At 41.4% G+C, this 57,516-nt stretch carries 58 protein-coding genes and 2 pseudogenes (1 of these 60 only partly in view); 20 read left to right on the top strand and 40 right to left on the bottom strand.

The annotated features are described in order from the left end of the window. The 10 genes from ACTWQL_RS19595 to ACTWQL_RS19550 all read right to left on the bottom strand — a co-directional run. Positions 1–1,902, bottom strand: partial view of an AAA family ATPase gene (locus ACTWQL_RS19595; protein ID WP_443144095.1) — the 5' portion only. It extends 1,506 nt beyond the left edge of the window; 1,902 of the gene's 3,408 nt are visible here — the first part of the coding sequence; its start codon is at positions 1,900–1,902; its stop codon lies off the left edge, out of view. A gap of 2 nt (positions 1,903–1,904) precedes the next feature. Continuing rightward, positions 1,905–3,074 carry an exonuclease SbcCD subunit D gene (locus tag ACTWQL_RS19590; RefSeq protein WP_443144094.1) on the bottom strand — a complete coding sequence of 390 codons (1,170 nt, stop codon included), beginning with the start codon at positions 3,072–3,074 and terminating at the stop codon, positions 1,905–1,907. 14 nt (positions 3,075–3,088) lie between these two features. Continuing rightward, positions 3,089–6,823, bottom strand: coding sequence for a helicase-exonuclease AddAB subunit AddA (gene addA, locus ACTWQL_RS19585; protein ID WP_443144093.1), 3,735 nt, complete (start codon positions 6,821–6,823; stop codon positions 3,089–3,091). Further along, a complete protein-coding gene (gene addB / locus ACTWQL_RS19580; protein ID WP_443144092.1) occupies positions 6,816–10,313 on the bottom strand; it encodes a helicase-exonuclease AddAB subunit AddB in 3,498 nt (1,165 codons plus the stop codon). The genes addA and addB overlap by 8 nt, the downstream gene beginning before the upstream one ends. A 170-nt stretch (positions 10,314–10,483) precedes the next feature. After that, complete coding sequence (locus ACTWQL_RS19575) at positions 10,484–10,867, bottom strand: hypothetical protein (RefSeq protein ID WP_443144091.1); 384 nt, start codon at positions 10,865–10,867, stop codon at positions 10,484–10,486. A gap of 16 nt (positions 10,868–10,883) precedes the next feature. Next, the gene (locus ACTWQL_RS19570; protein WP_443144090.1) at positions 10,884–11,114 is read right to left on the bottom strand and encodes a WYL domain-containing protein; all 231 of its coding nucleotides are present in this window, start codon (positions 11,112–11,114) and stop codon (positions 10,884–10,886) included. A gap of 498 nt (positions 11,115–11,612) precedes the next feature. After that, entirely contained in the window at positions 11,613–13,238 is a 1,626-nt protein-coding gene (abc-f, locus tag ACTWQL_RS19565; RefSeq protein ID WP_443144089.1) for a ribosomal protection-like ABC-F family protein, read from the bottom strand. Positions 13,239–13,360: 122 nt separating this feature from the next. Next, positions 13,361–13,486 (bottom strand): RAxF-45 family protein, encoded by a 126-nt coding sequence (locus tag ACTWQL_RS19560; protein WP_443144088.1) that lies wholly within the window; start codon positions 13,484–13,486, stop codon positions 13,361–13,363. Positions 13,487–13,547: 61 nt separating this feature from the next. After that, positions 13,548–14,348, bottom strand: coding sequence for a GNAT family N-acetyltransferase (locus ACTWQL_RS19555; RefSeq protein ID WP_443144087.1), 801 nt, complete (start codon positions 14,346–14,348; stop codon positions 13,548–13,550). Between the two features lie 139 nt (positions 14,349–14,487). Beyond that, positions 14,488–15,894 (bottom strand): GNAT family N-acetyltransferase, encoded by a 1,407-nt coding sequence (locus ACTWQL_RS19550; RefSeq protein WP_443144086.1) that lies wholly within the window; start codon positions 15,892–15,894, stop codon positions 14,488–14,490. A gap of 385 nt (positions 15,895–16,279) precedes the next feature. Here ACTWQL_RS19550 and ACTWQL_RS19545 point away from each other — a divergent pair, with 385 nt between their 5' ends. From ACTWQL_RS19545 to ACTWQL_RS19530, 4 genes are all read left to right on the top strand, one after another. Then, complete coding sequence (locus ACTWQL_RS19545) at positions 16,280–16,735, top strand: hypothetical protein (RefSeq protein ID WP_443144085.1); 456 nt, start codon at positions 16,280–16,282, stop codon at positions 16,733–16,735. Further along, positions 16,732–17,358 (top strand): O-methyltransferase, encoded by a 627-nt coding sequence (locus tag ACTWQL_RS19540; protein ID WP_443144084.1) that lies wholly within the window; start codon positions 16,732–16,734, stop codon positions 17,356–17,358. The genes ACTWQL_RS19545 and ACTWQL_RS19540 overlap by 4 nt, the downstream gene beginning before the upstream one ends. 198 nt (positions 17,359–17,556) lie before the next feature. Next, positions 17,557–19,767 carry a PAS domain S-box protein gene (locus ACTWQL_RS19535; protein WP_443144083.1) on the top strand — a complete coding sequence of 737 codons (2,211 nt, stop codon included), beginning with the start codon at positions 17,557–17,559 and terminating at the stop codon, positions 19,765–19,767. Between the two features lie 273 nt (positions 19,768–20,040). Further along, complete coding sequence (locus tag ACTWQL_RS19530; RefSeq protein WP_443144082.1) at positions 20,041–20,844, top strand: TerC family protein; 804 nt, start codon at positions 20,041–20,043, stop codon at positions 20,842–20,844. A 101-nt stretch (positions 20,845–20,945) separates the two neighbouring features. On the opposite strand, the pseudogene ACTWQL_RS19525 reads toward ACTWQL_RS19530, so the two are convergent. Continuing rightward, positions 20,946–21,305 (bottom strand): annotated as a pseudogene (locus ACTWQL_RS19525) (manganese catalase family protein); the annotation flags it as partial. Positions 21,306–21,356: 51 nt separating this feature from the next. On the opposite strand from ACTWQL_RS19525, the gene ACTWQL_RS19520 reads away from it, so the two are divergent. Both ACTWQL_RS19520 and ACTWQL_RS19515 read left to right on the top strand, forming a co-directional pair. Further along, positions 21,357–22,901 carry a recombinase family protein gene (locus ACTWQL_RS19520; RefSeq protein ID WP_443144081.1) on the top strand — a complete coding sequence of 515 codons (1,545 nt, stop codon included), beginning with the start codon at positions 21,357–21,359 and terminating at the stop codon, positions 22,899–22,901. A 109-nt stretch (positions 22,902–23,010) separates the two neighbouring features. Continuing rightward, positions 23,011–24,135: an SIR2 family protein gene (locus ACTWQL_RS19515; RefSeq protein WP_443144080.1), complete on the top strand. Its 1,125-nt coding sequence runs from the start codon at positions 23,011–23,013 to the stop codon at positions 24,133–24,135. Between the two features lie 32 nt (positions 24,136–24,167). Here the strand turns inward: ACTWQL_RS19515 and ACTWQL_RS19510 are convergent, their stop codons facing one another. Both ACTWQL_RS19510 and ACTWQL_RS19505 read right to left on the bottom strand, forming a co-directional pair. After that, positions 24,168–24,824, bottom strand: coding sequence for a hypothetical protein (locus tag ACTWQL_RS19510; protein ID WP_443144079.1), 657 nt, complete (start codon positions 24,822–24,824; stop codon positions 24,168–24,170). After that, positions 24,808–25,059, bottom strand: a complete 252-nt coding sequence (locus tag ACTWQL_RS19505; protein WP_443144078.1) for a helix-turn-helix domain-containing protein — start codon at positions 25,057–25,059, stop codon at positions 24,808–24,810. Before ACTWQL_RS19505 ends, ACTWQL_RS19510 begins: the two co-directional genes overlap by 17 nt. A 128-nt stretch (positions 25,060–25,187) precedes the next feature. On the opposite strand from ACTWQL_RS19505, the gene ACTWQL_RS19500 reads away from it, so the two are divergent. The 4 genes from ACTWQL_RS19500 to ACTWQL_RS19485 all read left to right on the top strand — a co-directional run bounded on the left by ACTWQL_RS19500 (position 25,188) and on the right by ACTWQL_RS19485 (position 27,644). Next, entirely contained in the window at positions 25,188–26,141 is a 954-nt protein-coding gene (locus ACTWQL_RS19500; protein WP_443144077.1) for a DNA-methyltransferase, read from the top strand. 45 nt (positions 26,142–26,186) lie between these two features. Further along, a complete protein-coding gene (locus tag ACTWQL_RS19495; protein ID WP_443144076.1) occupies positions 26,187–26,462 on the top strand; it encodes a hypothetical protein in 276 nt (91 codons plus the stop codon). A gap of 115 nt (positions 26,463–26,577) precedes the next feature. Beyond that, positions 26,578–27,339 carry an HNH endonuclease gene (locus ACTWQL_RS19490; RefSeq protein WP_443144075.1) on the top strand — a complete coding sequence of 254 codons (762 nt, stop codon included), beginning with the start codon at positions 26,578–26,580 and terminating at the stop codon, positions 27,337–27,339. A gap of 143 nt (positions 27,340–27,482) precedes the next feature. Further along, entirely contained in the window at positions 27,483–27,644 is a 162-nt protein-coding gene (locus ACTWQL_RS19485; RefSeq protein WP_443144074.1) for a hypothetical protein, read from the top strand. A gap of 303 nt (positions 27,645–27,947) precedes the next feature. On the opposite strand, the gene ACTWQL_RS19480 is transcribed toward ACTWQL_RS19485, so the two are convergent. Then, positions 27,948–28,496, bottom strand: coding sequence for a tyrosine-type recombinase/integrase (locus ACTWQL_RS19480; protein WP_443144073.1), 549 nt, complete (start codon positions 28,494–28,496; stop codon positions 27,948–27,950). Between the two features lie 1,121 nt (positions 28,497–29,617). Beyond that, positions 29,618–30,877: a DEAD/DEAH box helicase family protein gene (locus tag ACTWQL_RS19475; RefSeq protein ID WP_443144072.1), complete on the bottom strand. Its 1,260-nt coding sequence runs from the start codon at positions 30,875–30,877 to the stop codon at positions 29,618–29,620. Positions 30,878–31,172: 295 nt separating this feature from the next. Between ACTWQL_RS19475 and ACTWQL_RS19470 the strand changes: the two genes are divergently transcribed. From ACTWQL_RS19470 to ACTWQL_RS19445, 6 genes are all read left to right on the top strand, one after another. Continuing rightward, complete coding sequence (locus ACTWQL_RS19470; RefSeq protein WP_443144071.1) at positions 31,173–32,240, top strand: hypothetical protein; 1,068 nt, start codon at positions 31,173–31,175, stop codon at positions 32,238–32,240. Between the two features lie 2 nt (positions 32,241–32,242). After that, positions 32,243–32,872, top strand: coding sequence for a hypothetical protein (locus ACTWQL_RS19465; protein ID WP_443144070.1), 630 nt, complete (start codon positions 32,243–32,245; stop codon positions 32,870–32,872). 200 nt (positions 32,873–33,072) lie between these two features. After that, positions 33,073–33,417, top strand: a complete 345-nt coding sequence (locus ACTWQL_RS19460) for a hypothetical protein (RefSeq protein WP_443144069.1) — start codon at positions 33,073–33,075, stop codon at positions 33,415–33,417. Next, the gene (locus ACTWQL_RS19455; protein WP_443144068.1) at positions 33,410–34,012 is read left to right on the top strand and encodes a hypothetical protein; all 603 of its coding nucleotides are present in this window, start codon (positions 33,410–33,412) and stop codon (positions 34,010–34,012) included. The genes ACTWQL_RS19460 and ACTWQL_RS19455 overlap by 8 nt, the downstream gene beginning before the upstream one ends. A gap of 13 nt (positions 34,013–34,025) precedes the next feature. After that, positions 34,026–34,172: a hypothetical protein gene (locus tag ACTWQL_RS19450; RefSeq protein WP_443144067.1), complete on the top strand. Its 147-nt coding sequence runs from the start codon at positions 34,026–34,028 to the stop codon at positions 34,170–34,172. Positions 34,173–34,468: 296 nt separating this feature from the next. Continuing rightward, positions 34,469–34,630 (top strand): hypothetical protein, encoded by a 162-nt coding sequence (locus ACTWQL_RS19445; protein ID WP_443144066.1) that lies wholly within the window; start codon positions 34,469–34,471, stop codon positions 34,628–34,630. A 93-nt stretch (positions 34,631–34,723) separates the two neighbouring features. Here the strand turns inward: ACTWQL_RS19445 and cotJC are convergent. The 7 genes and pseudogenes from cotJC to ACTWQL_RS19410 all read right to left on the bottom strand — a co-directional run. Beyond that, positions 34,724–34,954, bottom strand: a pseudogene (gene cotJC / locus ACTWQL_RS19440) (spore coat protein CotJC); the annotation flags it as partial. A 35-nt stretch (positions 34,955–34,989) separates the two neighbouring features. Continuing rightward, entirely contained in the window at positions 34,990–35,241 is a 252-nt protein-coding gene (locus tag ACTWQL_RS19435) for a spore coat protein CotJB (RefSeq protein ID WP_261132694.1), read from the bottom strand. Between the two features lie 18 nt (positions 35,242–35,259). Further along, positions 35,260–35,487: a spore coat associated protein CotJA gene (locus tag ACTWQL_RS19430; RefSeq protein WP_443144065.1), complete on the bottom strand. Its 228-nt coding sequence runs from the start codon at positions 35,485–35,487 to the stop codon at positions 35,260–35,262. A gap of 233 nt (positions 35,488–35,720) precedes the next feature. Then, the gene (locus ACTWQL_RS19425; RefSeq protein ID WP_443144064.1) at positions 35,721–36,119 is read right to left on the bottom strand and encodes a DoxX family protein; all 399 of its coding nucleotides are present in this window, start codon (positions 36,117–36,119) and stop codon (positions 35,721–35,723) included. A 223-nt stretch (positions 36,120–36,342) separates the two neighbouring features. Further along, a complete protein-coding gene (gene map / locus ACTWQL_RS19420) occupies positions 36,343–37,095 on the bottom strand; it encodes a type I methionyl aminopeptidase (protein WP_443144063.1) in 753 nt (250 codons plus the stop codon). 86 nt (positions 37,096–37,181) lie between these two features. After that, entirely contained in the window at positions 37,182–37,808 is a 627-nt protein-coding gene (locus ACTWQL_RS19415; protein WP_443144062.1) for a TVP38/TMEM64 family protein, read from the bottom strand. 336 nt (positions 37,809–38,144) lie between these two features. Further along, entirely contained in the window at positions 38,145–38,600 is a 456-nt protein-coding gene (locus ACTWQL_RS19410; protein WP_443144061.1) for a pyridoxamine 5'-phosphate oxidase family protein, read from the bottom strand. Between the two features lie 429 nt (positions 38,601–39,029). Between ACTWQL_RS19410 and ACTWQL_RS19405 the strand changes: the two genes are divergently transcribed. Next, positions 39,030–39,326: a hypothetical protein gene (locus ACTWQL_RS19405; RefSeq protein WP_443144060.1), complete on the top strand. Its 297-nt coding sequence runs from the start codon at positions 39,030–39,032 to the stop codon at positions 39,324–39,326. On the opposite strand, the gene hpaD is transcribed toward ACTWQL_RS19405, so the two are convergent. The 10 genes from hpaD to ACTWQL_RS19355 form a co-directional block, all read right to left on the bottom strand. Then, a complete protein-coding gene (gene hpaD / locus ACTWQL_RS19400) occupies positions 39,278–40,261 on the bottom strand; it encodes a 3,4-dihydroxyphenylacetate 2,3-dioxygenase (protein WP_443144059.1) in 984 nt (327 codons plus the stop codon). The genes ACTWQL_RS19405 and hpaD overlap by 49 nt on opposite strands. A 12-nt stretch (positions 40,262–40,273) precedes the next feature. Continuing rightward, complete coding sequence (gene hpaB, locus ACTWQL_RS19395) at positions 40,274–41,749, bottom strand: 4-hydroxyphenylacetate 3-monooxygenase, oxygenase component (protein WP_443144058.1); 1,476 nt, start codon at positions 41,747–41,749, stop codon at positions 40,274–40,276. A gap of 101 nt (positions 41,750–41,850) precedes the next feature. Continuing rightward, the gene (gene hpaE, locus ACTWQL_RS19390; RefSeq protein WP_443144057.1) at positions 41,851–43,407 is read right to left on the bottom strand and encodes a 5-carboxymethyl-2-hydroxymuconate semialdehyde dehydrogenase; all 1,557 of its coding nucleotides are present in this window, start codon (positions 43,405–43,407) and stop codon (positions 41,851–41,853) included. Beyond that, entirely contained in the window at positions 43,349–44,143 is a 795-nt protein-coding gene (locus ACTWQL_RS19385; protein ID WP_443144056.1) for a fumarylacetoacetate hydrolase family protein, read from the bottom strand. Before ACTWQL_RS19385 ends, hpaE begins: the two co-directional genes overlap by 59 nt. Further along, entirely contained in the window at positions 44,143–45,072 is a 930-nt protein-coding gene (gene hpaI, locus ACTWQL_RS19380) for a 2,4-dihydroxyhept-2-ene-1,7-dioic acid aldolase (protein WP_443144055.1), read from the bottom strand. The genes ACTWQL_RS19385 and hpaI overlap by 1 nt, the downstream gene beginning before the upstream one ends. A 119-nt stretch (positions 45,073–45,191) precedes the next feature. After that, a complete protein-coding gene (locus ACTWQL_RS19375; RefSeq protein WP_443144054.1) occupies positions 45,192–45,827 on the bottom strand; it encodes a GntR family transcriptional regulator in 636 nt (211 codons plus the stop codon). Positions 45,828–46,377: 550 nt separating this feature from the next. Next, the gene (locus tag ACTWQL_RS19370) at positions 46,378–47,019 is read right to left on the bottom strand and encodes a response regulator (protein WP_443144053.1); all 642 of its coding nucleotides are present in this window, start codon (positions 47,017–47,019) and stop codon (positions 46,378–46,380) included. 18 nt (positions 47,020–47,037) lie between these two features. Further along, positions 47,038–48,849 carry a GAF domain-containing sensor histidine kinase gene (locus ACTWQL_RS19365; protein WP_443144052.1) on the bottom strand — a complete coding sequence of 604 codons (1,812 nt, stop codon included), beginning with the start codon at positions 48,847–48,849 and terminating at the stop codon, positions 47,038–47,040. Positions 48,850–48,973: 124 nt separating this feature from the next. Beyond that, a complete protein-coding gene (locus ACTWQL_RS19360; RefSeq protein WP_443144051.1) occupies positions 48,974–49,663 on the bottom strand; it encodes an HAD family hydrolase in 690 nt (229 codons plus the stop codon). Between the two features lie 172 nt (positions 49,664–49,835). Beyond that, entirely contained in the window at positions 49,836–50,213 is a 378-nt protein-coding gene (locus tag ACTWQL_RS19355) for a hypothetical protein (RefSeq protein ID WP_443144050.1), read from the bottom strand. 465 nt (positions 50,214–50,678) lie between these two features. Here ACTWQL_RS19355 and ACTWQL_RS19350 point away from each other — a divergent pair, with 465 nt between their 5' ends. Next, positions 50,679–50,915: an IDEAL domain-containing protein gene (locus ACTWQL_RS19350; RefSeq protein ID WP_221563635.1), complete on the top strand. Its 237-nt coding sequence runs from the start codon at positions 50,679–50,681 to the stop codon at positions 50,913–50,915. 54 nt (positions 50,916–50,969) lie between these two features. Here the strand turns inward: ACTWQL_RS19350 and ACTWQL_RS19345 are convergent, their stop codons facing one another. Together ACTWQL_RS19345 and ACTWQL_RS19340 are read right to left on the bottom strand one after the other, a co-directional pair. Continuing rightward, positions 50,970–51,332, bottom strand: a complete 363-nt coding sequence (locus ACTWQL_RS19345) for a hypothetical protein (protein WP_443144049.1) — start codon at positions 51,330–51,332, stop codon at positions 50,970–50,972. A 302-nt stretch (positions 51,333–51,634) separates the two neighbouring features. Further along, complete coding sequence (locus tag ACTWQL_RS19340) at positions 51,635–52,024, bottom strand: hypothetical protein (protein WP_443144048.1); 390 nt, start codon at positions 52,022–52,024, stop codon at positions 51,635–51,637. Between the two features lie 190 nt (positions 52,025–52,214). On the opposite strand from ACTWQL_RS19340, the gene ACTWQL_RS19335 reads away from it, so the two are divergent. Both ACTWQL_RS19335 and ACTWQL_RS19330 read left to right on the top strand, forming a co-directional pair. After that, positions 52,215–52,430, top strand: a complete 216-nt coding sequence (locus ACTWQL_RS19335; RefSeq protein ID WP_443144047.1) for a hypothetical protein — start codon at positions 52,215–52,217, stop codon at positions 52,428–52,430. Between the two features lie 165 nt (positions 52,431–52,595). Further along, positions 52,596–53,792: a DUF819 family protein gene (locus ACTWQL_RS19330; RefSeq protein ID WP_443144046.1), complete on the top strand. Its 1,197-nt coding sequence runs from the start codon at positions 52,596–52,598 to the stop codon at positions 53,790–53,792. Between the two features lie 57 nt (positions 53,793–53,849). Here ACTWQL_RS19330 and ACTWQL_RS19325 read toward each other — a convergent pair whose 3' ends face one another. From ACTWQL_RS19325 to ACTWQL_RS19300, 6 genes are all read right to left on the bottom strand, one after another. Next, a complete protein-coding gene (locus ACTWQL_RS19325; RefSeq protein WP_443144045.1) occupies positions 53,850–53,984 on the bottom strand; it encodes a hypothetical protein in 135 nt (44 codons plus the stop codon). Positions 53,985–53,988: 4 nt separating this feature from the next. Next, positions 53,989–54,210: a hypothetical protein gene (locus ACTWQL_RS19320; protein ID WP_443144044.1), complete on the bottom strand. Its 222-nt coding sequence runs from the start codon at positions 54,208–54,210 to the stop codon at positions 53,989–53,991. Positions 54,211–54,546: 336 nt separating this feature from the next. Continuing rightward, complete coding sequence (locus ACTWQL_RS19315; RefSeq protein ID WP_221563624.1) at positions 54,547–54,819, bottom strand: hypothetical protein; 273 nt, start codon at positions 54,817–54,819, stop codon at positions 54,547–54,549. A 107-nt stretch (positions 54,820–54,926) separates the two neighbouring features. After that, on the bottom strand, positions 54,927–55,445 hold the full coding sequence (locus ACTWQL_RS19310) for a hypothetical protein (protein ID WP_443144043.1): 519 nt from the start codon (positions 55,443–55,445) through the stop codon (positions 54,927–54,929). Between the two features lie 678 nt (positions 55,446–56,123). Continuing rightward, positions 56,124–57,158, bottom strand: a complete 1,035-nt coding sequence (locus ACTWQL_RS19305) for a glycoside hydrolase family 15 protein (protein WP_443144042.1) — start codon at positions 57,156–57,158, stop codon at positions 56,124–56,126. 95 nt (positions 57,159–57,253) lie between these two features. After that, a partial coding sequence (locus ACTWQL_RS19300; protein WP_443144041.1) for a hypothetical protein occupies positions 57,254–57,516 on the bottom strand: 263 nt, incomplete at its 5' end.

The following is a 57,516-nucleotide window of genomic DNA, read 5'->3' as shown; positions in this document are numbered from 1 at the left end:
CAGTAATCGCAAATAATTCTTCAAGTCATCCTTCGTTTGAAGACCGTTCTCGATTGGATCGAAAGTGGTTGCAGCGATTTCATTATCACTGAACTCACCTTTTTGCACATAATCTTGTACCGCTTCAAAGAAATGTTCCAGATCTTTTTTACAATAATGGACAGCTAATTCTTCATCTTTCAAGGATTTGAAAAGCGTTTCCAATTCAGCAACTGCTGATTGGTAATCTTCGCTTTCACCTGTTTCTCCAGCTGGAGCAGGATGTTCCTTTGATCCACACACGGGACAAGCTTCTCCTGTTGTCAACTCTTGAGCAATCTGAACGGCTAGTGTATGGACTTCCCCATCCTTCTGCCTTTGGATCGCATCCTTCAAGGATTGTTCAATCGAATGTTTGGCGCGTTCGATTACCCGTTCATGTTCACAAACGCGGTTGAACATCGACTCGGTATGCTGCAACAGATAACTAATGTTCCGTTTTACATTTTTCCTCTGCTTTTCAAGTTTTTCTATTTCAGCATTCAGTTTTTGTTCAGTATCCGTTATCTTTTTTTGTTCATTCTTCAATTCAGCTTTCGTTTCGTCTGAGCGGTCAATCTCGCGTTTCAGCGCGAGCGCATCCCGTAATCGATTTCGTTCTTCAATCGGAACTGTTTTCTTTTCAAGATCAGTTTTGATTTCCGCTTGTCGATCGATTGCTTTTTGTTTCGTAGCTTTGAGCTTATCAAGTTCTATTTCTAATGCATTCAGTTCTTGTTTTGCTTCAGTAAGTTTCGTCTTTTCACTACAGAGGGATTGTGCTTCTCGTTCATAGTCGCCCTCTAGTTCTTTTGCATATTTCAATTGCTGCAGGCGTTCATACAAGACAGGTTCATGATCAGATCGTTCCTTCTGGATTGTACGGAGTTGATGTTGTATGTCCTCAACGTGTTTCTTCGATTGTCCGGTTTCTTGTTCGAGTTCAGCCTTTTTCGAGGCCCACGATTGCTGCTCATTAAGGATCGACTCAAGCTCTTCAACGACCGGAAACAAGGAATCGGCTTCTCTCGATAACTTCAGTTTCTCTTCAAGCTCCTTGATTTCAGGCTCTTTTTTATCCAGTACAGCGAGTTTTCGTTTTACTTCATCCAGCTCTTCCTGCCAACTCCAAATTTGCCGGTAATGCTCGAATTGAACTTCCTTCTTTTCCAATTCGAGATTTCTTCGTTCTACTATCTGGATCGCTTTTTCAAGCTTGTTCTGAAGTTCGATGATCGCTTCCTTCGATGCATCTCCTAAACCCTGCTGTTCAGCTGCAATCTCTTTTAAAACCATGTTCGTTTCTTCAGTTTTCCGTTTCAGACGGTGATTCAGATGATCACCGTATTTTTCTAAATGAAAGAGACGCTGCAGCATCTGCCGTCTTTCCGCACCTTTAAGCGAGAGGAACTCGGCAAATTTTCCTTGCGGCAAGACAACCGCTCGTGTGAAGTCGGTGAGCGTCAACCCTAAAATGCATTCGACCTGTGAAGTCACATCCCTTTCTTTATCAGCAAGGACCATCGTTTCCTCGTTAATGACTTCGATCAGACGGCAAGTGCTTGTCCGGATCGATTCATTCTTTCCTTTTTTATAGGTCCGTTCTACTCGATACCGTTTTCCCGAATGTTCTTTCCCCAATTCGAATGTGAAGCTGACATGCAGATGATCTTCTGCATGGTTCATGATTCCCTGGATCGTATTGGCTGCACGTTCGATTTTCCCATAAAGGGCTAATGTGACTGCATCTAACAAGGAAGACTTTCCGCTTCCAGTCGGTCCGAAAATCCCGAATACGCCTCCTTCACAGAGGATTTGAAAATCCACGTCTTGCTTTTCGCGGAAACTATGTAAACCTGTTACAGAGAGGTGTATAGGTCTCATTCTTATACGCCCCCTTCGTTTTCGTAGATCAGTTCCATGAATAATTTCACTGTTTGCTCATCAGGCTTTCCACCGTTCGTCTGCCGTTCATAGAACCGGGTGAACAACTCGTCAATTGGAAGATCAGAGGTCTTTGTTTCCGTACTCATCTCTTCCATTTCTTCAAATACTGGCCGGATATGGATGAATCCGCTATGGGAATTCCGAAGATGGTGAATCTGTTCCATGCTCAATGTATCCTTCAAATGCACTTCTAGATCAATCCACGCATTAGCGTCCTTCTTTTCATCAAGCCAGCGATGGACCTGGATCAACCCTTCTTCTGCTTTCCATCGTACCAAGGGTTTACCGCAGGAAAGGAAGATTTCCTCCATTTTCGGTTCAGAGCCTGGTTCGATATCAAGGATGGTGACTGATTTCGTTTGCCCTGCTTCAGAAAAACTATAGCAAAGCGGTGAACCCGAATACCTTGCCAGACTGCTAGACCGATAGATCGATTGCGGGCGATGCAGATGGCCTAGTGCAGTATATTGAACTTGTGAAGGAAGGGCATTCGCTGATACGGTATAAGCCCCTCCTACTTGGATCGGTCTTTCCGACTCACTTTCACGCCCGCCTGTAACATAAATGTGGCTCATCGCAATGTTCACACTGTTTGTACCAAAATTACCGCACAGTTCATCGAACAATTTTTCAATACGGACGTCATAGGCATTCCTCAATGTTTCCTCATCAAAGGATTCAGTCAAAACTTCTTTCAATCGGGACTCTGATGGATATGGAAGCCCGGCCAGTTTCAACCGTTCTCCAGTCGACTCGATCCCAAAACAGAGTGGTTGGATCGTCGGATACCCTATGATGGTGATTCCGTGCATTGCGGCGAGTGGACCGGCGGCACTCAATCGATCAGGATTATCATGGTTCCCTGCGATGATGATCACCTTACATTGTTGATCCTTCGTCAATCTCGCCATCGACTCATAAAATAATTGTTCAGCTGCCGCAGGGGGATTGACCGTGTCAAATACATCACCAGCCATCAAAACGACATCCACTTTTTGGTCCTTAACGATGTCACATAATTCCTCTAAAAATTGTTCCTGCTCCGGAAGTCGGTTTCTTCCTTCAAGTGTCCTTCCGAGATGCCAATCGGCAGTATGAAGTAATCTCATAGTTTCCCCCCTTGTCATGGTAGACGGAGAAGATGTCCACCATCAAAAAAGTATAGATATTTCTTCTTGCATGGCTTTTTCCAGATCTGTTCAATCGCCTTTGCGTACAGTTCAAGTTGAACTTGATAACGTCGCTCTAAAACTGGACGTGCCTTTTCGAAATTCTCGAATCGATTTTTGATTGCATCTGTCTTATAGTCAAGCAAAATGAAGCCATCGTCCTCTTCAATCACACAGTCCATCACTCCCTGGACGAGGACATGTTCATCAATGGACCCAGACCAATCAGAATAGGCGTCTCCAGCTGGTAACGCAAGACTGAACGGAACTTCACGATGGACAGATGTACATTTCTGAATCTGTTCACCGAGTTCAGTTTTGAAAAAGAGGTCGATGGAACCAACATCTATCGCATCTGCTTGCTCTTCGGTCAGCAGTTCGTCGTTGACAAGCTTCGCGACAGTCTCAACAATCGTTTCCTTCGAGATGTTTTCAGGCTTCGTCAAATGCTGCATGACAAGGTGCATCGCCGTACCACGCTCTGCGGCATTCAATGATCTTTCCTGCATGAAATTCGGACGTTCCCCGAGTGAATTACGGAACTGCCGGACAAACGATGTGTCACCATATTCGTCTCGCGTTTCCAAGTTTCGTTTCAATTCCGTAACAGACTGCTTGGACATATGCCTTTCTGAGAATTGATACGGATATCGCCACGACAACGATTCTGGCACATCGCTCGACCCTCCTGTATTAATCAGCTCCCATGATTTGATCTGTTCAAGACGTGCGCTTTTATCCTCCGCTTTTTCTTCATCCGTCACGACGATTTCCCGGGATGGTAAGATGGATAACGCCCATCTGTGCTGGGTCTGGGTGAGGTCCTCATCAATCACACTTCCGCTTCCTACCCGATTTCGTAATAACTCCATGCTCGGATGTCGGATGACTGCCGGACCAATCCAATCCAAATATGATTTCGCTGATGCCCTCTCGAAGTCAGGTAATAACCATCCTTTTCGAGATACGAGGTGTTCCCACTGCGTCACTTGTTTGTCGAGATCACGAACTGCCCCGAGCAGAATCAGTTTCTCTTGCGCACGTGTCAATGCAACATAAAGGATCCTCATCTCTTCTGCCACCATCTCCATTCGGAGGCGTTTCTGGATGGCAAGCTGAGGCAATGTCGGATAACTGATCCTGTGGTTTGGATTCATGAATTTTGCGCCGAATCCGATTTCTTTATGAAGGAGGAATCCGCCTCTCAAGTCCATTTCATTAAATCGTTTGTTCAGGTTCGCAAGGAAAACGACCGGGAACTCCAATCCTTTACTCTTGTGAATCGTCATGATCCGGACGACATCCTCTTGCTCGCCCAGGGCTCTTGCTGTGCCTAGATCCTTTCCCTGATCCCTCATCCGTTCGATGAATCTCAGAAAGCGGAACAAACCACGGAATGATGTATTTTCATATTGTCTTGCACGATCATATAATGCCCGCAGGTTCGCCTGGCGCTGCTGTCCGCCCGGCATTCCACCTACATAGTCGTAGTAACCCGTTTCGCGGTAGATCTGCCAGATAAGATCGGATAAATCCCCTTGACGAGCTTTCGTCCGCCATTCTTGCAGTTTTTTATAGAAAAATTCTATTTTCTCCAAAGCAGACGATGGTGCCGCTTGTTTCATAAAAGCCATAACCGCTTCATAATACGAGCCTTTTTTGTCAGCAATCCGCACTTCCGCCAATTCCTCACCTGTCAATGTAATGATCGGAGAACGCAGTACAGAGGCAAGCGGGATGTCCTGATAAGGGTTATCGATGACCTGCAGCAACGACAGCATGACCGATACCTCAACAGCTTCGAAATAGCCTGTTGATAAGTCCGCATAAGCTGGAATACCTTGTTTTTTGAACTCCTCCTGGAGGATAGGGGCTGTTGTAGAAGTCGAGCGTAGCAGAATCACGATATCCCGGTATTCAATCGGGCGATATTGTTTCATCTTCCCATCATAGACCCGATAAGGCTGCTGTTCCTCGTTATGGCCGATCAATTGTTTGATCCGTTTGGCCATCCAGCGGGCCTCAAGCTGGATCGATTCTAGATTCTCAATATCATCGTCTGCCTCTTCCTCTTCACTTCGATCGATCAGAACCAATTCTGTTGCCGCTTGTTCATTCTCAGGATAGTCCGCTCCAAGGCGCAGTTTCGCAGCTTCATCGTATTCGATCTCACCCACGGTTTCATTCATGATCTGTTTGAACAGGAAGTTCGTGCTATCGATAACATCCCGGCGGCTCCGGAAGTTTTTAGACAAGTCGATGCGTACACCTTCCCCTGGGTCCGACTGATAGAAACGCTTATATTTATCTAAAAATAAAGTCGGTTCAGCCAAGCGGAAACGATAGATACTCTGTTTCACATCACCGACCATAAAGAGGTTCGCTCCTTCTTCCTGCTCCTTCGTCACGAGTTGGACAATCGATTCTTGGACAAGGTTCGTATCTTGGTACTCATCGACAAGGACTTCAATGAATTTCTGGCGGTATTCCTGTGCTGCCTGGGAAGGAACCAACCGTTTTTCCGATGAACCTTCCCCTGTAAGAACCTCAAGGCAAAAATGTTCCAAATCGGAAAAGTCCACGAGTCCTTTTTCTTTCTTTGCGGACTGGAAACGTACAGAAAAGCTTTTTACAAGCTTAATCAACGTCTGCATAACTGGAACCAGTTCCCGGATATGGTTGATGAACGATTCCGGAGAACGGCTGAACAACTCTTCCTGAAGACCTTCCACTTGCTTTTTTACACGATCTCTTATCGATTTGACGCTTTCTTTCAGAGCTTCGTCGTACTCGTCCCCTTTGCACGCCTTCAATCGTGAAAATTTGTTTTCCTGGAATGTTTCAAACACCTTCTGCCACGACACTGCACCAGCTTCAATTAGACTCCGGACCATCTGCTCATCTTGGACCAACGTATCGTAATAAGGTCCTGGACCGCCTGGAAGAAGTGCCCATTGCTTCGCTTGTTCCAATAATTCAAGCATTCCACGCAACTGCAACTGGACATCCTGGACTAATTCATTCGTCCACGAAAGCTCTTCGATCGTTTCCACTTGCTCACTTTTCGAATATTTTCCACCCATTTGTTCTAGCCACTGTTCCGGCCATGGATAGCTACGGGAAAAATCATATAAGCGGATGATCATATTCTGGATTTCATCATCGCCGCGGTCATTGCTGAAACGGTCAACCAAATCGAAGAACGGTTCATTATCTTCATGCCCATACTCCTCTTCCAAAAGTTCTTCAAGGACTTCCTGACGGATCAATTCCGCTTCGGTTTGATCGGCAATCCGGAAATTCGGATCCAGATCCAACTGGTAATAATACTTTCGTAAGACTTCGATACAGAAGGAATGGAGGGTTGAAATCGATGCTCTGTTCAACAAAGTCAGCTGTCGTCTTAAATGAAGCGAGCCAGGCTTTTCCTTCAATGCTTTCTCAAGCGCGATTCCGATACGTTTCCTCATCTCAGCTGCTGCTGCATTGGTAAATGTCACGATCAATAACCGGTCGACATCGACACCGTCCTGGTCCGTCAGCCTTCTGATGATCCGTTCCACGAGAACAGCTGTTTTTCCTGATCCGGCGGCAGCTGCGACAAGGATGTCCTCCCCTCTCGCTGTGATTGCATGCCATTGTTCGTCGGTCCATTGTGCCCCTTCAGGTTTTGGAATGACATCACGCATCCTGATCTCCCCCTTTCTTTCGAATTTGTTCAAACAGTTCATCGTCTTTTATATCCTTCAATAGTCGATAGTTGTTCTCTTCCAATGAGTGATCGAACTGACACACTGATCGGAACGAACAGAACGTACAAGGTGTTCGTTTTTGCATTTCATATGGTGCGATATCGATATTTCCGTTCGTGATATCCGTCCCGATTGAACCGATCATCGAACGGACATAGGAACGTACCTCATTGAATTGCTCTTTGTTCATGAGTGATGACCCTTTACGGAAGCTGCCATCTTTTTTTGTAGCGACAGGGATGATTTCTGAGTGTCCATCTATGCCTTCATCCATCAACTGGACAATGTCTTCATCCTCAAGTACATAGCCTTTCATCTTGAACTTCTTGAAAAGCTCTTTTTCGATTTCATCAAGGGTCAAAAGCTTTTTCGATGAGTGGACGGGATTGTGCACATGGAAATACAGCACACCTGCTGGATCAGCGGTTTTGCCAAGCCAACGGTCGGAATGGGTGATCACCACATCCAGGTAGGTAAGCATCTGTAGTGCGATTCCGTAATAAACCTCAGACAAATTCAACCCTCTTTGGCTTGATTTATAGTCGATGACGCGAAGGAACAGTCCCTCATGATTAGTTGCTGCATCTACCCGATCAATCCGCCCGATCACTTCCATCGTCGTCCCATTCGGCAGCGTATATTTCAACGGCGGGATTTTATCTGAGTTGCCAAACCCGAGTTCAAGTCCCACTGGTGAAAACCCGCTCGCCTTCGCTTGCTGGCTGAGTACGTAGGAAGCTCTTCCAACGACATTTTTTAATTTTCGTTTGATATATTGATAGCGGTTCGAGCTTAATAGAATCTGACTCTGTAAGCGTGGTGCAAGCTTTTCGACCATCTCCCCAGCAATACGATAACAATCTGCTGATGAAAGCTCTCTCCAATCAATGCCACGCTGTTGCAGATAATCCGAGACTTCCTTCAGCGCAGCATGGAATAACTGTCCGATATCCGGCGCCTCAAGTCTGAACATCTGTCTCTCCTCGAGTTTCAGTCCATAACTGGCAAAATGCGAGAATGGACAGGATTGATGTTTCTCCATCCTCGACACACTCGCTTTCAGATGATCACCATACAATTCCTTACTCGTTTCACCTTTAAGCCTGTCCGTTTTATTTTGGTAAAAGAGACTGTAGATCGTCCGTCTTGCTTTTGATTCCCACTCGTCACTCTCGACGAACCAATTGTATACATGCCACCAATCCTCAGCAATCGGATAGCCCTTCTGCCACTGCCGCAATTGTACAGTCAGGAACGATAGCGTCCTTCCTGGGCGAACGATGAACCGGGCATTGGATTCATCGCTCTCACTCGGCTCTTGCATCAATAGACGTTCACTCTGCTTCGGAAGCAATTCTTTCAGCTGATTGATGAGAATCGACGGAACAAGGGACTTCCCTTCTTCATCAGCTAACGGGTAGGAGACATATAGATGATCCGATGCACTCGACAAAGCCATATAGATGAGGAAATTCTCATCCAGCAGATTCTCACGAGCAGTCGGAGCCATCTCTGCACCGAGTGTTACAAGCGCTTCACGGTCATCTTCAGAAAGAATTCCATCTTCTGTCGGTTTTGCTGGCAAAACGCCGTCATTGACCCCGATGATGAAGCTGCATTTCACTTTGTAAAACCTGGAGCGATCCAGGCTTCCGATCAAGACCTGATCAATAGCCGGAGGCACCAGTGCAAAACGCATCGACTCAAGACCTGTATCGAGCATCTTGCTGAACAATTCGAGACTCAACGGTTCATTCCCGACGATTTCAACCATTTGTTCCAATAGATCGATGACCGCACTCCACACTTGATCATGCTCTCTCGCAAGGCTCAGATTTCCGGCTTTTTCCGCCTGATAGCGCCATTCCTCAAGTTTTGCAGGCACCTGCAGATACTCGAGGTAAAGGAACAACGCCTCACATAGCGCCTTCCCATTTTTTGCAGCTTTCAAATCCCGTTCCAATCTTGATAACGGATCCGCTACCTTTTGTCTTGCATCATTGATGAGACGCTGCTTAGCCAGTTCTTCATCCGTTTGACTTCCGAGGTTGAAATCCAGTGAACGGAACTTCCGATAGATCCAATTCTCATTGCTTGTCCATTTCTTTTTCCCATGGATTCCATGCGCCAGCACATAATTCTCCATCAAATCGACCTGCTCACGGAAATCCTGGGTCGCACTATCCTGATCCATCAGTAAATCTGTCTTGACACAACGAAATACAGCGTCATACCGCCAGTTTTGAAGGATGATATCCAAACTTGACCGGATACATTCAATCAATGGATGATGCAGCATCGAGCGCTTTTGATCAAGGAAATACGGAATCTCGTAATCTTCGAATAATGTATTCAATAAATCCGAATAGGAAGATGGATCCCTCACAAGCACTGCAATATCACGATACCGATACCCTTTTTTCTGGATGAGCTCTTGAATGTCTCTTGAAATCCCTTCGATCTCTGCCCTTCTATTGACCGCACCGCTGAGCTGGACAGTACATTCTTCACCATAAAAAGGGACGACCGGCCGCTCATGATAATAATTTTCCAGATGTCTGATCGAAGGCGATTTTTCAAAGCGTGGTTTTTGATCCAATGTCTGGACTGTTTCAACTTCGATGCCCTCTTCTTCAGCAATTTCCTTCAGCTTTTGATAGGTAGTCGTCGTCATTCGGAACAAATCGAGGTCTGATGGTGGGTTGTCGGTCGGTTCATCCATCGTCAACGTGATCGTCATACGATCCGCTTTTTTCATCAAAGTCCGAAGCGCACCGAGCTCTTGCGGCGTATAACTGTGGAATCCATCAACCCATACTTCACAGCCATCGAAGAACGTCGACTCCGGCATCCGTTCTTCGAGCAAACGTAAATAATCCTCTGAATCTACGTATTTATCAGCTAGCAATTCTTCCAGTTGATTGTAAATGATATGTAAGTCATGCAGTTTATCTTTTAAAAGGGTGCGATCATCATTCTCGCCCATTAGTGTGTTTTCCAACGCTTCTATGTCACTTGCTCCTAAGCAATAGCGTTTGAACTCCGTTATCATTTCTTCTAACAATTCATAAAAACCGCTTTGTTCCGATGACTTATGGAACAGGATGAGTTGATCTTTTTGCCTTTCAACGACTTTTCGCAAAAGCATGTTCATCCCTGTCGAATTCAGATGATAACGTGTCAATCCCCCTACTTCCTGAAGAACCTTCAAAGCGAGGCGTGAAAAACTAAACACCTGTGCACGAATCATTCCGCCTAGTCCAGGTGTTTTTACCAGTTCATATTCCATTTGGAAGGTCATCTGATCAGGTACGAGCATAACGAGTGGCTTCCCTCTTGGGTTAGTATGTAACAGTTCCCTCATTTCGTCTAAACAGACTGTCGTTTTGCCACTACCGGATCTTCCGACCAAAAATCGGACCGACATGTACATTCTCCTTTCCGAATCCTCACAATCATAGTTTCTATTATCTCATTTTTTTGCATGCTTTTGTAGGTTTTAAGATTTGCTAAAGAAAACTGGCATGGCCAAGCCTTGGCGTAGGCTGAGCCATAGTGGCACTTATACTTTCTTTAAGTGCAAGTATTGAAGAACAGTCAATGCAAATCGCCTGTGCTCGGTTCTTTCCATGCTTGGTCGAGGAAAAGACGTTGGAGTGTCAGTTCCGCTTGATTTCGAAGGTGGAAGTTGGAATATTTGATGACTTCATGATAGCCGCGGACGATGATGTTATATTCTGATGTATCTTCGTACCTGCGATGAAAGGATACTTTAATGTTCTTCGCTTTCATTTCCTTCCGGATGTGGTGAAGTTCATGTGAGATTTCTGTCATCCTTTTTTCAATCCAGAGGACATAAGGCTGGGTGAACTTGAGTGGTGAACGTTGGAAAATTTGCAAATCACGATTGAGGATTGTCAATAACATCGGATACAGAATGAAACGATCGATAAGCAGGCTTTCCTCTTTTGTCGCATACATGAATCTATGCCCCTCCTTATCCAGCGTTGTTGTTTCTATTTTTTCGCAATGGAAGCATGCGTGCTGAAAGAATTCGATCGATGCTGAAAGTCCGAGTCTGTTTTCTTAAGGAACAATATCCTGTCATCGTCGTTTCCGTGAGCGAAGTGATCCAGACCATACGCTGTGTAATCGTACCATCGTTGGACAGATAGACGATTTCAACCGGCTTCTTCTGTTCAAATGATCGAATTAACATCCTTCTCATGCTCAACCCTCCATTTTTAATTATTATATGCGAACATAAGTTCTATATGCAATAGCTGGAGGATGAGAATTTTTTCCAGTGTTAGGGGGAGGGGGGGCTTGGGGGAGAATCATGGGAGAGAGCCCGACGTGAGTACTGTCTATCCGTTAATTTGGGCTTATCCGTTTTTCACGGTCAGAAAGTCCCTCTTTCTATCCGTCAATTTGGACTTATCCGGTTTTCACGGTCAGAATGCCTCGTTTTCATTTTTCACAAACTAGAGTCCCATAATATAAAACCATCATTTTGACGCACTTCCTTCATGTTTTTAGTGCCCAAACGGTCTATGAATCCTCATGAAGTACTCAAAACTTCTAAACGGCTTCTTGAGCACCTCAAATTCCGTTTTTCTCAATTTGAGTACCTCATGAACCGCGATAACCTCATGCACCCTTGGTTCAGTCCAACAAAACAACTAAGAAAAAGACCGACACCATGTGCCAGCCCCCCGAATCAAATTCAACTCAATTGTATTCTTTTTTCTTTTGCGGCTTCATAATTGCCGATGTAGCTTTTCAGCTGTTGGTCTTCCAGCCAGTACGTCCGGTCCATCAGCTTGTTCAAAAAGTACCGGTCATGCGAAACGACTAGAATCGTACCTTGAAACCCTTCCAGCGCCTCTTCCAATGCCTCTCGCGATTCGATATCAAGATGGTTCGTCGGCTCATCAAGCAGCAACAGATTATAGTTCTCGGACATCATTTGTGCTAGTCGTAATCGAGTCCGCTCACCGCCGCTCAACTTATTCACCTTTTGAAAAACGTCTTTTCCGAAAAACAGGAACCGGCTTAACCGATAGCGTGCTTCGCCTTCCTCGACCTTCGCGATATCCCGATAGGCATTGAGGACCGTCCAGTCTTCGTAACCTGTCAGCCCTTTTTGCGACAAGTAACCGATCTTGACCGATGCTCCGATACGGATATTTCCATGATCAGCCTCGATTTCCCCTAAAATCAAACGGAGGATTGTTGACTTGCCGACCCCGTTTTTACCGATGATCGCAGCACGTTCCCTGTATTGAAGCAACATGCTCAAATTTTCAAACAACATACGGTCTCCGATATCCTTTGTGACGTATTCGAAAATGACGACATCTTTCCCACTGCGTTTGGCGGAATTGAATCCAAGGGCTGCCGTCTGCCGTTCGAGCTTAGGACGATCGATCTTATCCATACGTTCTAGTGCTCGTTCCATATTCCGAGCGCGCTTGTGCATCTTTGGATTGTCAGCCCGAATCGCCCACTCCCGCATCCGTTTAATCGCTTCTTTCATTTTTTTGATTTTCTTCTGCTGGTCCTGATAAGCCTGGAATTCGAGCATCAAACGTTTTTCTTTTTCTTTTACGAAGGATGAATAATTCCCTTTATATTCCTCGATGATCCCTGAATCGATCTCCATTGTTTTCGTAGCAACTGCATCAAGGAAATAACGATCATGCGAAATGATAACGACCGCTCCATCATAATTACAGATGTATTCCTCCAACCAGTCAAGTGCTTCCATATCCAGATGGTTCGTCGGCTCATCGAGTAAAAGCAGATCAGGTTCTTCAAGCAAGATAGCAGCAAGCCCGACCTTCGTCTGTTCTCCACCGCTCAACGATTGAAAAGGCTTATCGCTTAAACGTTCCAATCCAAGTCCATGCAAAACTCCTTTTATTTTCGAGTCGACTGCGTAACCATTTACTTCTTCCAAGCGGTTCTGCAGCTTACTGAATTTGTTGAAATGCTTCTCAAGATGATCTTGTTCATCAGGATCTGCCATTTTTTCAGTGACCTGTTTCAATTGTTGTTCGATTTCGTACACTTCAATAAACGATTGCTTTAGCACTTTTTCAACAGTCAAACCTTCCTCGATATCAGGAATTTGATCCAGCATGCCGATTGACAACTCTTTTTTATATGAAATGTTGCCTTTGTTGACGTGTTCGATTCCCGCAATGCACTTCATCAATGTGGATTTTCCAGCCCCATTCGGGCCGATGAGTGCTATACGGTCTTTTTCATAGATTTGTAGTGATATATCTTCAAAAATCCAAGTACCTGCGTACGTTTTAGCGATGTTATTTAGTGATGTTACGATCATGAAATTAGTCTCCTTTTATAATTGAATTTTCCTTAGATTTTTAGATAGCAAAAAACCATGAGCAAGCTGACCTGCCCATGGTTATCCGTACTTTTAAAAGGATGAAAGGGATAAGGTTCTGCTTACGTGTTGATCATTTTCGTATTTGGAAAAATGGACATACTTCTCCCGTCGAACGCAAAATCATGCGTTATGGAACGGACTTCAACTGTCAGCCAATCCAAAATACGAAACAATCCTGTAAGCATTCCTTACACCTCCTAATTCCAATCGTAATTACTACCATATTACCTGAAAAATTCCAGCCAATCAAGCCTGATTTTCCGTGTTATGCCACATCGTCCAACGACCGATATCCTTGAAGCCTAACCGCTTGTAAATCGAACCTGCAGCCGGGTTATCGTAAAACAGACATAAGGTCTTTCCCTCTTTCAATACGTCTTCACAAAGGACACTTAAGGACCTGGAAGCAAGACCTTTATTGCGGTGGGCTGTGTCTGTACAGACGCCGACGACCATAGCTGACATCGAATTTTCAGCTGTGGTCGACACACTGGCAATTGCTTGATCCCCTTCTTCGACAAGATAGGTTCGACCCGTATTTGTTCTGATCGTATGGAGCAGGCTTTCACGAGAAGATATGGAACCGGTGAATTCTTCGATCCTTTCCCTCAGCCTAAAGATCGCTTCAACGTCCTCTTCTTCTGCAATCCGTATACACTCTCGATCAAAAGCACGCGGCAGCATGTCACCGTTGGTCATTTCCGCGAAATACATGCTTCTTTTCTTGTTCGAGGATATATAATCTCCAAATTGCTCAAGAATGTCTTCTTTCCCAGATAAAATGCGAAAGTTTTCGTCTGAGGTAATGATTTTTGCGAACCCATCCACATCAAATGGTCCTTTCGCATATGGAATGAAATTTTCTTTATAACGGAGCAGGATTGCAATCAATTCGTCCGCTTCGTTCCATTCACCCCAAATTTGCTGAAAATTCGTTTCATAGCCGAAGTTTTCAATATCTCCGATGATGAACAGATTAATAGCTTTTTCTTCACTTAAAAACGACATCACCTGTTCATGATCTTTTTCTGTCAGCTTTCTGATCATCCCTATCCCCCTCTTCATTACAAAAAGTCATATCTACCATTAATGTAACGTCCAATATAACGTCGTTTGGTATTAAGACTATTTTACAGAATCAGGGGTGGGATTCAACTACTTTTTGGAAATTAATCTGAATTAATTTTTACGTTACTCTAATCGCCTTATCCAAATTCCTCCGGGCTTTTTTCACTGCTCGTTGTATCGTATTCCGTTCATCTTTTTCCAATTGAGCCAACAGCTTATCCCCTTCTTTATAATAAGACCTTGCCGCTGCTGCTGAAAACACCATCGCAACATTACAACGTACTGTCTCATCATCAAAACCGACAAGCGACTTCAACCATGAGAGGACATGTTCAGGGTATCGCTTCAATAACCCATCCCCGATTGCAAATGCCCCCAGGTTTTTCTTCACATACTCCGAATCGTCTTTCATAAGAGGCTCAATGATTTTCAACAGCCTGGGAGCATAGGATTCATCTAAGGATTTACTTGCATACATGACGGATAACACTGTCGCTCGCCGAATGTTTTCAGAATCATCCTCCTTCCACACTTCCATGACAGGATAGAATTTCTCAAAACGTTCAGTCAAGATCTCACAACAGCCGCTTGCACCCCATTCCCTCACTTCCCAATTGGCATCATCCGCAATTTTATGTAGAAGTTGGGCACACTCTTCAGGATAAAACTCATAAACTTCGGGAATCAGATGGGCACTGACCTCTTTTGCAGAAGGGCTTTCCGAGTCTCCTAAAAATTCCGCTCCGGCCCAAAGGACATCGGAATAAGCTTTCCATTGCTTTAAGATCGCTTTGATGACTTTGCGTTTGGTTGCTGCAGGCGCACTACCCGCATGTTTCGTCTTCTCTTTTTCTAATAAAATGATAACCTGACTCCAGTTTCGCTGTTCAATCGCGTTTTCAAGCGATTGCTTCCATTCATTCAATTTCAACCAACTCCTGATCTTCTCGATTAATAGACAATCTTCCTTTTTCCCTTCATGCATTTCATGGGATTTCAAGTATCGTACAGGACGGAAGCCGCATTTTTCATAACATCTGAGTGCACGTGGATTACGCAGCTGGGGATCCATAACAACCTTTCCTGCTTCGAGCTTATTGAAAAGAAACGCGGCAACCGTATTAACGAGCTGTGTCCCGATCCCTCGGTCCTGATACGAGAGCTCTCCGATGAATTGATCCATTCCGTATAAAGATTCATCACGTTTATAGCCATAAATTCTTTTCTCTTTTTCCGATAAAGGGTAATATTGAACATAACCAATCGGAGTCTGATTCCACATTACAAGATTCTTAATGACCCGATTATCACATTCATAAAAATGCTCATAGACTTTGTTAAGGTCATGGGGGCGATCCCGTCCTTCATACCACTGCAAAACTTCTGGATCATTCAACCATTTGACCAAATGGACGGCATCCTCTTTTTTCAAGGGACGTACGAATAGATTGCCAGACTCGATCATCAAGATCACCTTTTCTTTAATAGCTTTTTTAAAAGCCCGTTTTCGCAAACTTTGTTGCACTTGCACTTAAAGAAAGTATAAAATGCTTTCTTCAGTATAAGGGCATCTAAGGCTCGACCTACAAAAGGCTTGGTCTCGCCAAGTTTTCTTTAAAAGTCGTTGATTTCCGCTCCAGGATGCTCGCTTTCCGCGGGGCGTGCGGTGAGACCACTCGTCGCCTTGCGACATTCAATGGTCTCACCTGTCCCGCTGATCCCGCTGGAGTCTCGCACCTTGCTCTCCAATCAACTTGCACAAGGTGATTTTTTAAAAATACTTAAGAAAGAGCCTTTTAAAAAGTTATTTTCGTAGGAGTCGTTTCCAATAAAGAGGAAATATACTCACTTAACCTCATATCTGCTTTCAGTTAATATCAAAAAAAGAACTCATAATGGAGGTCTTTCAGATGAAACAATCATCCGCAATCCGTTATTTCATATATTTGATCCTATACAGCGTTTTCTTGATTGCTGGTTTTAAGATTGAAGGTCTACTTCATGTAAAAGCAGAACAGAATTTCCTGCTCACACCCGTCTTTTATTATTCAATCTTGTTTCCAATCTTGTTTGGAATGGCGTTGGCGGTTCCCTTGGGCGACATCTCTTTGAAAAACAGCCGGAACCTGAAAATCAATTGGAAAAAGCTGCTTATATTCGGAGTTCCTTCTCTTCTTGTCTTGCTTTTTCCTGCTTATTATTTCTCCCTTTTTGGCTGGGGCGATTTGATTCCTTTTGCAAACTTGCTTTACGGCAATGAAAAGCTCCATTTCTTTGCTGGCATCGTATTCGGCTTCACTATCATTTATAGTGTTGAATACAAAGAACAAACTTACATCCAAATAGGAGAGGATGGAAAAATATGAATTTAGAAACTTACATCCAAACACTTTTCGTACAAAAAGACGAAGATCTCGAAAAAATCACGGAAAATATGCTTAAGATCGGAATGCCGACGATATCCGTTTCACCGGAGTCAGGTAAACTATTAACACTGCTTGTTAAAATATCCGGTGCACAAAATCTCCTTGAGGTCGGTGCTTTAGGTGGATATAGCGGAATCTGCCTGCTGAGAGGAAACGACAAAGCCCGGCTGACCTCTCTTGAATTGCATGAGTCTTATGCGAATGTGGCAAAAACACATATTGAGGAAGCTGGTTTCACCGGTCGTGTGCAATATGAAGTCGGCCCTGCACTCAAATCTTTGGAGAAACTTACTCATGGTGATGCTGTTTATGACTTATTTTTCATCGACGCTGATAAAGAAAACTACGGCAATTATTTGGATTACTGCCTCCAACTTGCTAACCCAGGTGCTTTGATCATCGCAGACAATACCCTGTGGAACGGTAAAGTACTCCATGAGGATCCAGAGGATAACGATACGAAGGCCTTACAAGCCTATAATCAAAAAGTGGCAGACCACCCTCAGCTTGAAAGCATTCTCGTCCCACTTGGTGATGGACTGACAATTGCTCGGGTAAAATAGGAATTGAAGATAAATAGGAATGATGACATACGAACTCAGCAAAGAGCTTGGCACAATAGTGCTCTGCTCTTTTTTAATACTTAAAAAAGAATATCTTTAGACTCATTTAGTTTGCTGCATAACTGAAATTAAAGGAGTTCCTTCATAAAAGTGGAAACTATCAATCATACTCACTTTTTAGAGAGGTGTATGAATAGAATGACTACACTACATGTCGACGCTCTATCAAAACAACATCTTCAACATATCATCCAACAGCAGAATGGTTTTATTTTCACATTTACAAAAATAGATAACGGCCGGTTCATACATACATTTTGCGAGGGGCAGCTTTTGAAAAAGATGAACCTTGGTCCGAATCAAATTGTCGGCTATGAACTTAAGGATTTTTTACCTGAAGAAAAAGCGATCGAGAAAACGATGATGTATGAAAAAGCCTGGGAGGGTGAGGTTGTATCTTACGAAGCTACTGTATTCAACATCTCTTATCTGGCATCATTGAGCCCGGTGATCGTTGATGATCAAGTTGTGCAGGTAATTGGAAACTGCATCGATATCACTGATCGTAAGGAAAAAGAGCTCTTGCTCGAAACTAGTGAACAGCATTTCAAGTCTCTATTCCTCTATAATCCTGATCCTGTGTTTTCCTTGGATGAGAACGGTTATTTCACAAGTGTCAATGAGGCTGCAAGTGAAATAACAGGTCATTCTGAAGAACAAATGAAACAGCGTACCTTTCTACCTTATATCGCACCTGATTACCAGCTTGATACCTTGCATAAGTTCCAACAGGTGATGCGAGGTGAATCCTTGACGTTCCCATGTGCGATCAAGAACGAGAGAAATGAACGGAAAGAGCTTCGGGTCACCGCGGTGCCGATCGTCATCAATGGGCAGATAACTGGAGTATATGGTGTCGCCCGTGATATCACGAAACAGCTTCAATACAAAAAGGATTTAGAACTTAGTGAGGAACGGTACCGGATTCTGGTAGAGAATTCACCTATCGCAATTGCCGTACTTGTGGAAAATAAAATGAAATATGTAAATTCTTCTTGCCTGGAATTATTCAATGCCGAGTCAGACGATTGTTTAGTCGGAAAATCGATACTTGAAATGCTTCACCAGGATATCCAAAGTGACGTCACTACCCAACTGAGGAAGCTAGCGACTACGGATATCCCTTCATTTACGATGGAGGGTAAGTTACTTCCCATTGATGGTAAAGCGTTGGAAGTAGAAATGACTGTACTTCCGATTGATTTCGAACATCAGAATGCGACCCTTCTCATGCTTTCTGACATAAGCGAACGAAAAAAATCAGAAAAAGAAGTCGAAGCGGTCAACCGGCAGAATGAACTGATTTTAAATACAGCGGGAGACGGGATATTAAGTTTATCCCCTTACGGACGTATTACATTCGCCAATGATGCAGCAATCCAGCTTTTAGAATATGCTCATGGAGAATTGATCGGAAAGCACGTTTCCATCCTTTTCCCTGAATCCTCAGTTACGTATAATAACTTTTTAGTAAAACTGGACCAATCCATTAAGGAGCAAACCATCCACAAGGAACGCGAACAATTGATCAATCGCAAACAAGGTGAACCGATTCTAACAGACATCACGATCACACCGATCACTGACAATGATGAAAAGAAAGGTACAGTCCTCGTCATTAAGGATATTACGCAACAGAAAAAGCTTGATGAGATGATCATCCGTTCTGACAAGTTATCTGTACTTGGGGAGCTAGCTGCAGGAATCGCTCATGAAATCCGTAATCCCCTCACTTCCTTGAGGGGATTTATCCAATTGATCCAAACCGTCACCGATCACCGTTATGGCGAGTATTGTGACATCATGCTTGAAGAACTGGATCGAGTGAACAGTATTGTCGGGGAATTCCTTATGCTATCGAGACCGCAGTTATCCAAAATGTCGCCACAAAATCCGGTATCACTCATAAAAGAAGTCGTTTCATTCTTATATTCTGAAGCCACCATGAACAATGTGAACATTCATGAGGATTATCAGATTGAAAACGTATTGATCCAGGGGGAAGGAAACCAGCTTAAACAAGTCTTCATCAATCTATTGAAAAATGCGATTGAATCGATGTGTTCAGGTGGAAATGTTTTCATCAGTACGGAAAAATTGAATGACGATGAACTGCGAATCTGTTTCCAGGATGAAGGCTGCGGAATTGAAGAAGAAAGGCTGTCAACCTTGGGCCAGCCATTTTACACAACAAAAGAACGAGGAACGGGATTGGGATTGATGATATGTTATAAAATCATTGAGAACCATCGTGGAAAAATTTCATTCAAAAGTAAAGTAGATGTAGGCACAATTGCTGAAATCATCCTTCCAGTGTGGAACGACCAAGACGACGAAACCCGTGTTTAACGATTGATTGTTTGGGTAATTTAAGGGATAGATACTTCTGAGAAAAACCATTGACAAGAAGGCTAGTTCATCCTAATAATTACCATAGAATTTCAAAGGGGAGTAGCTTTAACAATATCGTCGTCAATTCAGAGGGCACTTCCTCTCGGCGTTATTGGCAACTTTACGTTGTTAGCAAGACCTTTGCCTCTAATGGTAAGGGTCTTTTTTTATTTTTTTCGGACTCAAGCCATTGAGGGATTCGAGTCTTTCTTTCGAAAGGAGAATACGATTATGGATTCACTTTGGCTGGAGTATGCTTGGACCTTGCTCATTTTGATCGGGCTTGAAGGTCTATTATCAGCCGATAATGCCTTAGTAATGGCTGTAATGGTTAAGCACCTCCCTAAAAAACAACGTAAAAAAGCGCTCTTTTACGGGATCCTTGGTGCCTTTATTTTCAGATTCACTGCTTTATTCGCAATTTCATTTCTCGTAAACGTATGGCAAATCCAGGCACTAGGTGCGGCTTATCTCATGTTCATTGGCCTTAAACATATTTATAAACAGCATCGAATAAAAAACGAGGGGCATGAAGAAGAAAAAACAGAAGAAAAAGTCAGTACAAAAGGATTCTGGAAAACAGTCATACAAGTAGAGCTTGCAGACATTGCGTTTGCTGTTGACTCCATTTTAGCAGCCGTTGCATTGGCTCTGGCATTGCCAGGCACGCCACTTCCAAAGATCGGCGGCATGGACGGTGGACAATTCGCTGTTATTTTCCTTGGAGGCTTGATCGGGTTATTATTGATCCGGACGGCTGCGACCTATATCTCCAAGGTATTAAAAAAACGTCCTGGACTTGAAACAGCGGCATATCTCATCGTTACGTGGGTCGGAGTAAAACTGGTTGTCCTTACACTTGCTCATAAGAAAGTCGGCATCATTCCAGAACATTTCGCCCACAGCGCAACTTGGAAGCTGATTTTCTATAGTATATTAGTAGCGATTGCTGTAGCGGGATGGTTCCTGTCAGGGCAAAAAAAAGAACCTGAAACGAAGGAGAAACACACTAAAGAGCAAACCGAAAATGCTTAATTACTGTTCTGAATTGTTTTGAAGATAATATGACGAAAAGGAGGGATCCCTTGCCAGCGTTGGCCAGAATCCCAACTTTTTTATTGATTTTACTACCATGATCAGAAAATCTTCTTGCGGTCACGTTCTTCTTTTAAAATTTCAACTGCCTCTCTAAAGCGTTGCGAATGGACGATTTCGCGTTCTCTCAAAAAGCTGAGGCTATCATTCAAATCTGGATCATCACTCAAATTGATGATCCACTGATATGTAGCCCTTGCCTTTTCTTCAGCGGCGATGTCTTCATACAAATCAGCAATCGGATCCCCTTTAGCTGCAATATAACTTGCCGTCCATGGAACACCAGCAGCATTGTGGTAGAACAATGCATTATCATGGTTGGCGTAATGCGCTCCAAGACCTGCTTCCTTCATTTCATCCGGTGTAGCATCTTTCGTAAGCTTATAGATTGAAACCATTATGCAACCATGTTAAACTACTGTTATATCAACATTTATGCAGGAGGCACTTATATGGGAGCAATCAAGAATGTAGCAATATACAGCAGGAAGTCCAGACCTGATGAAACAGATGAGGGAATTAAAAGGCAGTTAGCTTTCCTTATAGATAAATGTATTGAAAGTGGATGGGAGTATGAGGTCTTTCAAGAAGTAGGTAGCTCACAGGACATTAACAGACCTGAGCTTAATAAAATGTTAGACAGAATACAGTCCTTTCATTTTGATGCTGTAGTAGTGACAGACCAAGACAGGCTCTCAAGGACTACCTCAGGCTTTGCTCAGATTAAGGACATCCTCACTAACTATGGTGTACAGGTAGTAACATCCTCAAAGATATATGACTATGCTACTCAAGAGGATGACCTTATGAGTGATATGCAATCTATTGTAGCAAAGCAGGAGTACCTTAACATCAAGAAAAGATTGGTTAGAGGTAAAAGGCAATCAGCTAAGGAAGGTAACTGGGTAGGTGGTAAAACTCCTGTAGGTTATCTGTATGACAAGAATACAAAAAAATTAAAGCCTGATGAGTATGCTCCTACTATTAAAAGGATGTTTACAATGTATCTAGAGGGCAAAACATCCACAGAAATAGCTAGGGAGTTTGAGCTTGAGGGTGTACTGACTCCATCAGGTTCAAAGTGGGATAAGGCTAGAGTAGCTGTAGTCCTTGCTAATCCAGTTTATAAAGGAACTGTCATATATGGAAAGACAAAAGTATCAAAGACAAGCAAGAAACCATCAGGCTCTCCTAGACAGGTAAAGACAGAGAATGATGCTCAGATTGTTATAGATAATGCACATCAGCCTATCATATCTCCTGAGGAATGGGATAAGGTTGCAAGAATAAGACAGGACAGGAACAGCAGACCTCCCTCAGCTAGAATAGGTAAGTTAGGATATACAGGTTTGATTAAGTGTGGACTTTGTGGCAGGACTCATAGCTTTCAGAGGAGGAAGGGCAAGGAGTTAAGGATTACATCTTGTCAGACTAGACATTACTCTGAGGATGGAGAAAACTACACAGTTTGTAAGAACAAAGGATGCAGATTAGAGAATTTTGAAAAGCTGTTCTTTGTAAAGCTCTCACAGTTTGCAGAAAGTCTTGAGACTCATATTGAATTTATTAAGGAGCAAAATGAGCAGGTAACACATAATCCTGTAGATGAAAAGGCATCTCTACAGTCACAGCTTAAAAAGATTGAGGCAGGGGTTAAGAGAGTACAGCAAGGCTTTGTAATGGAGATATTTACAGAGGATGAGGCACAGAGACAGATAAAGCAATTCAAGGCACAGAGAGCCAATGTAGAGGCTCAATTAGAGGAGCTAAACACTAAGAGTCAGGATGAGCAGATAGATGAGCTAGAGGAGACTCTGAGAGGTCTAAAAGGGATATTGTCAGGAGAGACAACATCAGAGCCTAAGAGAGTCCATGAGATTCTTAGCAGAGTTATTGACCATATTGAGTACAAAAGAGTAGGAGACCATAAAGCAGAAATAGAAATGAAAGTACACTTAAAAGGTCAGTCAGAGGAGCAAGAGGAGCAGGTGCAGTAAATGCCTTGCTCTTTTTTTGTTATTTTAATGGTTACTCTAAGTAGAAATATTTGGTAATATAGTAGTATGAATCTTTGATTAAATCAGATTATATTACTAGGGGGATTTTATGAAAAGAGTAGTACTAACAGGGAATGGGTTATCTGTTGCATTAAATTCAGAATTTGGTCTACAGTCTATTACTGAAAGGTTCTTTGGTAGGTTAGATGATAGCCATAGGGAATTTATTAAACATCATATGAAAGATAAGTACTCTCAGCTTGATTTTGAGGAGGCTATTGCATCTATTGAGCAAGTATTTGACTCATTAGAGCATTATCAGAAATTCCTCTTTAGTGATAATGGAAACAACTTTATGAATGCATATGAATTAAGTAATCAGGAATTTGAGGCTCACTTAAAAGCAATACAAACCATCATACATGAATACACTTCCTCTATACTGGACTTAATCATAAATAATGTAAGACAGAAAGACATAGAAGAAAAATTACAACCTTTTGTAGATTGGTCTTTGGAAACTATAGATACATCTGATGAGATTGATTTATTTACATTAAACTTTGATTTGCTTTTGGAGACTATTTTACTAACCTATTATGACAAAAGTAACTTTGCTGACTTCCATTACAGAGGTAAGAAGTGGGATGCTATTGATGATGAATACCAGTACTACTTTGACCCTGACAGGAGCAGACAAATTCATCCTGAGAACTATACAAAGAATATTAGATTACACCATCTGCATGGTTCTCTGTCATCATTTAAAGACTTAAGAACAGGCAGAATCTTTAAGATAACTACTGATTCCCTTAGGGAGCATAATTTATATGAAAACATTTTTGAACTTGGTGTACTTCCATCCATTGTGACTGGTGGAGGTAAGAGCTTAAAGGTTCAACAAAATCCATTCCACTACTACTATACTGAGTTTAAAAAGAAAATGGTTATTGATGATGAGTTATGTGATGAGTTATATATCATTGGCTACAGTTTTAGGGATGAGCATATAAACAAGGCTATTGCAGAGAGGATTGTTAAAGAAAGAAGAGAGGACAAGCCTTTTAAAATGGTGATTGTTGATTATGCAAAGGATGATGCTACAAAACTAGAATTCTTGCAAAGAGTAAATAAAGCATTAAAACTTGGTAGGAAATATGCAATTGAATTGGGAGATGAAAGAGTATTATTTGATGGAGCAAACAGTGTTAAAGACCTGCCAATAAATGTATAGGTAAAAAAAGAGCCTTACTGAGTACAGTAGGGCTACTTTTGTATGTCTATTTCTTCCTTTTCCTTTAACTCCTGAATTTCCTTTTCTCTTGCTTGGTCTAGCTTTGCTCTTAAATCTAGTTTTCTTTCTTTTTTAATGACCTTGTTTTCTTGGATTGTTTCAAAATATAAATCATATTTCTTATCATGGTAATGCAGAATACCCTTCTCAATTACATCATTAAATGAAATTTTAGGGTTGTTAATGTGTTTTAGGTTTTCTTCTGTCTTAAACCTGTGTTCCCATGCTGTAAAATAATTCTCTAGGGCTGATGGTGGCACTTCATAAATCCTAACAGGTTCATTTATGTAAAAGATACCAATTAAGAATCCTGAAACTGCTCTATACCTTTTTATAATGTCATGATTTACATGGTGACAGGTAGTGATTCCAGGTCTAAGCCTAAGCTCATCTTTTGTATCAATTAAGTTTACTGTTTTCAACTCATACTGATTGCCTGTTTCCTCATCAAGTCCATCATCACCATGCCTGCCTACCATTCTTGTTAAGCCAAACATCTTAGTAAGCAGTAGCTCTCTATATCCTCCATCATCAAATACATGAATGATATTGTGGTTGGTTGCCTCATCTTGTAGAACATTAGCCATATCTAATAAATGGTTAATATCCTCCTTAACTCTTAATGTCATCATTACACTCCTCTGGAACTAACTCTTGTACAGTTATCCCAAATGCTCTAGATAGTTTAATCAGTGTTGTGTATGTAGGATTTTTTTGAGCTAATTCTAAACTACTGATATAATTCCTATGTAGACCTGCTTTAAAGCCAAGAGTTTCTTGAGAATAGTTATGTTCCTCTCTCAGGGTTCTAATCCTTGCACCAAGCTTTTTCAGGTCAGATTGATAAATACTTTCATAATCCAACAATATCTACCCCTTTATATTTATATAGGGTTTCCTTACTGAGTAAATTATAGTATAGTTATGTAGTGAGGTCTGCACACTATAGTGTGAAATAAGAATTATATGGAAATGTTATAGGAGTGAATAAAGTGGAATTAACTTATCAGACAAGAAAAGGTAAGGCATACACAGGTAACTCATTAGACCTGTTAGACAGCTTGGAGGATAACTCTATCAACCTTGTTATGACATCCCCTCCTTTTGATTTACTAAGGCAAAAAAGTTATGGCAATCTTAATGGAGATGCTTACATAGAGTGGCTTACTGAGTTTGCTGTAAAAGTAAAAGATAAACTTACAGAGGATGGTAGCTTTGTCCTAGATTTAGGTGGAGCTTATAAAAAGGGTGTACCAGTCAGGAACATTTACAACTTTAAAGTAATGATAAAGTTTGTTGAGGAGTTAGGATTTTTCCTAGCTGAGGAATTCTTTTGGTACAACTCATCTAAGCTACCTTCTCCAATTGAATGGGTTAATAAAAGAAAAATCAGAGCTAAGGACTCTGTAAATACAGTATGGTGGTTTTCTAAGTCAGAGTTTCCTAAAGCAGATGTAAAGAAAGTTTTAGTACCTTATTCAGACAGGATGCAGAAACTGCTCAAAGACAGTAAGAAATATTATGATGCAAAGGAAAGACCATCAGGTCATAACATTTCAGAAGGATTTAACAAGGACAATGGTGGAGCAATTCCATCTAACTTGTTACAGATACCAAACTCTGAAAGTAACTCCAAGTATCTTAAGTATTGTAAGAAAACAGGAGTAAAAGGACATCCTGCTAGATTCCCTGCCAAACTACCTGAGTTTTTCATTAAGTATCTTACAGACCCTGATGATGTTGTCTTGGACATTTTTGGAGGCTCTAATACTACAGGAGAGACAGCAGAGAATTTAGAAAGACAATGGATAAGCTGTGATTTAGACAGAGAGTTTGTGGCTATATCTGCATTTAGATTTGCACAGGATGAGGAACAAGCTAAGTCATTGTATGAAAGAATTATGAATGGTGAATGTGTAGACTTAAGAGAAAATACATTGGTATAACCATTTCAATTGTATAGCTCAGCAATGCACTGGAGGTTTTTGTTTATGCTAACTGATGAGCAGATTGATACTGTAGTAGAGGATGAGGAGCTTACAAAGATAAGCAATGATTACTACAGCTATAAGATAACTTACAGAGAATTTCTTTCTAGGAAAGCTGATGCCTTTGCAAGACTTGGGATAGATGAAAAGGTAGGGAGGCTTAGCCATCAAGAAAGGATCAATTCTCTAGATGCCTTGTTAGATGAGGGACATATAGACAAGGATTTGTACAAAAGGAAGTTAAAAAGAGTCCTACAGGATATTGAGGATGAGAAATAAACAATTATAATTAGGTAGGTGCTTACTGCATCTGCCTTTTTTATAGCCTTTTGTACCCTTTTATTCCATAATAAATGTTAAGCAGATTACATAATGGAGAGGGAGAAAAGTTAATATGGTAAACAAAGATGCTTTTGCAAAGTGGCTAGAGACTTATGCTAAATTAAAGCCATACTCTATAGGTAGGTATGCAGGTGCTATTGATACCATTTCATCAGAGCTAGAGGTTTATGGTTTACAGGACATAAATTTATTCAATCTTACTGATGCTACATTCATTGATACAATCCTCACTAATCCTGAGTTTATAAAGAAGAATAATAAAGGAAATAGGATGTATAGTACAGCATTAAAGCATTTCAAAAGATACATAGAGTACAACAATAATACTGAGTTACAAGCAGAGCTATTAAAAGAGGAACTGGATTTTGATAGATACCTTTTGAAAAGTCCTGCTGATGTTACTAAAGGCACTATTGAGGATAAGCCTAAAGATAAACCAACTCATAAAGCAATAAGCAACAGGAATATTTGGTACAGGAATCCTAAGTATGCAAGTGAGGCTATTGCTAATGCAGGTTATTTATGTGAGTTTGACAATCAGCATCAACACTTTATTTCTAAGTTTAATCAAAAGAATTATGTAGAGGCTCATCACCTTGTACCAATTTCTTTTCAAGATAGGTTTGATTGTAGTTTAGACTGCCATGCTAATATTGTTTCAATCTGTTTAGTCTGCCATAAGAAAATTCATCATGGGCTATTTGAGGATAAGAAAGAACTTTTAGAAAAGCTATACAACAGCAGGAAAGAAAGGCTTAGAGCAAGTGGGATAAACATTACTTTAAGTGAGCTTTACAGTTATTATCAGGAATAACAAGAAAGAGGAGAGTGTAGCCTTACATCTATAAAGTATCAATAGTAAATGTCTACACTTATGCTATTTCCTCTGATTCTGTAAAATAGGTATGAGAAATTTTGAAAGGACTTAGGACATTTTAAGTGAGGGGTGTTTCTATTATGGACAAGCTACTACAGCAGTATGTTGAAAAGTTTAAAGATAACTTTCCTATATTCTCAGTTATGGGCATGGATGAGGCTGAGATTAAAAAGCTGATTGAAAAAGCAATAGAAAGTAATGAGCATTATGAGGCAGTTTATAAGGAGTATGCAGATTATTGACAATGCAGGAACTGGCTGAGTTATTTCCTCCTGATGGCTAAAAATAGGTTAAAAAAAGTAATGTGGCTTGATGCAGGGAAATATAGCCCCTGACCCCCTGTGGTATCCCCCTCCAAGCTCCATACAGCCTCACACAATCATTCTAACAGCCAACATACTTATGACTCACACAGTACTAATGCAAGCTCACACAAGTTAATCTGAAAGGTCTGAGACAGCATTGCAGAGCATCTAACAACAATAATAAAGACAACAGCTTTAACAGCCATTGCCTCACAACAACATTACTATTTACTTGATGTATTAAATGCCAATGCTTAAACCTGATGTAACTTTGTTTGCCTCATCTTGAGTAATACCAATGTACCTAAGTGTTACTGATTGTGTGCTGTGGTTAAAGATGTACTGTAGTAGGGAAAGGTCTACATCATTCTTGTAAGCCATGTAACCAAAGGTCTTTCTAAGGCTGTGGCAGGACAATGTGACACCAACCATATCACCTGCTTTAGCTACTATTCTATGTGCTTGTACTCTACTTATAGGCTTGTTCCTGTCCTTGTTACTGTAGAACAAATAGTCATGCCCCTGTAAGCTGTTCTCCTCTACATAATCCCTTATCAGTAGCTGTAGCTTAGCATTGAGCTGTATTATCTTTTCCTTGCCTGTCTTTGCCTCTCTATCCTTCCATATCCCCTGTAAGCTATCCTTTACATTAGCTCTGAGTATGTCTGATATTCTTAGTCCAGTATTGAGACTGTATGCTAACAATAGATGCTGTTTAGAGCCTTTCTTATATACCTCCATTACATCCTTAATAACCTTTGTATCTGTAATTGGTTGAGCAGTATTCATAAGTAGTATCCTCCTGTATTCATGGCTATTCCCCCTGCTAATAATGTAATGAGCTGTTTCAATATGTTACTTTAATTGCTCCTATTAACCATTATAGCAGAAATAGCCTGATATAACTGCATTCTACAGGTAACATAATTGCATTGTGTTACATTTTTCTTAATCACCAATTACATTTTTATTTGATTCAGGAGCAGAGGGGTACAGTACATTCCTTTTTGCCTGTCAACCTACAATATATGGGAGGAATGGGAGCCTTGGCAGGTGTCTCTCCTGGATGTTTCTACCCTCTATATTCTATGTTACTCTCAGTTACACATACAGCTTATATACTGTTAAATGCAGTATTATCAATGGTTCAAGCAGTACTACCCCCTCCCCATTTTGTAAATATAGGGGTATTCCTACAATTCCTCTACAGTCAAGAATAGGGGTATTTCCCTCCATTATTTCCTCAATACTAACTGTTCATTTCCTACAATTATTCCTCAATTACATTCTGCCCATTCAAAAGGGGCAAAACTGTTCAAGAATGGCTCTACAGCAAGGCTCAGAGCTTTATCCCTTAAAGAACATATATACAAAAGGGGGAAAACTGTAGAAAGTAACTTGCTCCATCAAAAGGGGCAAAACTGATTGGAAAGCCTATTATATCAAGGCTCACAGCTTCATCCCTTAAGAAAAAGTATATAGAAAGGGGAAAAACAGTAACAGCAGTTTAACAGTATCAAGGTCAAAAGATTGTTGCTCAGGCTAAAGCCTTCCCAACCTGCATTGATAAAAGAACTGAGGTTATTGTACAAAGAGATATACAAAGATGGTTATTTTTTATTGTATGGCTGAGCTTGTCTCAGCAGGGTTTGACCTTGACCTTTGCACTTTTACTGTTATGTAGACATAAAAAAAATACCCTGAAACACTAGCAGTTAAGAACTCAATCTTAATCACTAATGCCTCAGGGCAGTTTTTTTTCTGTTCTGTTTGTAGAATGATAGTACATCCAGTCCAACATATTAAGAAAGGAATTTTGTCATGGAAAACAAAAGATACCTTTTAAAAAAGGAGTTTAAGGAAAGAAAAGGAGACTGAGTGAACAGCCTCCCTCTAGTAATATGTTTAACCTACATCTCATTATTCAAGTATTGCTCAAGCAGTTTCCTCATCCTGCTACTTGGTACATATACATCAATTGATTTATTCTCTCTAATCCTGCTCCTGAACAACCATTGCAGGAACTCAGACAGAGCAAACTTATCTTGGTTCACATCTGCTCCATTATCCTCAACAAACCTTTTTAACATTGGATTCATAAACCTGTTAGCAAGATAGATGCAAGTAGATTTATGCCTGAAGTCATTAGTAGCTCTAGCAGTTACTTCTACAAACTGTTTCTTTGCCTTTGCAGGAGCTAGAGCATTTTTAATCTTGTCTTTATCCCCTTTGATTGTAGTCCACATGACATCCTCAGAACTTACTCCTACTTTATGTCTGTAGAAGTTATATGCATTATTTTTAACTTTCTTTTTAATCTCTGCATAATTCTCATCTGTAGCTAATTGATTCAGTTTAGTAGAGGATAAAGCAAACTTATCTTTGCCTACATTATTCAGCTTGGAATAGTGGATATTGATTAGCTCTCTGAGCTGTTCCCTGTCCTCCTGCTCATGGTTCACATAGTCTACTAACTTGAATCTGTCTCCTACTTTCCTTATTGCCTTGTAAAAGTACTCTACATTGAACATATCATAGTAGTATTTTTGTAGCTGTCCATCAAACATATAAGTCAATACAATGACCTGCTCAAAGGCTTTGAAAGCATCTACAGGGAATGTCCAGTACAATGCTGTGTTATTGTGTACCATCAGATTTCCTGACTCTGCTAGTCTCTTGATACTGTTAAACCTTCCATCATAGTTTTTCTTTGTCCATATAGCAAAACCATTTGGCTTTACATACAGCAAAGGCTCTCCATCATAATCAGCTTTCATCAGGTGGTCTAGGTCATCACTTGTAATAGGCTCTTGCTCAATCACATTCATAACCTCATCAAGAATCAATGTATATCCTTCCATCTTAATCAGCTCAATCAGAGCATCATCAGCTTTCTTAAAAAGGGCATGAGTAGAAACAATATCTTTCCCTTCTGCAATTAGCTTTTTAAGGTGAGCTTTTTTGTTCTTCCCTTTGAATGATTCAGGCTGAACAAATTCCCTGCCTGTTACTGATGTTTTAACTCTGTCTACCTCATTTAGAAATGGAGTAATATAGATAAACTTTTCACCAATGTCTGCCTCATTCATGTACTGGATTGCCCATGATGTCTTTCCACTTCCCATAATACTGTCAATTACTTTTACTTTCATTTTATTGTTGCTGTCCATTTCCCTCATCCTTCCTCATTTTAAAAAATATCCTCAGTAATATAGTTAAGATTTTGTAGGCTTGTCTGTGACCTACTACCTCTATCATTCTGCTAAGGATTTTTAACTGTGACATTACTAAGGGCAGTTATGAGGGGGCAATTTAAAGTAAATAAGTAAAAATATTTCCTATGGCTGCCTATTAAATAAATTATTTTAAATCAGCACTTTAAAAGCATGGATGAGAGATGCACTAAGTAGTAGGAAAGGTTAGGCATATTACTTTCCAACATTATTAAATAGGAGGAACAAAGTAATGCTACATTTGGATTTTAAAGAGGCACATCCTGAGCAGAAAAAGAAAATGATTCAGGATATTTTAGATTTATATGATAAGAGGGATACAACACAGATGGTTCAGGCTTTAGGTCATTCACAGGCTTTGCTTGAATGTACACAGAAAGAGTTTGCAATGACTCTAGGAAAGACAGAAAGAACAATCAGGTCATGGAAAAGCAATAATGAGGATGCTTACAACATGGCATTTGAAAAGTATCAGCCTACAGCTCCTGAGTTACCTGAGGATGCAGGGCAGATGGATGAGCAAGCTCTAGAGGCTACTTACAATAACTTGATGGACAGATTGAAAGATAAAAGAACTTCCCCTAAAGACATTGCTTTGATTCTTGAGTATTTCTCCATTAGTGGTAAAGAGCTGAAAGCATATGCTCAGAACAGAGGCAAGTCCATGAGGGGTTACTACAGAGATGCAGAGGCTCAGCTAATTACTGATGAGGATACTAGAGAGTTATTCAAGCACATCATTGGAGAGTCAGAGCTATTGTACAGGGGAACTCCTAGCTCAGAGAACAATACTAGGAACTACTTAAATGCAGACTTCTCAGACCATATTGTTAGGCTTGAGCATCAGGTTCTAGGTGGTTTGTTCATGGGAGCATGGAATGGATATATTTCTCCACAAACTATTGAAATGGCAAAGGTTCTCAGGATTCTAAAACTTGCAGAAGGTTCAGGGCTAGTCAGTAAGACATCAGCATCAGAGTTTAACAAGATGGATGGCAAGAAACTCAATGTCAGAGAGCTGAAAGATGATGCAAGGAGAGAGCTTGTAATGTCCTTTGGAAAAGAGGATGGCATGGAGATGTACAACATGTTGAAAGCCTTGAATGATAAAGCAATGAAAGAAACTACTGTTAAAATGCCTCAGTTTGAGGATGTAGAGCAGGATTACAAGGTATTGCTTGAAAGGTCAGCAGAGAATAAAGATTTGTCTACATTGCTGGCTGAGATTGATAACTATAGCAAGAGAGAAAAGTTAGCAGATAAGTATAAACAATATGGAAACAAACAGGAGGATGAATAAGGATGGGAAACAAAGTAGAAATGGTTAAGGAAGTACAGAACAAGGTAAATGATCTAGATGTTGCACAGACTAGACTTGAGGAGGTTCTAGAGGGCTTGGAGGCTACTAAGGTAGAAGGACAGCAGGAACTTGCTCAGCTACATGAGGAGCTTGCTAAAGTGGAACAGGTCAAAGAGACATCTACTGAGGCACAAGGGGTCAGGGATGCTTTAAAGAGGATTCAGGAGCTACAAAGTGAGATTGAATTACAGCATGGATTTAATGGAGCAATGGACAATAAAACACATCAGGTAATGCTTGAGGAGGCAGAGAGCTTTTACAAGGTCTACAATCAACTGAAACTAATGTATAAGCCAATGCTTAAAGCTACCATTGCAGATGCATCAATGAACAGCATTACAGAGGACATTGAGCAGGTTCAGGCAGTAGTAAGTAAAGCTAATTCATTGTTTAGTCAAGCTAAGTCATTGCTGATTGATTCAGGAGCTATTGAGGCAAGCAAGGCATCTGTTAGATTCCCTGAGGGTACATCAGTCCATATGAATCAGAGAGGCTTGGACATTGAGGAACTGAGAGACTTGCAGAAAGTATTTACTGACTTAGATAGAAAGCTATTTCAACCAGTTAGATAAAGGAGAATAGAAAGGGTGAGGCTCAGAATGCCTTGCTCTTTTTTGTACCCTTTTTTAAGTAGAGAGGTAGGAGCAACAAACTTATTTAAGGAGTGGGAATGTTGTTCAGTCTACTATTAGAAGGAATTGGAGCATGGATTTTTATTGTAATGGCATCAGTTATTACAGCATGGAGAAAACACTAAAGGGAGAGAGATAGGATGATTAACTACAGTTTCAATCAATGGAGAGTATCAGGAGAGCAAGCAGAAAGTCAGATTAGTCCTAGAGGTTATGTACTTCTTAATGCAGATGCAGGGAGATTATCAGGTCAGGAGATAGGAACAATATTGTACAGGCACTATGTAAAAGGAATTAAAGCTAATGAGCTTTACAAAGAGTACAGCAAGATAGCACATCACTTTATTATTCAGGGGATATTGACAGGCTCAGGAAAGTTTGCACTAGCTTACAACATGTTCATGGAATTGCTTGAGGAGAATCCTGAGGAGCTTGAAATGATGTTTGGTGAAACTAAAAGGAAAGTAGGTGAGGATAATGAGTAAACTTAACACAGCAGAACTAATGGAACTGAGAAACTACTATTTTAAAAAGTTAGATAGAGGGATTGAAATAGAAAAGATTCTGCATTTCATTCAGAAAGATGTATTGGATGCAGGACAATCTGAAAGGCTACAAAAAGATATTGTCAAGGAGCAGGCTGATAGAGAGCATAAGAAGAAAGTAAAGTTTTATGAGCATGTCAATGGGGCTTTAAACAGTCCTGATAAATGGATACTGAAAGGGCAGAACATTGTTAAAGCATATCCTCATCCAGTATTAAAAGGTATGAAAGTGGTAGGCATTAAGTACAAAACTACTCCTTTCTTATTCTCAGAGGAATTGTGGGAGATTTATTGTGAGATTGAGGATGAGCTGAGCATAAGAAATCCTGAATGGAAAGCAAGCAGGGCAATGGATTTTATGATGCTCAAGGAGCAAGGGTACAAAGATTCTACAATTGCTAGAAAGTATAACCTGAATCCATCAACAATAAAAAACAATATTGAACAGCTTGAGGCAGATAGATTGAAAGTGAGTATGCATGATGAAAAATGGTTCAGGCAATTCTATTTGTTTGACCATAAAAAGGTACTTTAAGGAGGTGAGAAGAATGGCAGTAAGGAACACAGTAAATAAGTCTCTTGGAGGCATGAAAGTTACACAGTCTAACAATGCTAAGGCATCAAACAGCATCAAGCCTGCTAATGTACAAAGCAATGCAGGTGGAAAAACAGGAACATCAGCAAGGAATAAATAAAACAGTCAATACCTTGAGGCAATGTCCTCAGGTTTATAAAAGAATCCTCTAAACAGTCAGGGCAGGTACTTAAATGTATCTGCTCTTTTTTGTATGGAATTTTACATATACTCCCTCCCCTTTCTATTCCCTTTGTCACAGTTTGAGCATTTATTGCTAATGGTTCAGCAGAGGCTCAGTAAATGCCACTAGATGTCACAGAAAATCAAAAAATCTCTTAATAAATAGTAAGGGCATTTTCAGTAATTTGGACAATCCATTCAGACATAGATACTAATAAGAGGAGAGGATACAGCATGAGTAAGAACAGCATAAGTAAGGAGAGTAAGCAAAAGGCAAAAGATACAATATCCATTGAGGGGATTGGTAAGGTAAGCCATACAGGGGAATTTAATATGCAGGCTTTCATTAAGGAGGCAATGAAACACAGGAAACATTGGAGAAAGGCAGGAGCTTAAAAATAGCTACTGTCTTTTTTTTGTATTCATTTTGTGGTTATATAATATGGAAGGAACAAGTATAATGTAATGTAGCATTTTAGTTATATTCTATTTATAGACCATCGTTGCAATCATCTCTAAATGCGCGAACTCCTCTGTCCCGATATCCGTCAGCAATCCGACTACTTTATCAGGAATCGAATAACGTTGGTTCAGATAACGCAATGCCGCTGCCAATTCTCCATCTGCTCCACCATACTGTTCAATTAAAAACTTCGCCAGCATCGGATTACATTTACTTACCTTGACAGGATATTGTAGTTTCTTTTCATAGACCCACATGATTCAGCGCATACCTCCTTCAAGTAGTAGGTTGATTACATCTGCCACGGCCATGGAGGGTCATCCCAGTTCCATGGATATCCGGAGTAGCTTTGACCAAATTGCATCAATGGTCCATATTTCTTTTCAATCTGCTGACGCAATTTCATCCCTTTTTCAGCAAACTCATTGAACTGTTTGATCGAATCAAAATCTTCAGGATGTGTATCAAGATATAACGTCAGCTCGACAAGGACGAAATCAATTTCCTGGAGTTGTTTCATCCAGTCATAAAACTCTTTCGGCATGGTTTTTTGGTTCGCCACCTACTCCCCCTCCTCTCGCTTCTTTTTATAAGGATTGCTGTACGGCGCATATAACGCTGGCCACAACGTACCCTTAAACAAAGCTGTGGATGGATCGAATTGCTTGAGTCCATAAGGCTGGAATCCTAAATAAAGATTTGGCGGAGTTTCGTAGTATTTCACTTCTATAGGCGGACAAGGATCATTCGGTCCGATATAGGGATGCCAAGATTTTCTGTAGCTGCTCATTACGGTTAAACCTCCCTATAAACAATGTCATATACACCATATTCATGAACTATCGATATTAGACGTCATTCATTTCATTACGCCTTCATGTTCAAGAAAACTTGGCAAAGCTAGGCCTTTGGCGCAGGCTGAGCTTTAGTTACCCTTATATTGAAGAAGGTATTTTATACTTTCTTTAAATGAAACAAAAAAAGAGCTGATCCGAATGAATCAACTCTTTTTCCATATTTATTTTAACCGAGCATCCAAGCATCAAGTGAGTAAGCACCTGGACCCGCAAGAACGAGTGCGACTGCAACCGTGATGATTGCAAGGTTGTATTCATAACCACCTTCTGTCGCCCAATAGCCGTTTGGACCATGGACCTTGAAGATTGCGACGAGCATCGGTACGATCATTAGAACTGCACCGACTTCAGTAAGAAATCCGAATGCAATCAACAATCCGCCTGCAACTTCACCTAAACCAGCCATAAGAGCCATCGTTTTTCCAGGTTTCAAACCGAGTGATTCAAAAAACCCTGCTGTACCTTCCAATCCATGCCCGCCGAACCATCCAAACAACTTTTGTGTTCCGTGTGCGGCAAAAGTCAAACCGAATACGAGACGAATTAATAATAGTGCTAAATCCATTCCTAACCTCTCCTTTTTAATCTTTGGTTGTTTCACTTACTTTATGTAAGTATTATAGCCTCGTTAACTTACTTTTGTCAAGTAACTTTATAATTTTTATGTAAAACGCTAGAGTTTTCACAGAAAAGTCTTCAGTATCCGCTAACTTCGGTGGTACCTTAGTACTGTTTTCTAGAATTATCATTGAAATAAAAAACTGCTGTATAGGATCAGCAGTTTCAGTTCAACGATATTGATTTGTTAAAATAATCGGACCTTTCTTGGTGATGGCTACTGTATGTTCATATTGGACAGATAACTCTTCATCAACAGTTCTTGCGGTCCAGCCGTCCTTTTCTACATATACGAAATGACTTCCGCAATTCAGCATCGGCTCGATTGTGAGTACCATACCCTCTTTCAATTCAGGACCTTGTTCGATTGGACCGTAATGAGGAACCATCGGTGGTTCATGCATTTCTCTACCAATCCCGTGACCGATGAAATCCCGAACGATAGCGTACCCTTTTTCCTCAGCATATGTTTCAATCGCATTTGCAATATGCCCGATCCGGTTTCCCACCTTTGCCTGCTCAATACCTTTGTATAATGCTTCTTCAGTCGTTTTCAATAAATCCTCAGCTTTTTTATCGATTTTTCCTACTGGATACGACCAGGCTGAATCTGCTAACCATCCGTTCAAATTCACGACAAAATCGATTGTGACGATATCGCCTTCTTTCAATTTTTTTGCTGAAGGGATGCCATGACAGACGACATCATTGACAGAAGCACATATCGCATGCTGATACCCTTGATATCCTTTCTGCTCTGGAGTCGCACCGTGTTTCCTTAAGTATTGATCGACAAAGTCATCAATTTCAATCGTTGTAATACCTGGCTTGATGAGATTCCGGATTGCACGATGACAATCACTGAGTAACCGCCCTGCTTCATGCATCATTTCGATTTCTTCTTTCGATTTTAATACGATCATCCCTTTCCCCTCTCTATTCCATTGATAACTAAAAACGAGATAATTCAAGTGAATTACCTCATTTTATTAATCGAATATACTTCTTGTTACTGAGAGACCTTTTTTAAAGGGCGGTGCAATTTCCGTTCCAGCAATTTCCCTACCAGCCACAACACGACAATAACCACGCTGATGATGATCATTTTTATCGGTTCTTTGATGATTGAGAAAAAATCATGTCCGATATACGAAATGAAGAAAACCATCACAAGTTTTCCAAGGCTGACGGCAAGTACGAATGTCAAGGTATTCAGCTTGGACAATCCGCAAATGACATTGATCAGTGCTGAAGGTGTGAATGGGAAACAGTAGATGACAAACAACAGGCCAAATCCTTTTCTTTCAACCCACCCGAGTAAAGACTTCGTTTTGTCGTGTCGCGTGATGAAATTCAAAAATCTTGCTTGTGCATATTTTCTGACTAGCATATAGACAAAGATCGATCCGAAAACGGTTCCGATCCATGAAAATAACACCCCCCAGAAGAATCCATATGCCGCTGCATTCCCTGCAACAAACAACACGAGAGGCAAGATTGGCAAAAATGCTTCAAGCATAGGTAAAAGGATTCCCGGAAATGGTCCCAGGTTCTGATATTCATCCAACCATCGCAGAATATCTTCCTGTGTCAATTCTGTTAAAAAATATTTTAGTCGCTCCCAGTAAGTACCCATGAATGTACTCCTTCATTCTATATGTATATCTCTTACTTTATCATACGGCAAAAACCAGGTTTTTTAACCTATCAAATATATACGTTTTGATTTTTTAGTTTCTGTTTTTCTTTTTTTCCCATTATTAGAGGACACCAGAGACCTTAATAGACGCTAAACCCTTATCCTAAGAAAATTAGTGGACACCAGGGACCTTATATGCCTGAAACGAGAGAAAACCGGACTCGATATACCCAAATAGCGGAACAGTTGTCCTCTAATTTTGACAAATCCTTACCTTTATGGTTTCTGGTGTTTTAAAAAAGGACTGACATTTGCTCGTCAGCCCTGGAATTTCTACTTCATTAACGCCGCATAGACGGCATCATCCAATTCTTTAGCTTTTTCAGGATTATACGTCTTCTCATAGGCAGGTTCTTGCGTAATCTTCGCGCCCCAGAACATGCTTTCAAAAACTGCTTCCACAGCGATTTCGATTTTAGAAAGTTTAAGGTTGACGCCTTCCATCGTATCTTCAAGAATTTCAGCTTTTCCCTGGATTGAATATACCGTCTCCAAACCGATGATATTCAGGACAACCCCTGGATTCGCCTTGATATTATCAACAATACGTGAATTGTTCGTCACAGAAAAACGAATCCGCTTTTCATCGACACTTTTCACCCAGGAGATCGCGTTTACATTAGGAGCTCCGGTTTCTGCATCAACTGTTGCGATGTTCACTAGCTTTTCACCCTGGAAAAATTCAACGAGTTCTGGTGAAAGTTCTGTAGGTATTTCTTGTTTGGCCAAGTCAAAAACTCCTTTCAATGTTAACCTGTTGCTAATCCAATCATATCATTTGTCATGAAAGGTGCAAGGGTTTGGACTCTTGTAAAGCTTCCGTTCATTCATAAAATCTTACTTCAAGTTTCCCCTTTTTCAAACGGATGCAAACTGTTTTTTTAAAAGGCTGTTTTCGCAAACTTTGTTGCTCTTGCACTTAAAGAAAGTATAAAATGCTTTCTTCAGTATAAGGGCAACTAAGGCTCGACCTACAAAAGGCTTGGTCTCGCAAGTTTTCTTTAAAAGTCGTTGATTTCCGCTCCAGGATGCTCGCTTTCCGCGGGGCGGGCGGGGATCCCACTCGTTGCCTTGCGACCTCAGGAGTCTCCTTTTCTAGGAAGCATTTGTGCTCCTGCGTCTACAAGAAAGTCCTGTCGAAGCGAGCTTCCTCGTCGCATGCCTTGCGAGGAGATTATTCAGGTAGTAGGCACGCTGATCCCGCAGGACAAGGAAAGCTTCGGCAGCGTTACATCGCACGAAGAAAATGCGATTTTCATTTTCGAGGAGTCTCGCACCTTGCTCTCCAATCAACTTGCACAAGGTGAGTTTTTTAAAATGACTCAAAAGCAACAATCTTTTAGAAAAGAGCCTTTTTTAAAAGACAAGAGGCTGAGATTCTGGATCGTCAGCCTCCATCCTTTTCATCATGTTACGAAATCAGGCTTACGTTGTTGTAGAACTGGTTCTGCTTGAGCAACCTCTTTACCGGTATGTACGTCGAGTACACCGGTCGCTTCATTAAACCAGCTATCTGGTGCAGCATGACCCCAGAATGTCGCTCTCCGCGGGTCGTTCAAATCCCAGCGAATCGGTTTGAAATCCGGGTCGCTCGTCAAATAATCTCCTGTATACATTTCAATCCTGTTACCATCTGGATCTCTCAAGTATAAGAAGAAGGCATTGGATAAGCCATGGCGGCCAGGACCACGTTCAATCGCATGCGCGTAACCCATAGCAGCCAAGACATCGCAGCAATGGATGACGCTCATTGGATCACTTAACGTGAAACCAACATGGTGAAGCCTAGGACCTTTTCCATTCATAAATGCATGATCATGAACTGTCGACTTGCGATGCAGCCAAGCCGCCCAAATTCGATCATCATCAGTGGCCGTATATTCGGAGCATCGAAACCCTAATTCATTGATGTAGAAGTTCTTCGCTTTTTCTACATCCTGGACCATACAATTGACATGATCGATGCGTTGGACACGTGCACCACGATAGAGGTCGAAACGCTGAAGCAAACGTTCGACGCCTTCCATTTCCGCAAAGAATTCAAGCGGCAAGCCAGAAGGATCCTGAACCCTCAACGTTCTTCCAACTGCTCTTTGCGTACCTTGTTCAAGCCACTTCGGCTTAAAACCTTTTGATTCAAAAAGCTTGAATAATGTATCCAGATCACGATCTTCCATCACTTTATAGGACATTGCCTGCACGCCAGGCCCATCCGCTTTTTTTAGGACGAGACTATGATGTACATGTTCTTCCAATCCCCGCAGGTAAAGATGCTCATCATCACGTTCCGTTTCTACGAATCCAAGAGCATCAACGTAAAAGGCTTTTGCCTTATCAAGGTCTGTCACGTTCATGACGACCCTTGCAACACGAATGATGTTGAAGTCCATTTCCCCGCCCCCTTATACGTTCACGTTCTGATTCGTAGTCGGCTTGACTCGATCCAGGAATGATTTGACCATTTCTTTATATGGTTCTTTGTTATATACATCGTAATAAACGTTCGACATCCTGACAGGGTCACCAAAGAAATAATATTCATATAAAGCTTGGCGGCCGCCAAATGAGCTTAGAGAAATATCCCAAGCGAGACGGAACAATTGGACTTTCTCATACCCATCGATCTGTCCGCCCTGTGTATAGCGATGGACGAGTTCACCGATATCTTCATTGCTGAAGTCATCCTGTGTTGGTGTGCCCATTAGACCAGATGCACCAAGGATGCGTACGATCTCGACCATCCTCTGATACACTTTCGGATACCAGTTCCGAGCCGCATTCAACGGTGCAAAATCAGGTGTCATATTGCCATACTTGTCTAAAGCTGCATTTTGTTCAGCACGGAACATATGAGAGCGCATCGTTTCGAGAATGATCATCACTTCAGATGCTTTTTCCTTAACATGCTGGAACCGCTCGATTCCAATTGCATCGATCATGCTCAGTATGACACCAAGGACGAATTCCGTTTTCGCTGTGTTTTTTGCGATAACTTGATGCGTCATATGGACCATCGCATTTGTTTCGACATACGTCCGGTTACAGACTTCAGAGTTTCCAGCCACGAAAATGCGCTCCCAGGGAACGAATACATTATCGAAAATGACGATCGCATCACTTTCTTCGAATCTCGCACTTAAAGGATGATCCCACTGGTTACGACCAACGTCGAATGATTCTCGGCAAACGTATTTCAAGCCTTTTGTGTTGTTTGGAATCGCAAAAGCCATTGCATACGGATCGTCATCTGTGGAAGCTTTATTCAATGTCGATGGGAAGACGACGATTTCATCGGTAATACCGCCTTGTGTTGCTAGAAGACGCGCCCCATTGACAACGATTCCATCTTTGTTCTTTTCGACGATATGCGCTGAAATACCAGGATCCTTCTGCTCATGCTGCATTTTCGAACGGTTTACCTGTGGATGGATCAACGTGTGTGTCAATGTAACGTCGTTCTCACGGCAATAATCATAATACTTGCGGACATTCTCACCGAACATCGGATCTTGTTCAGCAAAAAATTGTCCAGCAGTACCGAATGCCATTACACTTGTATTCAAGTAGTCTGGTGTTCGGCCCATCATCCCGCCGGTGTAGCGAGCCCATTCAGTGAACATTCCGCTCCGTTTCACCAGGTCTTCTTTCGTTTTCGGCGCTATGAAGGACAATCCTACCTTTTCACCCGATGTTGGTGAGGTATAGAGCATCTCATCTGGTTTTTCATGTTGCAGATCCAATAGATCAGCCATTGATTTGATGACATTTTTCAAAGCTGGATGTTCTGTGACATCCTTTACTCGTTCACCATGAATCCATACATTATTGTTAGCGGCTTTCAAGCCTTCTATATATTGTTTACCATTACGTGCACCCAATCCGATCCCTCCTGAATAATTGATCATTTCAATTGTTCATACATTCACCGACAAATCAGTCTGGCTGCGTATCAGTTATGTCATTCGCCGGAGGTTTTCGTTCATTGTTGCTGTGACGATGAGGATGTCAATGATTTCTTTCCGAACTGCGGGATATGATGTTCACCCATCGATACATGGATCACTTTCATTTCTGTGTAAAATTCGAATGCGTAATGTCCGCCTTCACGCCCGATACCCGAATGTTTCGAACCTCCAAAAGGAATGCGAAGATCCCGGACGTTCTGTGAGTTCACCCACAGCATACCTGCCTCGACGGCTTGAGCGACCCGATGGCCTTTTTTCATGTCGTTCGTCCACACGTATCCTGCAAGACCATAACGGATATCGTTCGCCTGCTGAATGACTTCTTCTTCTGTTTTAAATGTGATGACAGACAAGACCGGACCGAAGATTTCTTCTTGTGCGACACGCATGTCATTTTTCACATTCAAAAGCAATGTCGGTGCTACGAAATTGCCATCTTCAAGTCCTGGTGGAATGTTGCCGTGATAAAGCTCTGCTCCTTCTTGAGCGGCAATCGCCAGATAATTTTTCACCCTGTTGTAGTGTTCTTGATGGACAAGCGGACCAACTTCTGTCTCCATATCCATCGGATCACCGACGATGATGTTCGAGACGCGTTCTTTCAACCGCTCGATGAAGGAATCAGCTACTGATTCCTGTAGGAACAGACGCGAGTTCGCTGTACAACGTTCTCCGTTGAAGGAAAAGATCCCCCACACACATGCATCGAGTGCCCTTTCCATATCCGCATCATCAAAAACGATAATCGGGGATTTGCCGCCAAGCTCCATGGAGAAGCGTTTCAAGCTTGCTGCCCCATTGCGCATGATTTCAGATCCAGTCGTCGTTTCACCTGTAAAAGAAATGAGTTGTACATCTGGATGTGCCACAAGCGAAGCGCCAGCGGTTTCTCCGAATCCGTGAACGACGTTGAACACTCCGTTCGGCAAGCCTGCTTCGTCAATGATTTCTGCTAGCTTATTTGCTGTAAGAGGAGACCATTCTGCTGGTTTCAACACAACGGTGTTCCCAGTTGCGAGGGCTGGTGCCACTTTCCACGTTTCCAACATGAACGGTGCATTCCACGGCGTGATCAATCCAGCGACACCTACTGGTTTTTGAACGGTATAATTCAAGAATTCGTCATCCACCTGATAAGCGTCGCCGACCATCCGGTTCTTCACCATTTCCGCATAAAACCTGAAGTTGGCCGCTGCTCTCGATGTCATTTTTTTCGTTTGCTTGATCGGAAGCCCTGTATCAAGAGATTCAAGATGAGCGATTTCCTCGATATGCTCATCAATGAGATCCGCAATTTTATAGATGTATTCCAGACGTTCACTGACTTTCATTGATCCCCATGGGCCGTTTCGGAAAGCCTCCTTCGCTGCATCGACAGCGAATTCGATATCCTCTTTATCACCTTCAGCGACATGGTTCAACGCTTTCCCTGTCAACGGGCTGAGGTTTTCAAAGGTTTTAGCGCTTCTTGCATCCTGGAACGCACCGTTGATATAAAGCTTGATCGGGTCTCTAACTGTTGGTTTTTGCACTCTCTGCACCTCCTGCTGCAACCTGATCAGTTCTTCCATCTAAAATGTCGTTTTCCAAAGCCCCTAGATAATCGATTTCGAGACGTACATGATCACCTGGATAGACGTGAGAAATCCCTTTTGGCGTCCCTGTCCAGATGACGTCGTTCTCCTCGAGTGTCATGAAGGAGCTGATAAATTCGATTAATTCTTCGATACCGTAAATCAGATCCTTCGTATTCCCTTGCTGGCGAAGTTCCCCATTTACGTAAGAACGCAACTCGATATTGTTCACATCCGGGATGTCCTCCTTATCGACGAAATAAGGTCCCATCGGCCCGAACGTGTCATGTCCTTTTGCTCTTACTGGCGGGCGGTACATGTTGTTGACAAAATCACGTACAGTCACATCATTGGCGATCGTATATCCTTTGACATAATCCATTGCATCTTCTTTCTTGATATTGCGCCCTTCTTTTCCAATGACCACTGCCAGTTCATTTTCATAATGCATATATGTCGCACCATCCGGATAGTATACAGGTGATTTATGCCCGACGATCGAAGAGTTCGGCTTGATGAACAGAACCGGCTCCTTCGGCTTTTCGAGTCCTAATTCATCAGCATGATCCGCATAGTTCAGTGCTAATCCGACCATCTTATTCGGCTTGAATGGCGCTAACCATACATCGATTTCGCTTTCCTCATACACTTTTCCAGAGGATGATTGGATTTTTCCATCGACAACTGTTCCAGATTGTTCTCTGCCTTCAACGATAAAACGTGCATGTTTCATTACGCATGACTCCCAACATTTTTAGATAATAATCCATAGTGATCCAATACTGAGCGGATTTCCTTCTGTAATTCCTCGCTAGGAAGGTCCATAGGTAAGCGGAGGTTCGGGTGGATGCGATCCATCATCCCTAGTGCCGCTTTCAACGGAGCCGGGTTGGTATCCTTGAACAGGACATCATTCAACGGCATCAAATCATAGTGGAGTTCCTGTGCTTTGGCGACATCTCCGTTTGCCCAGTAGTTATACACATCCGCTACCCTTCCTGGCATAATGTTCGCAGTTGCACTGATATATCCCGCGCCGCCGATTGCGAGCATTGGGTAACAGAGCAGTTCGATTCCGGAATAGAGCAAGAAGTCCCTGCCACAATTGAGCAACACACGATTGACATGCTCAAAATCTTTATTTGATTCTTTGATTCCGATGATGTTCTCGCAATCCTCGTTCAGTCTTGCGATTGTTTTTACGTCCATATTGACGGCTGTACGGCCTGGTATGTTATAGATGATGATTGGAATATCTACGGTGTCTGCGATCGTTTTGAAATGTTTGTAAAGCGCATGTTGTGAGGGCTTGTTGTAGTATGGAACGATGACCATTGCTGCATCCGCTCCAATTTCTTTCGCTTTCTTTGTGAGGTATAGCGTCTCTTGGTGATTGGTAGAACCTGTCCCCGGCACGAATGGAACCCTGCCATTCACTGTTTTCATTGCTGTCTCCATGACTTCTACTCTTTCCTCGAGTGTCAGAGAGCTCGGTTCCCCTGTGGTACCAGTCACTGAAATCCCATGTGATCCGCTTTCAATATGCCAGTTGATCAAATCTTTCAACGTATCATGATCAACAGCATCATCTTCCTTGAACGGGGTGATGATCGGGGCGATCGATCCTCTTAACTGTTGTTTCAACTCATCTAACTTTGACATCACTACATCTCCTTTTTGAATGTGTTCAGTCCTGAATAGTCAGGCGGGTCTTGCAAATCGTGAACAGTGTAAAACAAAGAACAAGTATAGCTCCTTCCTTTTCATTTTCGAAGTTCTGATCAATGCCTTTGATGATAAAACGACTTGACAGTATTCAGTTTGTGTTCCCGAACGAAGGCTTCGACCTTTCCAGGGTCTGCCCTTTGTTCAAGTAAGCGTATGATCTCTTCGTGCTCCAAGACTGATTCTCTTGCACGGACCGGCATGAATGCAGAGCCTGCTCTCCGGATTGAATCGAGGCGTTTCCATGTTGATTTGATATTTTCGACGAGGTATTTGTTTTCACAATACTCGTACGTAAGTCCATGGAACGCTCGGTTATACTTACCGAAAGATACGAAATCAAGTTCCTCCAGCGCTTGTTTCATAGATTGATTGGTTTTCTCAAGATCAGGAATTCGATCAATCGGAAAGTGTTGACCGCTGATTGCGGTAGCATAACCTTCGATAACGGCGAGAACCGATAACGTTTCCAGATATTCGTTTTCATTGATAGGTGTAACGATGGCACCGCTGTAAGGTTTGAATTGGATCAATCCATCGGACTCAAGCTGCCGGAGTGCTTCCCTTATTGGAATAGCACTGGTTTCTATTTCCCTAGCAATCTGGTCGATCACAATCCGATATCCAGGTCCATATGTCCCATCAAGAATACGAGCACGCAAAAGCTTATACGCAAATTGTTGCTTATTCATGGATTTAGAGTTAAGCGCTTTCATAAATTCATAATATATAAAATCATATATGATTTCAACATAAAAATCAGAATTATTCCAATAGTCGCAAATTAAGGAAGGTGAATCCTTTGGTGTCTAGGTGTCTTGTGGCAAGATTGAGGTGATGTTTTATTGAGGGGGAAAGATGCGTTTTTGGTCATGTAAATGGATTTTGTACCTTTTTATAGTTTTCGAAGGATATTCATTCTACTTGGTTACCTCGTTTCTCTTTCATTGGCGTAGAACCGATTCCCGAGGACATCATTTCGTGTTTTTTCGTTTTTCATGTATTCAGAACAGCTTCCTGAATACATCATTTCGTGGTTTTTCATTTTTCATGTATCCAGAACAGCTTCCTGAATACATCATTTCGTGGTTTTTCATTTTTCATGTATTCAGAACTGTCCTTCCCTATCCTACTTACACTTTGCTCCAATGCCCTTAACAGCAGAGAACTTAAACCAAAACCACACCAAAAAACCTGAATAGAGAATTCACCGTCTCTATTCAGGTCTGTCTGTTCGTACATTCAGGGCAATGGTACGATTTGATTTTGAACGGCATAGATGATTGCCTGGGATCGGCTTTTCACTTCAAGCTTCTTCAAGATATTGCTCACATGGATTTTAACCGTCTTATCACTGATGTACAGGCGTTCTGCAATATCTTTATTACTCAACCCTTCCACAAGGCAGATCAACACATCTTTCTCTCGATCAGTCAAATCTTTACCGTTTGGTCCAGTCTGAGTTTTCTTTTGATGATAATCCACTAGTTTTTTAGCCATACTCGGGTGTAAGATCGAATTCCCTTCAGCTACCGAGTGGATCGCTTCTATGACCTCTTCAGAAGGCGCATCTTTCAGAATATATCCATCTGCACCCGCTTTTAAAGCCGACATGAAGTACTCATCATGCTTGTACATGGTCAAAATCAAAACTTTACACTTCGGAAATGTTCTTTTTACTAAACTAGTAAGCTCGATTCCATTTTTATCCGGTAAATTGATATCCATCAAAATTACATCAGGTTCAGTCGTTTCGATCGTTTCTAGAAATTCTTCACCGGAGGTCAATTCTCCAACAACAGCAATATCCTCTTCAATAGCAATGATATTCTTTAATCCATCTCTCAAAATCGCATGATCATCGATTAACAAAACTTTGATCATAGTTGAGTCTCCTCCACATCAATTTGATACTGGTACAACCATAAGGATTTCGGTTCCTTTTCCTGGTGTACTATTTATTTTCAGCGAGGCATCAATTTGATCCGCTAAATCATTCATGTTCAAGATGCCATAATGAGCTTGTGCCTTCGCTTTTAACAAGGCTTCATACAGTAGAAAACCTTTTCCATCGTCTGAGATCCGGATAATCACATGTTCCCTGCAATACCTGATCATAACATCCACTGATGAAGCATCTGAATGTTTCCCTGCATTTTGCAAAGCTTCTGCTACAACTTCGTAGACGTTCTTTTCAATATGCGGGGAAACTTCTTTCGTATCACCGCGAGTCCGAATCGATACACTCAGGTCAAAATCCTTCTTTACTTCTTCAGCTTTTGCGCGTACCGCTTCGACCATTCCAAACTTTTCGCTTGGCGTCGGCCGTAACGCATAAATTGATTCCCGAACTTCATGAAGGCTTCCTCTCAGCTTATGGATGCTTTCATTGACAAGCTCCATCTTCTCTTTTTCCCCTGCTTTCAATCGTTTCGAGGACTCCAGCTTCATGACTGCACCTGCAAGGGACTGTGCGATTCCGTCATGAATTTCCCTGGCGATACGGTTTCGTTCTTCCAAAACGATTCGCTGTTCTCTTTCTGCAAACAAGTTTCTCGTCTTTATTATAACAGCAAGTTGATTTGCTAAAGTAGACAAAAATTGAATATCCGTCGTTTGGTACAGTTTATTATTTTCTTTCCCGACTAATAAAACGCCTACCGTTTCATTTTCTACCCGTAAAGGGGTGATGACCACAGAACGAATGGATGATGCCAAATAACCACTCAACCCTTCAGGAACATCTTTTCGAGACGGAAAGTAAACCGCTTCATCCAATCGTTTAAACCAATCTTGCTCGAATGCCTTCTCGATTCCCTCACTGATGCTGCCTTTCTTTACGGAGCCTTTCCATTCGTCGTGCTCTTTTACAATAAACAAGGTGGCATCCGTTTGAATGAACTCATCGATCCACTTTTCTACAGAATAAACCCAATTTTCGGAAGGGAGTGACCTGTTCAGCTCTTTCGTAAGAGATACCAAGGCCTTGAAACGATTCTTCTCCCGATTCAATCTGTAAATGAACGCACTGATGATTGACGCTGCAACCAGAGGAGAGAAGAAGAACAGAAATGAAAAGAAGTCCACTACCCCGCCCCTGTTTTGTTCTGCCAAAACAAACATCAATCCAAGATAAATGATTGAAATGATGACGATCACGGTTTCCCTGATCATCTTGTTCTTCCAATCTTTAAAAAGATAGGTTTGTGGCCGTAATAGTAAAATCATATCAATCAACAAATTGTTGATGATATAAAAGCCAAGAGTGAATAACAATGATTGATAGTAATGATAACCAGGGTTTTCTGCTCCTGTTCCTGTCAAGTAAAGTGTTGCATCTGTGACAAAGTGAGTGAGCACCAGCGTCAAAGCGAGTTGCGCAGGATTGAACCAAACAAGCTCAATACGCCTTCTCTTGATCAAGTTGACAGTAAAACTGACGACGACTATCGTAACGACACCCATCCAGGTTCCATGAATGAGAACAATCGTATAAATTAGCGGAAAACTTAATGAAGTAATGCTCTTCCAAACCGGAATCGGGTATAGCTCTGTAATAAATAAAAATCCGACCAGTAGTGCGAAAGACCAGATGTCGTTGATGATATGTAAGTGAAACAGACTAAATATGACTAACAGCCAACCTATTATGGTAATGATCGTAATGGCGATCTTCGAATTCCGTTCACGATTTTTATATACTGCCTTATCCATTTTTAAGAACTCCTGACGATTATAAGAAATGATCTATTCCCATTATCCTAGTAAACCCTTTGAAATCCAATACCCTAAGCCAAAAAGAAATCCGACCAACAACAATATTAGTGCAAGAAATGCATTACTTATTTTCATCAGTATCCTCCTTGGTAAGAGACATTATGATATCAGGAATCTCCGTCAATGAATGTACTGTAAAATCTGCATCAGACGGCTTTTCGTAATGATTGTTATACACCCAAATGGTACACATTCCACATTTTTTTGCCGCTTTGATATCATTTGTAGGATGATCTCCAACAAATATCGTATCGCTTGCTGGAACACCTAGCATGCATAATCCACGTTTGAAGATCTCGGGTGAAGGTTTTTTGATACCTTCTTGTTCCGATATTAAGATACAGTGGAAAACATCGGCCAAAGAAAGAGCATTAATTGTGTTTCGTTGGAATTCCGTTTCCCCATTGGTTATCAGTCCCAGCTGAAGCGAAGACTGTTTCAGATAGTGGATCAAAAGATCAAAACCCTCGATTGGTAAGCATTGATCGTGGAAATGAAAATAATAATCTTCTAATAATAGATCCGTCGCCTGTTTATCCAGTTCATATTTTTCAACAAGACTTTGATAAACATTTTTCTTATGGTTATAGCCATTTTGATCAAAAGCTATAAAGTCGTCGAAATAGTGTTGAGGCTCTACATCACTCAACATGGTGTAATTTCTTTCATATTGCGCTCTGATGAATTGATGCAACGAGTCTGAACGATTCAAGAGCGTTCCATCTAAGTCAAACAGTATTCCTCTAATCATCCAGATCAACCCTTTCATGTCCACACAACATTAGTATACATGAAAGGAATTATTTTTCAGATGGATCACTTTAGATTTAACAATTTCCTCAATTCAAAAATAGTGCCCGAAACTCTCTGTACAACTTAATCAAAATCATAAAGAGAGTCAGACACTATTGGTACCGCCTAGTTTATTGGAGGAGGTCGGGGTCTGTTGGATTATGGCTAGGTTTTACCTCCCTGAGCTTCTCGAGTATTCCCATTTCTTCAATATCCTTTTTTGTTTGCTCTGTACCTAAATCATAAATGGTCAGATAGATTTCATTAAGGAGGCGATCATAGATCATATTGTCGCGGTCACCTGAATCAATGACATTCGAAAACCAGTGAGAGTGAATATACCCTGTCCGATCAGCTCGATCATCCTCGTCAAATAAATCCTTTAACAAAGCAGCTTCATCTTCTGTTGCATTAATTTCGAAATCATAGCTGGACTCACCTTTGCTGCTGCGGATTTCAGCGTTTTGAATACCAGCCTGTACGGTTACATAATATGGTTTTCGTTCCATGTAATCTACCCCCGGTCCAATTAGTTTGCCTTATTTTTTAACCACTTGTACGTAATTATTCTTATAAGTTTTCTTCAAGCCAAATTAGCGACACTCCTGGGGGTGAACCAATCAATGGAGACCATGCAGCCATGTTTTCAGTTAACGGACATCAGAGCCGTTATTTGTGACAAAACCCCTGTTTCTGAAACTTTAACGGACACCAGAACCGTTATTTGTGAACAAAGCAGCTGATTTCCTATGATATTTGCGAAATAAGGTCCCTGATGTCCGTTAAGTTTGTAAATTTCCATTATATTGGCCAAATAAGGTCTCCTTTGTCCGTTAACGAGGTTCGTGCAAGTGGGTTTCAACGAAAATAGTGAGCTGAAGTAAAAAAAATAAATTAATGTAATATTCTGAAAACTAATTGACATCGAGGTGCATATCTTAGATAATAACTAAAAGGGTTTGGGAGGAATCCTCATGAATAAGCATACCTCATCTTTTCAAGCTAAGATGAAAGAACAGGCACAATTGAGACAGAGAAAAGCTGAACAGTATTTTGTATCCCTTGCCGCCCAACTTCTACTTGATGAGTCGTTTTTTGAACACCAGAGACAAAAGCTCAGAGAGAAAATTGATGATGCACTCGAACGCAATGACCAGGAATTGTTTTATTGTCTGGCAGAGCAATTCAAACAACAGTATAGCAATAATTGATCATTCTAATGACACTCAAAGGGGCCGACGACCAGTCAGCCCCTTTTGCTGTTTCTAATTTTCTTCCACAGCAATCAGTGTAGCAACCATCTCGGTGTGTCCTTTTTTGTTTGCAATCGGGCAATAGATCTGATATTCCCCAGGTTCGAACGTTTCTTTAATGGAACCTTTCCCTTTGATTTTTATCGATTCCATACCTTTTATAGCAAACACGTGCTTCCCTTCCACACTTTTGAAATTGATCGTGATGGGTTGATCTGCAAATACTTTATAGATATCTTTGTTGAACTTCCAATTTTCTGCTTTTACTTCAATGACCGTTACAGGTGAGTCAGTAGGAGTTTGATCAGCCCCAGCTGTCCCGCAACCCGATAAAATAGTAATGATGACTATGAAAACGATTAGTTTTTGTACCACGCGAATTCCTCCATGATTGTTTGCCGTTCGTTCTCTCGATTATATGTATCTTTTTCCAGATGAAAGGGTTTCATGTAATGAAAAACATGCCAGGCAAATAAAGAAAACTTTGCAAAGCCAAGCCTTGCGCAGGCTGAGCTTTAGTTGCCCTTAAATTGAAGAAAGTATTTATATTTTCTTTAATTGTAAAAAAATGACCAAATAGGCTGCATCCTTTATACGTTTGGAACTTTTCAACGCAGGGTCGCATCATTCAAGCTCCAAATAAAGCAATGCTCGACTATCTGGTCAGTACATTTTCCTCAATAACAGACAAATGAAGCGATTTGTCGACGGTCAATTCCGAAATACACCCATCTACGTCCTGTCCACCGGTATCCAGCTACAGAATTTCTTCCGACAAATGTCAGCCATGCCCAAAATGAATATCCACCGGTGAGCCAGATATAAACATACTTGCGCATACATGGTCTTAGTGCGCCTGGATCTACCGCAAAAGTTCCAGCACCAGGTCCAGCTTGAAAAGTTGATGGTGATTGCTTTGGGATGAATTTCGGTGGAGGTCCTGGCGGTGGACCCCCTCCATCCGGAAACGGCGGACCAGATGGTGAGCCTTGCTGTTGTGTACCGAATCCGCCTAGAATATTTTGAAGCAGTGAGGAAAGTGGGTTTTGACGATTATTCAAAGACATACTCCCCCTTCTATATGGGTTTCAGACTATCATATGTCTTTGATTTCTTTAGAGTGCTAGGCGTTTGTCTATCTTCCAAATGTTAACTCCATACCCGAAAAATATCCAATTTTTACGAATATATATATAAAGTTCCTCACAAATAAATGTAACAAAGCCTAAAAGAAAAAATGAAATTAGGAGGTGCACTGTGTCTAAATACATTATCAACCACAAGACGAAAGTGGTCCATCACTCTTCATATGTATGCGATGCATGTCGAATCCCTAATTATGAAAGCGAAATTCGTCAAGACTGTACAGATGAAGAACAGATCCTTAGTTTGGTTGAAAAGACCTACCATCAATGTCCATACTGCTTTGAACTATCTCCTTCCGTGATTACACCTAAGACTAACGCCATGTGAAGCAACAAATTACGATGTGATCATCTTCTGCAGCAAAATCACCATGAAATTTTCTTACTTTTTCAAATAATGCTAGTTATAGGTCTTTTAATAAATCAGAAGAATTTTGCGTTATAATGTCTTCCTGTGGGCAACTAGAATTTCATCCCAGAAGGAGGACAACTTATGTTTTCAATCAACGATCCACTGATTCAGGATCCGATTGCCATTTTCACTTACATCGCCGTACTTGTAGGCGGGGTATTCATCCTTGGAGAAACGAAGCATAAAGGACTTCAGAAGTTTTTCCATTACGCACCCCCAATCATCTGGACATACTTTTTACCGATGATCTCTACGACGCTCGGAATCATTCCATCAAGCTCATCTGTTTACGATTTTGTAAGTGCTATCATACTACCTGTTGGTTTATTATTGCTGCTATTATCCGCAGATGTTCCGGCAACCCTGCGATTAGGACCCAAAGCGATTATCATGTTTCTTGCAGGAACTTTCGGAATCGTCATCGGAGGTCCGATTGCGTTAGCGATTTTCCAACCATATTTACCTGAAGATGCTTGGACTGGTGTAGGTGCATTGGCAGGAAGCTGGATCGGCGGTTCAGCGAACATGGCGGCCATGGTAGATGCATTGGACACGCCTAAAGATATCTTATCACCAATGATCGTGGTCGATACGGTTGTAGGTTACAGTTGGATGGGCATCATGATCGCTCTGTCAGGTTTCCAACGTCAGTTCAATAAATGGAACAGAGCCGACAACAGTGTCGTTGAGAAGGTAAACGACCAAATCGGTGTTCTTGAAAAAATGAAAGCCAAACCACTTGCAGTCCCACAATTGTTGGCCATTTTGGGTCTTGGTTTCGGTGTATCCTATGTGGTTGGTCGTGTTGCACAGTTGCTGCCACAGGGTGCGATCTTGAATTCAACAACATGGACGATCATGATCATCTCAGCAGTTGGGATCATCTTTTCATTCACGCCGATCCAACGTTTAGAAGACTATGGTGCAAGTAAAATTGGTTACGCAGGTATTTACTTGTTGCTAGGTACAATTGGTGCAAAAGCGAATTTGATGGCTGTGAAAGATGCACCTCAATACATTTTGATGGGGATTGTCTGGCTATCGATTCATATTCTGTGTATGTTTTTGGCTGCTCGTATGCTTCGCTCACCTATGTTCTTCGTTGCTGTAGGTTCACAGGGGAACATTGGCGGAACGAGTTCTGCACCAATCGTAGCGTCCGTTTTCCAACCAGCCCTAGCACCTGTTGGATTGCTCATGGGGATCATGGGGAATGTAGTTGGTACCTATGCTGCGGTTCTTACCGCTAAACTTGCCCAGATCGTCGCTGGTATGTAGATAATAATAATTAAAAAATGACCTCGAAAGGATTGATTCCTTCAGGTCATTTTCTTTTTAATTACGTTCTTGTTGATAAGCGATGAGGATGATATCTTCATTGCTTTCTTTTTTTAGTTCTTTTTCATAGTTCTGGATTTTGTCCAGCATTTCCTTCGAAACATCGGCTACTGGATAGTTCTGATCTTTCATCATGTCAGCTCCTTTTTTCCGTTCTCGTATACTGCATTATTTCTTTATCATCGATATCATCAACGGCTGTGTCAGCTTCATCAAAATCTACAATTGAATTTCCCATCGATCCATCCATGAAATAGTTGTCTGCTTCATTAGATTCGATCGTACCGAAGCCTGGATTCAAAGCACTATTGGACTCTAACTCTTGCTCCCTCTTTTCCCTTTTCATATCTTTTTCCATCTGTATCACTCCTTCTAATTCTCACAGAAATCATGAGCATATGCATGTCCATCATCAATTCAAGACTATTCTTATTTTACGTTTACACAGATGTTCTATTACTATCCTTTTCCTTTTTTCCGATTTTAATACTTTCTGATATAAAGAAAACTTGGGCTTTGCCAAGCTTTGGCGCAGGGTGAACCTTAGTTCCTCGAAAAAGCAATTGCTTTTCCTTCGTGCAGTGTATTGCTTCCGAAGCCGCCAGCTTGTGCTCTTATACTGAAGAAAGTATTTTTATGCTTTCTTTAAGTATTAAAAGGACTGACACTATTGCGTCAGCCCTGGTGTTTATTTTTATCCGGATTTCTTTTTCTTTTTTGATAATTTGTCTAATACCCACCCTTGCCCGACTTCGCAGTACCTGAGTGGAAGTTCTAACTGAGCCAAAATAGTGTCTTTTCCGACAAGTTTCAAATTTCCTGTCTCTTCATTGAGAACATCGATTTGAGCAGTTTCAGTCTTCGATAATGGAACAACTACATTTTCCAAACCTTTGATCTTGAATGCTTTACCATCGAACGAAACCTTGTGACAGTGGGGAGGTTGACCTAGTTTTATTTTTTCCAAACTTGCTTCCCTCCTATTTTGGATTGACTCTATTGTAACAGATTCTACACAAGAAGAAAGTATAATTTTAGATATTTTCAAAAATTCTCTCAATTGAAATATTTCTGTTAATTTCTGTATATTTCGACATGTTTATCTATGAAATTTTCCAGTTCATCAACTTCTGAGTTTTTCAATTCAGCGGTGTAGATATTCGCACCGACAATGAATCGGATAATGCCTCCAGAAGGGTATTTATGATTATCTTCATGAAGCCCGGTGATGATATCAACACGGTCAACTTCTCGCCAATCGTAAGAAAAGATTCCGGACCGAAATCCGTCTATTCCCACAGAAATATAGATCGTCGAATAAATCTGTGCTAAAAATAAAAGAAAATGCATGACGATATACAGGATACTCGGAAGATTAGGTAAGTCATCAAACAAGACGAATAAAGGGAAAAAGATGAGCAGCACCATTTGAAGACTGCGGAGGAAAAAGATTTGCCCGCTGTCTCCACAATTAAGCAGACGGAAGTGTTGATTCAAACGTTTGTTTACTTGATAGGTTCTGACCATATAGGCGAGCGATAGAAGAATGAATAGTAAGATGATGAAAGTGAAAAGCCAGGTTAACCAAGCCATCATGCTCCCCTCCCCAATACTTATAGTACAAGTATACCATTATAAGAAATGGTGATTTGTTTTTATGGGAATTCAGTACTTGTGGGAATTGGGTAATAATAATTTTCCCGTCGATTTTTTTAAAAAAGGTCTTTTCTTAATGATTGTTGCTTTTGTGTCATTTTTGTAATAACCACCTTGTGCAAGTAAAATGGAGAGTAAGGTGCGAGACTCCTCGAAAATGAAAATCGCATTTTCTTCGTGCGATGTAACGATGCCGAAGCTCTCCTTGTCCTACGGGATCAGCGTGCCTACTACCTGAATAATCTTCTCGCAAGGCATGCGACGAGGAAGCTCGCTTCGACAGGACTTTCTTGTAGACGCAGGAGCACAAATGCTTCCTTGAAAAGGAGACTCCTGAGGTCGCAAGGCGACGAGTGGGCTCACCGCACGCCCCGCGGAAAGCGAACATCCTGGAGGGGATATTAACGACTTTTAAAGAAAACTTGGCGAGACCAGGCCTTTTGTAGGTCGAGCCTTAGCTGCCCTTATACTGAAGAAAGTATTTTATACTTTCTTTAAGTGCAAGAGCAACAACGTTTGCGAAAACAGCTTTAAAAAATTTATCTCATCATTTAAAGTATTGCCCCATTGAAAATATCGAAAATAACAGTTATGTAAAAAACCTCCCTTAGCCACTTAGCCAAGGGAAGTTTCTTTGGTGTCGTTTTTTTCATGACCTAATGCTTCTGCATATTCGAATAACAGGATGCTCATCGCTACAGCCCAGGCAAGAGGTGTATTTTCATTCGCTTCGAACCTGCCGCCAATATAGAGTTCCGGAACTTTACCATCAGCAGGCACAATGGACTCCGTTTTCTTTACATATTCTTCGACTTTTTCCATATCTCCTAGATGACCATAACATAACCCAAGCCAAGGAAACCCAAAGCACCATTCCGCTTCTGAACCTTCATTGAAATATTGATCCCCTGCATAACGGATACAACCGTATTTTCTTTCCAGCTTTCCTGTTATATTTGCTAAAATTTCAAGAGCTGTCTGCCTTGAAACGATTTGATAAGGATAAATCAAGGACAGTAACGCAAGATCTGTTTCTTTCGTCTCGCTTTCCCTGGGCAGCAAGAATTTGAGAGTCTCTTCTCCCTTTTTGATTAAATCTTCGGGAACATTGACCAGCATACGAACCTGCTTCAACCCTGCCACACATGCTCCTACACTGGAAGCGTGAAGCTCCTGATATTCCTCCCACATACCGTTGTCCTCATCTGACCAATACTGAACACAATTTAGATAGTCGACAAGTTTCTGGATCATTTCGCGATCCTTTTCATCCCGAATCATTTTTTTACCCCGCGCTAAACCAGCACCGATGCCCCAAAGGAAACTCCCAATTGCATCATGCTGGGCATGCCCCCACTCTACAGGAAGTTCCTTGAGATCTGTAGAATAGCGGGCGTGGATATACTCATAGCGATGCACAGGTTTCTGGAACCGGTGGATATCAATCTTCCATTCATACGCTTTGAAAAGATCCAATAATGCATAATACGCTTTTTCAAATTGGTCATCGTTGTTATATAGGAATGGAAGGGCTGCATAACATACATCACGGATCCATACATAGGAATAATGTTTTGACGGACTTGCCAGAAAGGCTCCATTCGGAAGCCGCATCGTCTCCAACACATCATAAAGTTTCGATTTTTCCATCTTATAAATCCTTCCTCTTCTTATACCTTGTTAATTCCTTTATTCCCATAATTCATCTATTTACTCTTCGTTTTGGAAAAAGAGGATGAAAACCATCAACAGTGCTTCATTGCCTTTAATATCGTATTCAATAGCCGTCCAAATGCCAGCCCATTTGAATGGAATAACAGCTTACCGGCAGTTTTTACTTTAGGCTCTTTTCTAAAAGATTGGTGCTTTTGAGTCAGTTTTAAAAACTCACCTTGTGCAAGTTGATTGGAGAGCAAGGTGCGAGACTCCTCGAAAATGAAAATCGCATTTTCTTCGTGCGATGTAACGCTGCCGAAGCTTTCCTTGTCCTGCGGGATCAGCGTGCCTA

It is taken from the genome of Pseudalkalibacillus sp. R45 (genome assembly GCF_052246725.1).
GTDB lineage: Bacteria > Bacillota > Bacilli > Bacillales > Fictibacillaceae > Pseudalkalibacillus.
The sequence above is the reverse complement of the archived record's forward strand: the minus strand, read 5'-3'. Positions and strand labels throughout refer to the sequence as shown.

What these genes read in the sequence shown, in the direction of transcription:
- ACTWQL_RS19450 (WP_443144067.1), top strand. Translation starts at nt 34,026, where the DNA reads ATGGCAGTAAGGAACACAGTAAATAAGTCTCTTGGAGGCATGAAAGTT.
- ACTWQL_RS19365 (WP_443144052.1), bottom strand. Translation starts at nt 48,849, where the DNA reads ATGGATAAGGCAGTATATAAAAATCGTGAACGGAATTCGAAGATCGCC.
- addB (WP_443144092.1), bottom strand. Translation starts at nt 10,313, where the DNA reads ATGTCGGTCCGATTTTTGGTCGGAAGATCCGGTAGTGGCAAAACGACA.
- ACTWQL_RS19470 (WP_443144071.1), top strand. Translation starts at nt 31,173, where the DNA reads ATGCTACATTTGGATTTTAAAGAGGCACATCCTGAGCAGAAAAAGAAA.
- ACTWQL_RS19435 (WP_261132694.1), bottom strand. Translation starts at nt 35,241, where the DNA reads ATGCCGAAAGAGTTTTATGACTGGATGAAACAACTCCAGGAAATTGAT.
- ACTWQL_RS19570 (WP_443144090.1), bottom strand. Translation starts at nt 11,114, where the DNA reads ATGAGAAGGATGTTAATTCGATCATTTGAACAGAAGAAGCCGGTTGAA.
- ACTWQL_RS19485 (WP_443144074.1), top strand. Translation starts at nt 27,483, where the DNA reads ATGGACAAGCTACTACAGCAGTATGTTGAAAAGTTTAAAGATAACTTT.
- ACTWQL_RS19430 (WP_443144065.1), bottom strand. Translation starts at nt 35,487, where the DNA reads ATGAGCAGCTACAGAAAATCTTGGCATCCCTATATCGGACCGAATGAT.
- addA (WP_443144093.1), bottom strand. Translation starts at nt 6,823, where the DNA reads ATGCGTGATGTCATTCCAAAACCTGAAGGGGCACAATGGACCGACGAA.
- ACTWQL_RS19575 (WP_443144091.1), bottom strand. Translation starts at nt 10,867, where the DNA reads ATGTATGCGACAAAAGAGGAAAGCCTGCTTATCGATCGTTTCATTCTG.
- ACTWQL_RS19460 (WP_443144069.1), top strand. Translation starts at nt 33,073, where the DNA reads ATGATTAACTACAGTTTCAATCAATGGAGAGTATCAGGAGAGCAAGCA.
- ACTWQL_RS19360 (WP_443144051.1), bottom strand. Translation starts at nt 49,663, where the DNA reads ATGATTAGAGGAATACTGTTTGACTTAGATGGAACGCTCTTGAATCGT.
- ACTWQL_RS19535 (WP_443144083.1), top strand. Translation starts at nt 17,557, where the DNA reads ATGACTACACTACATGTCGACGCTCTATCAAAACAACATCTTCAACAT.
- ACTWQL_RS19385 (WP_443144056.1), bottom strand. Translation starts at nt 44,143, where the DNA reads ATGAAACATGCACGTTTTATCGTTGAAGGCAGAGAACAATCTGGAACA.
- ACTWQL_RS19545 (WP_443144085.1), top strand. Translation starts at nt 16,280, where the DNA reads ATGAAACAATCATCCGCAATCCGTTATTTCATATATTTGATCCTATAC.
- ACTWQL_RS19405 (WP_443144060.1), top strand. Translation starts at nt 39,030, where the DNA reads ATGCCTTGCGAGGAGATTATTCAGGTAGTAGGCACGCTGATCCCGCAG.
- ACTWQL_RS19305 (WP_443144042.1), bottom strand. Translation starts at nt 57,158, where the DNA reads ATGGAAAAATCGAAACTTTATGATGTGTTGGAGACGATGCGGCTTCCG.
- ACTWQL_RS19325 (WP_443144045.1), bottom strand. Translation starts at nt 53,984, where the DNA reads ATGAAAGATCAGAACTATCCAGTAGCCGATGTTTCGAAGGAAATGCTG.
- hpaI (WP_443144055.1), bottom strand. Translation starts at nt 45,072, where the DNA reads ATGTCAAAGTTAGATGAGTTGAAACAACAGTTAAGAGGATCGATCGCC.
- ACTWQL_RS19475 (WP_443144072.1), bottom strand. Translation starts at nt 30,877, where the DNA reads ATGGACAGCAACAATAAAATGAAAGTAAAAGTAATTGACAGTATTATG.
- ACTWQL_RS19495 (WP_443144076.1), top strand. Translation starts at nt 26,187, where the DNA reads ATGCTAACTGATGAGCAGATTGATACTGTAGTAGAGGATGAGGAGCTT.
- ACTWQL_RS19540 (WP_443144084.1), top strand. Translation starts at nt 16,732, where the DNA reads ATGAATTTAGAAACTTACATCCAAACACTTTTCGTACAAAAAGACGAA.
- ACTWQL_RS19355 (WP_443144050.1), bottom strand. Translation starts at nt 50,213, where the DNA reads ATGGAACGAAAACCATATTATGTAACCGTACAGGCTGGTATTCAAAAC.
- ACTWQL_RS19560 (WP_443144088.1), bottom strand. Translation starts at nt 13,486, where the DNA reads ATGCTTACAGGATTGTTTCGTATTTTGGATTGGCTGACAGTTGAAGTC.
- ACTWQL_RS19455 (WP_443144068.1), top strand. Translation starts at nt 33,410, where the DNA reads ATGAGTAAACTTAACACAGCAGAACTAATGGAACTGAGAAACTACTAT.
- ACTWQL_RS19530 (WP_443144082.1), top strand. Translation starts at nt 20,041, where the DNA reads ATGGATTCACTTTGGCTGGAGTATGCTTGGACCTTGCTCATTTTGATC.
- ACTWQL_RS19480 (WP_443144073.1), bottom strand. Translation starts at nt 28,496, where the DNA reads ATGAATACTGCTCAACCAATTACAGATACAAAGGTTATTAAGGATGTA.
- ACTWQL_RS19515 (WP_443144080.1), top strand. Translation starts at nt 23,011, where the DNA reads ATGAAAAGAGTAGTACTAACAGGGAATGGGTTATCTGTTGCATTAAAT.
- ACTWQL_RS19590 (WP_443144094.1), bottom strand. Translation starts at nt 3,074, where the DNA reads ATGAGATTACTTCATACTGCCGATTGGCATCTCGGAAGGACACTTGAA.
- hpaD (WP_443144059.1), bottom strand. Translation starts at nt 40,261, where the DNA reads ATGGACTTCAACATCATTCGTGTTGCAAGGGTCGTCATGAACGTGACA.
- ACTWQL_RS19425 (WP_443144064.1), bottom strand. Translation starts at nt 36,119, where the DNA reads ATGGATTTAGCACTATTATTAATTCGTCTCGTATTCGGTTTGACTTTT.
- ACTWQL_RS19490 (WP_443144075.1), top strand. Translation starts at nt 26,578, where the DNA reads ATGGTAAACAAAGATGCTTTTGCAAAGTGGCTAGAGACTTATGCTAAA.
- ACTWQL_RS19310 (WP_443144043.1), bottom strand. Translation starts at nt 55,445, where the DNA reads ATGGCTTGGTTAACCTGGCTTTTCACTTTCATCATCTTACTATTCATT.
- ACTWQL_RS19555 (WP_443144087.1), bottom strand. Translation starts at nt 14,348, where the DNA reads ATGATCAGAAAGCTGACAGAAAAAGATCATGAACAGGTGATGTCGTTT.
- ACTWQL_RS19510 (WP_443144079.1), bottom strand. Translation starts at nt 24,824, where the DNA reads ATGACATTAAGAGTTAAGGAGGATATTAACCATTTATTAGATATGGCT.
- ACTWQL_RS19465 (WP_443144070.1), top strand. Translation starts at nt 32,243, where the DNA reads ATGGGAAACAAAGTAGAAATGGTTAAGGAAGTACAGAACAAGGTAAAT.
- abc-f (WP_443144089.1), bottom strand. Translation starts at nt 13,238, where the DNA reads ATGATCGTAACATCACTAAATAACATCGCTAAAACGTACGCAGGTACT.
- ACTWQL_RS19330 (WP_443144046.1), top strand. Translation starts at nt 52,596, where the DNA reads ATGTTTTCAATCAACGATCCACTGATTCAGGATCCGATTGCCATTTTC.
- ACTWQL_RS19350 (WP_221563635.1), top strand. Translation starts at nt 50,679, where the DNA reads ATGAATAAGCATACCTCATCTTTTCAAGCTAAGATGAAAGAACAGGCA.
- map (WP_443144063.1), bottom strand. Translation starts at nt 37,095, where the DNA reads ATGATCGTATTAAAATCGAAAGAAGAAATCGAAATGATGCATGAAGCA.
- ACTWQL_RS19375 (WP_443144054.1), bottom strand. Translation starts at nt 45,827, where the DNA reads ATGAATAAGCAACAATTTGCGTATAAGCTTTTGCGTGCTCGTATTCTT.
- ACTWQL_RS19320 (WP_443144044.1), bottom strand. Translation starts at nt 54,210, where the DNA reads ATGGAAAAAGATATGAAAAGGGAAAAGAGGGAGCAAGAGTTAGAGTCC.
- ACTWQL_RS19520 (WP_443144081.1), top strand. Translation starts at nt 21,357, where the DNA reads ATGGGAGCAATCAAGAATGTAGCAATATACAGCAGGAAGTCCAGACCT.
- ACTWQL_RS19445 (WP_443144066.1), top strand. Translation starts at nt 34,469, where the DNA reads ATGAGTAAGAACAGCATAAGTAAGGAGAGTAAGCAAAAGGCAAAAGAT.
- ACTWQL_RS19340 (WP_443144048.1), bottom strand. Translation starts at nt 52,024, where the DNA reads ATGTCTTTGAATAATCGTCAAAACCCACTTTCCTCACTGCTTCAAAAT.
- hpaE (WP_443144057.1), bottom strand. Translation starts at nt 43,407, where the DNA reads ATGGAAGAACTGATCAGGTTGCAGCAGGAGGTGCAGAGAGTGCAAAAA.
- ACTWQL_RS19415 (WP_443144062.1), bottom strand. Translation starts at nt 37,808, where the DNA reads ATGGGTACTTACTGGGAGCGACTAAAATATTTTTTAACAGAATTGACA.
- ACTWQL_RS19370 (WP_443144053.1), bottom strand. Translation starts at nt 47,019, where the DNA reads ATGATCAAAGTTTTGTTAATCGATGATCATGCGATTTTGAGAGATGGA.